The sequence below is a fragment of the uncultured Oscillibacter sp. genome, assembly GCF_910584465.1.
Lineage (GTDB): Bacteria > Bacillota > Clostridia > Oscillospirales > Oscillospiraceae > Oscillibacter.
Genome location: NZ_CAJUBK010000020.1, coordinates 1 through 40,405, shown reverse-complemented (window position 1 = coordinate 40,405; position 40,405 = coordinate 1). Strand labels below are relative to the sequence as shown.

Sequence of the window (40,405 nt, the reverse complement as noted above, 5' to 3'; positions counted from 1 at the left end):
TTATGGCGAATAAGGCCAACATCGAGCGCAAGTGGTACATCCTGGACGCCGCCGGGAAGCCCCTGGGCAAGACCGCCGTCCGGGCCGCCGATCTGCTGCGCGGCAAGAACAAGACCACCTTCACCCCCCACGCCGACTGCGGTGACAACGTCATCATCATCAACGCGGGGAAAGCCGTCCTCACCGGCAAGAAGGGCACCCAGAAGATCTACCGGACCCACTCCGGCTGGGTGGGCGGCCTGAAGGAGACCCCCTACCGCATCCTGATGCAGGAGAAGCCCGAGGTCGCCATGCGGGTGGCCGTCCGCGGCATGATGCCCAAGAACACCGTCGCGAAGGATTCCCTGAAGCGCCTGCACATCTACGCCGGCGCCGAGCACAAGCAGCAGGCCCAGAAGCCCATCGCCCTGGACGCCGAATAAGGAGGAGGAAGCGTATGTATCAGTCTAAGAAGCCCTATCTGTACGGTACCGGCCGCCGGAAGTCCTCCGTCGCCCGCGTCCACCTGTTCCCCGGCGGCACCGGGAGCATCACCATCAATGGCCGTGACATCGACGATTACTTCGGCCTGGAGACCTTGAAGATGGTCGTCCGTCAGCCCCTGGAGGCCACCGGCAACACCGGCAGGATGGACATCGTGGCCACCGTCTCCGGCGGCGGCGTCACCGGCCAGGCCGGCGCCCTGCGCCACGGCATCGCCCGCGCCCTGCTGCTGGCCAGCGAGGACAACCGCCCCATCCTGAAGAAGGCCGGGTTCCTGACCCGCGACCCTCGCATGAAGGAGCGCAAGAAGTACGGCCTCAAGGCCGCCCGCCGCGCGCCGCAGTTCTCCAAGCGCTGAGCGCCCTTCACCGCATACCTGCCCGAAAAGCGGGGACCTCTTACGGAGGTCCCCGCTTCCTTTGCGCCGGTCAAAAGGTGTCCAGCCCGTTCTCCCGGAGGAGCTGCTCGCAGATCTGCCGCTGCTTGGTGTCGTAGAACTCGATGTATTTCAAGGAGTAGATGTCGCTGGCGATATAGCGCTGGCGTCCGGGCTGGAAGATGATGATATAGTCGTTCCCCACGTCATGGAGGAGGCCCTCCCAGGTCGTGGTGCCCTGGGTGCCGATGAGGAAGGTCGCGGTGACGAAGGCCCCCTTGTTCCGCAAAAGCATGGACTTCAAAGATCCCAGGAACGCCTCGCTCATGCTGGCGGGGGCCTCGATGACCTCGATGGGCTGATGGGTCTCCAGATCCAGGGTCCCGCTGCTGCCGTGGAACTCGCTGCGCGGGGCGGCGGGGACGGCGCTTTGAGGAGGTCCCGCCGGGGCGGGATAGGACAGGGGCTGCTGCGCCGCCGGAGCGGCAGCGGCGGGGACGGCGGCCGGAGCGGCGGGCCCGGCGGGGGCCTGGGCGGCCGGGGCGGCGGCGGTGCTGTGCTGGGTGGTGGTAGTGGTCGTACTGGGGGCGGCCGCTGCGGCGGGGCCTCCGGCCGAGGCGGTGGAAGTCGTGGTGGTCGTGGTGGAAGTGCTGGCGGAGGCGTGCGCGCCGGGCTGGTAGGCGCCCGCCGGGGGGCTGATCTCTCTGGACCAGTCTGCCGCGGAGTAGGGATCATAATACTGTGTGTTGGGCATGATGACACCTCTCAAGTCTTATAATAAGCGTCGGTCGGGTTATAGAAGCAGTGGTCGCCGATGCGGGTCTGCCAATAGCCCACGTTGGTGGGGAAGGAGGGGCGGCATTCGGGACCGAAGGGGTTGTAGAACCACAGCGACTCTGCCACCACAGGCAGCCGGTTCCCTGCGATGGCCCAGTCGGCGATCTCGTAATGGATGGCCTCGGGCCGCATGTTGTATATGTTCTGCGGATTATAAGCGCCGCCCTCCGTCTCGCTGGCGCAGACGAACTGATAGGGCTGGAAGATGATGTTGCGGATGCTGCCCTGGCCCACCCGGGCGTACTCGCCGCCTTTGGCGTGGACCCGGTTCATCACCACCCCTGCCACCGCTTTCATGCCGTTGTCCCCCTCGCCGCCCGCCTCACACTGGATCAGGCGCGCCAGCAGTTCCCGGTCGGAATATGCCATGGTCGCATCCCCCCTTTGTCGCTGGTTCACCATATGCGAAAACGGCCCCGCCGGTGACAGCGGGGCCGCGGGGCCCTCAGAGCGTCAAAAGGGGGAGGCTTCCTCGACAGGAAGGAGGAGAGCTGCGAGAGGGACCCAGGAAGGGGCCCTTTCGTTTTTGATCGATAAGTTTTCAGGACGTTTTGAACGTCCTGAAAACGTGCGCAGCCTGGCGAAAAGACGCTTTCGACAGGGTGAGGGCCCCGCCTTCCGGCGGGGCCCTCAGTCATCGTTTTTGCTCTTGGATGGCCTGGCGGAACATCGCCTCCGCCTGCTCGATGGAGCGGTCCAGGGCGTACTGCCCGGCGTGCTCGCCATAGCGCCTGCCCATCTCCTCCCGCTCCGCGGGGTGCTCGAACCACCAGTCGATCTTCTCGGCCAGGGCGGCGCTGTCCCCGGCGGGGAAGAGGCTCCGCCCGTCCAGGGCGAACTGGGGCGTGGCGGACCGGGGCGAGTCGGCGATGACGGGCACCAGCCCGCAGGCGAATGCCTCCATACAGCTCATGGCCTCGATCTCGGCGTCGGAGGTGTGGACATACAGGTCCGCCATGTGGAGGATCTCCAGCAGGCGTCCGGGCTCGTAGAATTCCATGACGATGGGGTTGGGGAGCTTTTGGGCCAGGCGGCGGTACTTCTTCTCCAGGGGCCCCTTGCCCGCCAGGATGACCTGGATCTCGTCCTTATGACGGCACCGGGCGCAGGCGTCGATCAGCACGTCCTGCCGCTTCTCCCCGGCGTAGCGGCCCACCATCAGCACGTTGAACTTCCCCTGCATCCACGCCTCCTGCGGCGCGCGCCCGTAGGTGTACTGGGGGCTGATGCCGTTGGAGATGACATGGAGCCGGGCGGTGTAGCCGTGCTGGCGGAGCTGGTCCGCGATCATGTTGCTGGGGCAGTGGATGTGGCCGAAGCGGTTGAAGAAGGTGTCCCGGAACTTGGTGTAGACGAAATCGTTCACCCGCTTGCTGTTGCCCATGTGGAGGGTGAAGGTGATGTTCTCCGGCTGGCAGTGGAAGGCCGCCGTGTGGGGGATGCCCAGGCGCTCCACATGCCGCAGGCCCATGATGGCCAGGGGGGAGGGCATCATGAAGTGCACCACGTCCGCCCAGGCCGCCGCCTTCTCGAAGACGTGCTTGTTGGGGATGGCCAGGCGCATGCCCTGGCTGGTGATCAGGTGCTCCACGATGGGGAGGAACTTCATCTGCCGCACGGCGTATTTATAGTCCGTGGGCTTGCCCGTGGCGATGACCCGGACCTCGTTCCCGTGCTCTTTCAGGGCGGTGGCGAAGCGGCGGGCGCTGATGGTGGTGCCGTTGTTGGCGTCGTCGAACTGGTCGATGACCAATACGATCTTCATTCCCTTCGCCGTTCCCCTCAGCCCTGGGCCAGCGCCTGCTCCAGGCCCCGGGCCAGCTGATCCGGGCAGGAGGTGCCCTTGCCCTTGCAGTTGATGCCCTTCAGGCGGCGGATGGCCTCCTCGGCGGGCATACCCTTCACCAGGGCGGCGATGCCCTGGAGGTTGCCGTGGCACCCGGCGACGACGCGGAACTCCTGGATGACGTTCTGATCGTCCAGATCCACCTGCATTTCACGGGAACAGACGCCGTGAGGCTGGAACGTATAAGTCTTCATATCCGTTACTCCTTTTTCATCCCGCGGCGAAGCGGGCCGTATTGGGGGCTTATCCTACATAGCATAGCATAGGGACGGGAAAAAGGCAAGCCCCGCCTTTGGCCGGTCCGGCACAAAAACGGGGCTCGGGGAAATCAGCGGCCCAGGAACTCGCTTGGGTCCACGGCTTCCCCGTCCTGGGTGACGGAGAAGTGGAGGTGGGGGCTTTGGGCGGCCTCGGCGGCGGCGGTGGAGCCCACCGCGCCGATGATCTGCCCGGCGGTGACCAGGTCCCCCGGCAGCACCGTGGGCTTGGCCTGGAGGTTGGCGTAGACGGTGGTGTAGCCCCCCTCGTGGTCGATGGTCACCGTGGTGCCCATCATGGGGTCGTCCTCCACGGAGGCGACCGTCCCGGAGGTGGCGGCCAGGACCGTGGAGCCCGGCGCGGCGGAGATGTCCACGCCGTCATGGGTCCGCCAGTCCGCCAGCGTGGGACTGTAGACCAGCTGGTCCACGGAGAAGGCCATCAGCACCTCGCCCTTCAGGGGCTCCACCACCAGCCGGGGCTCCTGGGCGATGACCGGCGTGTCGTCCACCGGGACCTCCGGCATGGCGGGGACGATCTCCACCTCCACCGGGGCCGGGGCGGAGACTTCGGCGGAGGGCTCGTCCTCCGGGCCGCCCGTGTCCTCCGGCTCCGGGACGTAGACGTCCCGCGCCGGGGCGGAGACCGCCGCCGGGGGCGGGGCCTCCTCCTCCGGGGCGCTGTCCGTTCCGAAGAGCAGGAACCAGCCGCTCACCGCCGCCACGATCAGGCAGACTGCCAGCAGTACGTAGAACCCGGTACCGCTGAGGACGGATCTCAGTTTGTTTTCCATACGGAAATTCCTCCCTCATGACAAAAGTTCTGAGGGAAGTATGGACAGCGGGACGGTAAATTATACTATATTCCAGTCCGGAGAGGGCGGCTTTTATCCCCGCCGCTCCAGGGCGGCGGCATAGAGCTCGTTCTTGCTGAGGCCGGTGTGGTCCGCCACCTCCTTGGCGGCGTCCTTCAGCCGGGCGCCGGCCTCCACCAGGGCCAGCACCTGGGCGGCGCCCTCCTCCAGGGTGACGGCGGCCTCCGCGGGGGGCTCCGCCCCGGCCACTACCAGGACGTACTCGCCCCGGGGGGCGTTCTCCGCGTAGTAGGCCGCGGCCTCGCCCAGGGTGCAGCGGCGGATCTCCTCGTGGAGCTTGGTCAGCTCCCGGCAGAGGGCGATCCGGCGGTCCGGGCCGAAGACCGCGGCGAAGTCGGCCAGCGTGTTCCGGAGCTTGTGGGGGGCCTCGTGGAAGATCATGGTCCGCCGCTCGTCCCGGAGGCTCTCCAGGTGCTCCCGGCGGCTCTTCCTGCTGACGGACAGGAAGCCCTCGAAGGTGAAGCGCCCCGTGGGCAGGCCGCTGACCGCCAGGGCGCTGACGGCGGCGCAGCAGCCGGGGATGGACAGCACGCTCACGCCGCTCTCGGCGCAGAGCCGGACCAGGGGCTCGCCCGGGTCGGAGATGGCGGGGGTCCCGGCGTCCGTCACCAGGGCGCAGTCCTCCCCCGCCAGCAGACGGGCCAGGATGGACGGCCCGGCGGTGACGTGGTTGTGCTCGTGGTAGCTGACCAGGGGCTTCTTGATGCCGAAATGGTTCAGCAGCTTCAGGGACACGCGGGTGTCCTCCGCCGCGATGAAGTCCACGGCGGACAAGGTCTCCAGGGCCCTGGGGGAGAGGTCCCCCAGGTTGCCGATGGGGGTGGCGACGAGGTAAAGCGTTCCGCTCATGTTGACACCTCTCTGAAATAGATGCGGTCCAGCTCCGCCGCGGGGGAGCCGTCGGGAGCTTCCAGGAGCAAAAGCGGTTCCGCGGTCATCCCCGGCCTGCCGCCCCGGCGGGCCTCCAGCAAAAGCAGGGAGGGGGCCTTGTCCGGCCGGGCGGCGGCGAAGCGCAGGCGTTTCGGTTCCAGGCCGCTTTGCCGCAGGGCGCAGAGGAGGTCGGTCAGCCGCTCCGGCTTATGGACCAGGCAGAGGCTCCCGCCCCAGCGCAGGAGGCGGGCCGCGGCCCGGCAGACGTCCTCCGGCGTGCAGGTTTCCTCCGTCCGGGCGGTCCGGCGGGCGTCCCCCTTAGGCAGGAGGCCGCTGGAGGGAGGGAAGTAGGGCGGGTTGCAGACGGCCAGGTCGAAGCTCCCGGCGGGCAGGGAGGTCTGCCGCAGGTCCTCCAGCCGGAAGGACAGGCGGTCCGTCAGGCCGTTCTCCTCCGCCGCCAGGGAGGCCAGGCGGACCGCCTCGGGCTGGATGTCCAGGCCCGTCACCGTCAGCGCCCGCTGCCGCTGGAGGAGGAGCAGGGACACCAGCCCCGTGCCGCAGCCCAGGTCGCAGACCTTGAGCCCCGGCTTCAGCCTCGGCAGGGAGGAGAGGAGGAAGCTGTCCAGCCCCGGCGGGAACTGGCCGTCCCCATAGACGAAGCGGAGGCCGCCGGGGCACAGCGCCTCCCAGCGTCCCCCGCTCACCGGGGGCGCGGCGGGAAGCCCGCCAGCTTGGCGTTCAGCTTCGAGTAGATCCGCTCCCGGAACCAGGGCTCCGAGGAGGCGGCGACGGCCTCCTCCAGACCGAACCACCCCACGCGGCTGTTCTCGTCCGGCTTGCAGCGGACCGGGGCGGCGGGGTCGGCCTCCAGGAGGAAGGTGGCGTTCAGATGGAGGTGGGAGGAGACGTACCGCCACCGCTTCTCATGGCCGTCCACCGTCAAGATCTCCACGGAGTAGAGGTCCGGCGACACGGGGCGCACGTCCTCCAGCCCGCTCTCCTCCCGGACCTCCCGGAGGGCCGCCGCCAGCAGGTCCCGGTCCCCGTCGGCGTGGCCCCCCAGCCAGGCCCAGGACCCATAGAGGTTGTGATAGGCCAGCAGGACGCGCGTCCGGTCCGGGCTGACCACCCAGGCGGAGGCCGTCAGGTGGGCCGGGTCCTCCCGGCCGTAAAAGTCCCCGCCGCCCTCCAAGAGGCGGAGGAGCACGAGGCGGTCCCGCTCCTCCTGCTCGTTCCAGGGGCGGAAGGCGCGGAGCTGTTCTCTCAGGTCCATAAAAAGTCCTTCCTTTTTCCGGCCCCCCGTGATACCATGGGAGCACGGCTCAGGCGGTATCGTCACTCGGCTTTCCCGGCCGGCCCCGCAGGGGGGCGGGAAAGAGGAGGGGGGATCGAAGTATGATGGCCGCTCTGCGGCTGTCAGGCCATACAAAGTGTCCGCTTTTATGACATGACCCGCCAGATCCCCCGGCTGCCCCGTTAGGGGCGGGAAAATGGCCGGGATCGAAATGGGACAGCGGCCCTGCGGCTATTCTACCATAGTTTCGGCGGGAGGGGAAGTGGGAAAGATCGATCCTGCCGGACGGTAAGTTTTTTCCCGCTCCCGCCCGGGCCCCGCGGCGGGGGACGCGCGGCGGGCCTGCCGGAGCATAGGCGGCACGGGGAGCGGAGGCCCCGCCGGCGCCGGCGGGAGGGTAAATTTTTTGCCGGGACGCCGCTTTGACGGAGGAGGAGGCCGGAAGCCCCGTCTTTCGACGGTCGGGAAATGGTGGAAATCCTCAACAAAACGCAAAATATGCACAATATATGGGGTTTGCGCCGGAAAACCAGAAATATGTCGAAGAAAAATTCAACTTTTTTGTAATCCTATCTTGAAAAACATGGAATTTTATGGTATTTTATAAAAAACGAGCTGAGAGTGTCTAGGAGACCCGTCAGCCGACATGTAAGGAAAGGGACTGGAATCTATGGATAAGAAAAGGACCGTGCTCCTGGCAGATACCAGTGAGGAATTCCGCGCGATGCTGCAAGAGGCCATCGAACAGGCCGGTGAGTTCACTGTGGCGGGCTCCACCGGGGATGGGCAGGAGGCCCTGCGGCTGATCGAGGAGGAGCGCCCGGATCTCCTGCTGACGGACATCGCCCTGCCGGGGCTGGACGGACTGGGCGTGCTCAAGGCGCTGAAGGACCGGGAGGGCCATATGCCCAAGACGATCGTCATCTCCGCCTTCTGCGGGGATAAGGTCCTCTCCGACGCGGAGAAGCTGGGCGTCAGCTATTATCTGCCGAAGCCCTGTGAGCCCAATTCCCTGCTGGAGCGGATGCGGGGCATCTTCGAGGTCCCTTCCGCGCCGGAGATGCGGCTCTACGCCCTGAAGAACACGGTCACCGCCGTGATCCATGAGATCGGCGTCCCCGCCCATATCAAGGGATACCAGTACCTGCGGGAGGCCATCATCATCGCCGTCAACGATATGGAGGTCATCAATGCCGTCACGAAGGTGCTCTATCCGGCGGTGGCCAAGCGCTTCGGCACCACGCCCTCCCGGGTGGAGCGGGCCATCCGCCACGCCATCGAGGTGGCCTGGGACCGGGGCGACCTGGAGACCCTGCAGAAGTACTTCGGCTACACGGTCTCCAACACCAAGGGCAAGCCCACCAATTCGGAGTTCATCGCCATGATCGCCGACCGGCTGATGCTCAGCGGGGACAGCTGGGTCCTGCGGGAGCGGGGCTGAGGGAGCGGACCGTTCGGACCTCCCCAGCCGGGACGGCGCGGCGGAGGCCCCGCCTGGCCCCCGCGTATCCCCTTCCTTCCTGCTGATGGGACTCCTGCGTTTTTCGACGACCGGAAGAGGAGAGGCAGTCCGCCTCTCCTCGTCCTTTCATGCCCTATGCCCCGGCGGACAGCCGCTCCCGGATGACGGCCTTCTCCGCGTCCGTGAGAGACCGGTCCAGGGACAGCACCACCACCCGCCCCGGCCAGCAGAGGAGCCAGTCGTCCGCGGCGTCCCCATCCTGCCGGTAGTACTGCTGATAGGCGGCCTCCGCGCCCCAGGGGGTCGGGTCCTCTTCGCGGTAGATGCGCTGGAACTCGGGGATCTCCTTGCGGTCCTCTATGTTCAGGAAGTCCTCCACCAGCGCGTCGTAAAGCCACCGGCCCCGGGGCTCGCAGATGGTATAGCTGAGATGGAGGGAGCCGGGCCAGACGTCCTCGGACGCGTCCTCCGTGTCCTGGAGGGCGTACTCCCGATAGGACTGCTTGGGCACGAAGAAGGAACCCTCGGACCGCCATTCCCGGCTGGTATGCCGGTAGGTCTCCCCGGTCAGGTCGGTGAGGGTCAGGGGCACGTCCTCCCGGGGATGTACGTCGAATTCCAAGTGGTGATAGGTATAGGTCTCCCCGCTCCCACTGCCGGACCAGTCGAAGCGGATCGCTCCCCAGGCCAGCCCGCCGATCATGACGGAGACCAGGACCACGTCCGCCGCCAGGGTGCCGGCGATGTTCCACCACTTGGAGACGCCCCGCCGCCGCAGGAGGGCCGTGGTCCCCCGGATCAGGGCCACCACCAGGGCGAACAGGGCCAGGTAGAGGACGAGGAACAGGGCATGGCCCCTGCCGCCGCCTCCGGCCAGCTCCATCGCCAGATAGAGCGCGAGGAAGATCCCCACCAGGACCAGCCCGGCGGCGTTGAGGCGCTGATAGGCCCTGGTGCTGATGGGGGCGCAGGGGCCTCCCCCAGCGATGGAGCGGAGGGATCTGCGCCGCCAGCCGTAGTAATGGCAGAGGGTGCAGATCTCCAGCGCCGCCACCAGGACGAACAGCGGCCCGGAGAAGAGGCTGGCATTGCGCCGCAGGATTTGCAGGGGCTTGACGAACAGCGTGCCCAGGAAGGACGCCGACATGAAGAGGCCAACGGCCAGCAGGATGAAGTTGGCGGGCAGGAAATTCTTCCGCATGGAGCGGTGGAGGTTCTCCAGGCGGATGGCCTCGTCCGTCTCCAGGGGGACGGCGGCGGGGTCCTCCGTGGAGAAGATCTGCATCTGGGACCAGTCGCAGACCTTCGTCCACCCGGCGGCGGCGCAGAGCTCCTCCAGGGACTGCTGTCCCTCCGTGGGGCCCGGCTCGAACTGGGAGGCCCCGGCGCTGTAGGTGACGGCGTAGCGGACCCGGGCCGGTCCCGCCCGGCGGTACTTCCAGAGGGTGTTCCCGGTCTTCTCCAGCCGCCAGCCCTTGGCGGCCATGGCGGTGAGGTGCTCCTCCACGCCCCGGCGGTCGTAGATGCAGAGGGTGTTCCAGCGGTATCTCACGTCTTTCATACCGTTCTCTCCTTCCAGCCCTCCGGGGCGAGGCGCGTGCCGGCGGCGGACTTTTGTCCCGGCGTGAAGTCCAGGTTTTCGGCGTAGACCGTCGCTACCCGGCCCGGCCAGCAGAGCGTCCACTCATCGATGGGCGGCCTGCCGTCCCGGTAATGGCGGCGGTAAACGGCCTCCGCGCCCCAGGGGGCGGGGTCTTCGGCCCGAAATTCGAAGAACTCCGTGGGGGCCAGCAGATCGTTCGATATGGCCCGGTATACCCAGGCGCTGGGGACGTCCAGGATCGTGTAGGAGAGATAGAGGTCCATGCCGTCCTCCCCGGCGGCAGTCTCGGAGTAAGCGGTCTCCGAGGCGAAGGGCGTGCGGCCCTGGTCGGTGACCGTCCGCCGGACGTGGGAGTGGTCCTTTCCGGTCAGGTCCGCCGCGGTCAGGGGGATGGACTGGGGCTCCAGGTCCCAGGTCTCCCCCCTCCAGGTATAGGAGGGCGTCTGCGCCGCCCGGTCCAGGAGATCGAAAGGACGGAAGCTCTCGAAGCCCGCCGGGAGGATGAAGAGGAAACAGAGCAGGGATCCCACGGCAAGCCGAGTCCCCCGGGAGGCTCCCCGCCGCTGGAGGGACCGATCCAGCAGGATGAACACGAAGACGAAGGCCCCGGCCAGAAGGGCCGCCAGCGCCGCCCAGCCGGAGGGCACGGACAGGGGGAACAGCGTGTACAGCGAGCCGAGATACAAAACGGCGATCAGCATCGTGGACAGGCGGCTGAGGACGCGGTACTGCCGGGACACGGGAGCCGGGGCCCCGCCCTCCTCCACCGAGCGGCGGGAGCGCCGGAGCCAGAGGAAGTACCCGGCGATGGCGTACCCCTCCCCCAAAAGGGACAGCAGGCAGGCCACCGGCAGGAGCAGCCCAATGGGACTGAGGAAGTAGGAGTGGGGGAAGCGGAACACCTGTGACAGGGTGAGCGCCAGCAGGACCGCGTAACAGAAAAGCTGGTTCCGCCGGTCCCGCAGATAGGTGCTTTGCATAGACTGGTGGACCCGCTCCAGGAGGAGGGCCTCGTCGGTCTCCAGGGGCGTGGGGTCCTCCGCCTCGCTGGCGTAGATCTGCAGGGCGGCCCAGTCCGCCGCCTTCGTCCACCCGGCGGCGGCGCAGAGCTCCTCGAAGTACATCCGGTCCCGGAGGTCTCCGTCCTCCCCGGCGGCGGGGGGAGCGGTGACGGCGTAGTGGATCCGGGCGGGCGGCTCCCGGCGGTACTTCCAGAAGAAGCGCCCGATGGACTCCAGCCGCCTCCCCTGGGCGGCCATGGCGGACAGGTGCTCCTCCGTGGCCCGGAGGTCGAAGGGGCTGAAGGTCTCGGCCCGGTACCCGAAGTGTTTCATGACAGGTCCTCCTCTCCCAAACAGGCTTTGTAATCCTCCGTCAGGACCAGCAGTCGGCGGTACTCCGCCTCCAGGGTCTCCCGGCCCTTGTCCGTGATGAGGTAGCTCCGTTTCCGGCCCGCCACGGCGGTCTCCCGGATCATCCCCGCCTGCTGGAAGCTGTCCAGCAGGTTGTACAGCGTCCCGGGGCCCACGCTGACCCGGCCATGCGTCAGGGCGGACACCCGGGCCATGACGTCCGCGCCGCAGCACTCCTCCCGGAGGCAGAGGAGGATGTAGAACATGGGCTCCGTCAAGGTCTGGAATTTTTCGCGGGCCATGGGGGACACCTCCTAATATCGAATATCGTTATCACTGCCTCCAGTATAATATCGAACATCGATATTGTCAAGAGGCTGTCCTGCAAAAGGCAAAAGAAGCCGCCCCTCCGGGCGGCTGGAATTGACAAGATGTTGCAGGGCATGGTATGATCCATACAGAAGGACGCTGTTGCATATAAAGGCGGTCAGTCCATTCCCTTGCGAAAGGGGGTGGTCCATTTCCCGGAGATCATATCGAAGGGAGGTGACGCGGATGTGGAGAAGGCGGTCGTACCTGGTACTCCGGTTTCTGGTGTGTCTAGCCCTTTGGGCCTACATACTTACCATAAAAGCGTGTTGACCGTCCGGCCGGTACCCGAACGGTCAACGTCTTAAGTTGACGAACAAGGGCTGACCGTCTTGCGACAGCGTCCTTCTATCTGCATTATATCTCCCGTGTCCCGGGTTTGTCAAGCATGACGCCGGGGCATTTCCTTTTTCCGGGGGTCAGGCCAGCTCCGCCATGCCGGTATAGAGCTGGTAATACCGCCCCTTCTGCTCCAGCAGGTCGTCGTGGTCCCCCCGCTCGATGATCTCGCCCTGCTCCAGGACCATGATGGCCCGGGCATTGCGGACCGTGGAGAGCCGGTGGGCGATGACGAAGACCGTCCGGCCCGCCATGAGGCGGTCCATGCCCTCCTCGATGATCTTCTCCGTCCGGGTGTCGATGGAGCTGGTGGCCTCGTCCAGGATCAGCACCGGGGGATTGGCGCAGGCCGCCCGGGCGATGTTCAGCAGCTGCCGCTCCCCCTGGCTGAGGCTGCCGCCGTCTCCGGAGAGGACGGTCTGATAGCCCTGGGGCAGGTGCCGGATGAAGTTGTCCGCCCCCGCCAGCCGGGCGGCGGCTTCGACCTCCTCGTCCGTGGCCTCCAGGCGTCCGTACCGGATATTGTCCGCCACCGTGCCGGTGAACAGGTGGGTGTCCTGGAGCACCACGCCCAGGGAACGCCGCAGGGACTCCTTGGCGATGTCCCGCACGTCGATGCCGTCGTAGGTGATGGCCCCGCCCTGGATCTCATAGAAGCGGTTGATGAGGCTGGTGATGGTGGTCTTCCCCGCGCCGGTGGAGCCCACGAAGGCGATCTTCTGCCCGGGCTTGGCGAAGAGGGAGACGTCGTGGAGGATGGTCCGGCCCTCGTCATAGCCGAAGACCACGTGGTCGAAGCGCACGTCGCCCCGGAGGGGGACCAGCTCGCCGCCGGGCCTGAGCCAGGCCCAGGTGTTGGTGTCCTCGTGGACACGGGCCAGCTTCCCGGAGGCGTCCTCCTTGGCCCGGACCAGCCGGACTTTGCCCTCGTCGGTCTCGGGCTGCGTCTCCATGATCTCGAAGATGCGCTCCGCGCCGGCGATGGCGGAGAGGATGGTGTTCACCTGCTGGGAGATCTGGGTGATGGGCTGGCCCACCTGCCGGGAATACTGGAGGAAGGCCGCCAGCCCGCCCAGGTCGCCGCTGCGGATGGCCAGGATGCCGCCTATGCAGCAGGTGACGGCGTAGTTGAGGTAGTTCAGGTTCCCCATGGCGGGCATCATCATGCCGGAGAAGATCTGGGCCCGGGCGGCGGCGCTCCGATAGGCGCTGTTCCGCGCCTCGAAGCCCGCCTTGGCCTCTTTTTCGTGGTTGAAGACCTTGATGACCTTCTGCCCCTCGATCATCTCCTCGATGTAGCCGTTGACCTCGCCCAGGGCCTTTTGCTGCTGGGCGAAATAGCGGCGGCTGCGGGAGCCGATGTTCTTCACCACCAGCAGCATGACGGCCAGCGTGGCGAAGGTGATCAGGCTCAGCAGGGGGCTGAGGACCAGCATCATGGCGATGGTGCCGGTGAAGTTCAGCGTGCAGGAGATGAGGCTGGCGAAGCTGTTGTTCAGGGCCTCGGAGACGGTCTCGATGTCGTTGGTATAGCGGCTCATGAGCTCGCCGTGGGTGTGGGTGTCGAAGAAGCGCAGGGGCAGGTCCTGCATCCTGGCGAAGAGGTCCGCCCGGATCTTCGCCACGCTGGTCTGGGAGATGTGGACCATGATGCGGCTGTAGCCGAAGGAACAGGCCGCGCCGGCGACGTAGACCGCCGCCATGAGGCACAGCATCCGCGCAAGGCCCGGGAAGTCGCCGGGGAGGATATAGTCGTTGATGAGGGGGCGGATGAGATAGGACCCGCCCACGGTGCAGGCGGAGCTGACCACCAGCAGCGCCGCCACCAGGGCCAGCAGGGGCTTATAACGGCCAAGATACCCCATCAGCTTCCCCAGGGTGCCCCGGAGGTCTTTCGGCTTGCGGAAGCCGCCGTGGGGAGGCCCGCCGTGGGGAGGACCGCCCTGTTTGCGTTCAGCCATCGATGCTCACTCCTTCCTGCTGGGACCGGAAGACCTCCTGGTAGATATCGCAGGTCTCCATCAGCTCCTCATGGGTCCCCTGAGCTGCGATCCGGCCCCGGTCCATGACCACGATCAGGTCCGCGTCCCGGACGGAGGCCACCCGCTGGGCGATGATGAGCTTGGTCGCGTCCTTCAGCTCATGGGCGAAAGCGGAGCGGATCTTCGCGTCCGTGGCGGTGTCCACGGCGCTGGTGGAGTCGTCCAGGATCAGGACTTTCGGCCGCTTCAAGATCGCCCGCGCGATGCACAATCGCTGCTTCTGCCCGCCGGAGACGTTGACGCCGCCCTGGCCCAGGTCGGTGTCCAGGCCGTCGGGCATCCGCTCCAGGAACTCGTCGGCGCACGCGGCCCGGCACGCGGCCCAGAGCTGTTCCTCCGTGGCTTCGGGGTCGCCCCAGAGGAGGTTCTCCCGGATGGTGCCGGAGAACAGGGTGTTCTTTTGCAGCACCACGCTGACGGACTCCCGCAGATGCTCCATGGTGTAGGCGGACACGGGCCGCCCGCCCACGGAGACGGTGCCCTCCCCGGCCTCATAGAGCCGGGGGATGAGGGAGATCAGGGTGGTCTTCCCGCTGCCGGTGCCGCCCAGGATGCCGACGGTGGCGCCGGAGGGGATGTGGAGGCTGACGTCCTCCAAGATCCACGCCGAGCTCTGGGCGCTGTACTTGAAGGAGACGTGGTCGAAGTCGATGCTGCCGTCCGCCACGGCGGCGGGGAGGCCGTCCGCGTCCGTCTCCGCCCCGCAGTCGGTGATGGCGGGGGGCTCGCTCAGGACCTCCGCCACCCGCTTGGCGCAGGCCGCGGTGCGGGTCAGCATCATGAAGATCATGGAGACCATCATCAGGGACATCATGATCTGGGTGATATAGGTGAAGTAGGTGATGAGCTTGCCGGCCTCCAGGGTCCCGGCGTAGACCATCTGCCCGCCGAACCACATGACGGCGATGATGGTGCCGTAGACGATGAGCATCATCAGCGGCATGTTGATGACCACCGCGCCGAACGCCTTCTGGGAGGTGGTCTTCAGATCCTGGTTGCGCTGCTGGAACTTCTCCCGCTCCCGCTCCTCCCGGACGAAGGATTTCACCACGCGGATGCCCGCCAGATCCTCCTGGACCACCAGGTTCAGCGCGTCGGTCTTCTCCTGGAGGGAGCGGAACAGGGGGCCGGTCTTCACCAGCAGGATGGCCACCACCACCGCCAGCAGGGGCAGGGCCACCAGGAAGACGTTGCTCAGCCGGTAGCTGATGCGGATGGAGAAGAACAGGGCGGAGACCAGCATCACCGGGGCCCGGACCATGAGGCGCATGGACATCATCAGGGACATCTGGAGGTTATGGACGTCGTTGGTCAGCCGGGTCACCAGGGAGGCGGTGGAGAACCGCTCGATGTTGGAGAAGGCGAAGGACTGGATATGGTCGTACTCCGCCCGGCGGATGTTCGCGCCGAAGCCCATGCCGGCGACGGACGAGGTCACCGCCGCCCCCAGGCCGAAGCACAGGGACGCCAGGGCCAGGCCCACCATCAGCAGCCCCTTGCGCAGGATATAGGACTGGTCGCCGTTGGCGATGCCGACGTCCACGATGTCGCTCATGACCAGCGGGATCAGCAGCTCGAAGACGGCCTCCATGGCGCTGCACGCTACGCCCGTCAAGATCCAAGGGGCGTAGGGCCGGGCGTGGGGCCAGAGTTTTTTCGTCATGTCTCGCTGTCCTCCTTGAGATTTTGGATCACACGCTCCAGCAGGGACAGGAGGGCCTCCCGCTCCTGGGCCGTGAAGCCCCGGACCATGGCCTCCTCCGTGTCCAGGAAGCTCTTTTGGAAGAGGGCCTGCTGTTCCTCGCCCTTTTCCGTCAGGGTGATGAGGCGGCGGCGGGCGTCCCGCCCGCTGATGGAGCGCCGGACCAGGCCCTTCTCCTCCATCCGGTCCAGCACGCCGTTCATGGTGGAGGGCTTCACCCGCATGTGTCCGGTCAGCTCGTGCTGGAGCACCTGGCCTCCGCCGTGGTGGTGGAGGTAGAGGAGGACGTGGGTCTGGGCCGGGGTCACGTCGTATTGGGAGACCCTGGCGTCCATGCGGGCCTTGGCCAGCTGGGCCGCCCAGCCCAGGGTGGGGCCCAGGCTCGGCTCCCGGCGGAGCGGCCCGCTGTCTTCGCATTCACATCTCATCGGGGCACCTCCTCGTCCGGCGGGACGAAATCATTAGCGTGCTAAACGTTAGCGTGCTAAATATTAGCATATCCTAACAGAGAAGTCAATAGGAAAATCTGGATATTTTTTGAATGATTTGTAAATAAAAGGCCGCAAAATTTGTCGGATGTAAACAAACTGTGAAGGTTCGGAGAAAGCCGTTGACATTTCGGAGGACTGCCGTTATCATAAGCACATCAAGCAGGCGATGCTTGTTGAACCTACCATTTTCCCTCTCCTTTCTCTATACCATATCGGAAAACGGGCAGTCCGGAAGGACTGCCCGTTTTCCATGCCCCGCAAAGGGAGACAGGCGCCCGCCTCCTCTGCCTGTTTTTGAATATCGATCAATATTTATCGAAAAACGATAAAAAATTATTGACGATCGAGCGGACTCGTGTTAGGATACCAGAAAAAGGAGGTGCCCGCATGAGCTTGATGATGGTATTGGTCCCCGCCGCGCTGACGCTGCTGGTCTGGGGCGGCGTGATGGCGGTGAGCGGCCTGAGGAGGAAGAGCAAGCTGCGGCTCTGCTCCGCCGCCGGAGCGTTCGCCCTCCTGGCGGCGGGGGCGTCGGTGATGATGGAGTTCATCACCCGGCCGCTGTGAGAGGGGGGGAGGACGATGGAAAAGATCCCGGTCCAAAAGATCGCCAGGGTGCTGTACATCCTGGTGCTGGCGGCCCTGGCGTGCAACGTGATCGCCCTGTACCTGGTGCCGGAGAGCGTGTGGTTTGGGCAGATCGGTCTGCCCGGCGGTATGCGGATCTACTCGGACGACGGCAGGCTGATCATAGACGGGGTCGGGAAGAACAGGGCCCTGGCCTATTTCGTGGGGGGCGCAGAGGTTTGGATGGAGGGCTGGTGGAGCTTTTTCAACGCTTACCAGATCGTGCTGACCGTCTTCCTCCTCTTCTCCGGCTGCTGCACCGCCGTCATCCTCTGGCAGGCCCGGCGGGTGCTGGGGACCATCCTCCGGGAGGAGCCCTTCGCGCCGGAGAACGCCGTCAGCCTGGGGCGGGCCGCCGTCTCCTGCTTCCTCATCGCCGGGGCGGCCCTGGCCCGGGTGCTGTTCAGCGTGTGCTATTACCAGTCCCCCCGGCCCCTGGCCACCTATAACGCCCTGTTCGTCCCCATGTTCGCCATGGGGGGCCTGCTGTGTCTGGTCATGTCCGCCCTCTTCCGCCAGGCGGCGGAGATCAAGGCGGAAAATGACCTGACGATCTGAGGTGCCGCCATGATCGTTGTGAACCTGGACGTCATGATGGCGAAGCGGAAGATGAGCCTCTCCCAGCTCTCGGAGAAGGTGGACATCACCCTGGCGAACCTCTCCGTGCTGAAAAACAACAAGGCCAAGGCCGTCCGCTTCTCTACGCTGGAGGCGGTCTGCGCCGCGCTGGACTGCCAGCCGGGCGATATTTTGGAGTACGTGCCGGACGAGAGCGGCGCGGAGTAAACGAAAAACGGTCCGCGCTCAGCGGACAGACGGATAAGGAGGATTTCATATGAACGATCTGTCGAACGCCCTCCCGACGGGAGGGCCGGTCAAGTGCGCCCAAAAACGGGGGATCGAGGGGGAGAGCATGGGGAAGTACCGGCTCTTGCTGGTCCTGACGCTGGGCTTTTGTCTCCTCCTGGTGGACGGCTTCCTCTGGCACGGCCCCTGCGCCGGGCTGACGGCCGCCGTGTTCGCCTGGTATGCGCTGATCCTGGCCTGGATGGGGCCGAAGGCTTTCGCGAGCCGGTCCAGCCGGGTCCTGCTGGCGGCGGTCCTGTTCCTGGCGGCGACCATGGCCCTGGGCTCCGACCCGTATTTCCGCTGCTGGGATCTGCTGGCCCTGCTGGTGCTGATCCCGGTCCATGCCATGGCGGGCCTCGCCAGCCGCCCCTGGTGGGACCCGCGGATGCTGGGGGAACGCTTCAGGCTGCTGTTCCGGGGGCTGTTCGGGGACCTGTGGGCGTGCTTCGCGGCGGCGGTCCCGGACAGGAGGGACGGCGGCAGGCCCAGGCGGACCCTGGCGGTGGTGCTGGGGCTCTGCGGGGCCGCGGCCCTGGTGTCCGTCCTGCTGCCGGTGCTGATCTCGGCGGACGCCCTCTTCGCCGCGTCGCTGGAGGCGCTGGACTGGAGCTTCTGGATGTTCCATCTCCGCGGCGGGGCCCGGCGGCTGTTCTGGGCGCTGGTGCTCACGCCCTTCGTCTTCAGCCTCCTGTACGCCATGGCCTCCCCGAAGCTGCTGTGTCCGTCGAAGGGGAAGGCGGGCCTCCGGGTGGATGCGCTGGGCTTCGTGCTGGTGCTGGCGGCAGTGGATGGGCTGTACCTGGCGTTCCTGGCGGTGCAGTCCGCCGGGCTGTTCGGCGGACCGGAGTACCTGGAGGCCCGGGGGCTGAGCTATGCCGAGTGGGCCCGGAGCGGCTTTTTCCAGATGGTGGGGGTGACGGTGGTGGACCTGAGCCTGATGCTGGCGGCGCTGTGCCTGTCCCGGCGGGAGGGGCGGGAGTGGGGGATCCTGCGGGCGCTGTGCGCCCTGCTGGCGGGGGAGAGCCTGGCGCTCCTGGCCTCCGCCGCCTGGAGGATGACGCTGTACATCGGGGCCTATGGCCTGAGCTTCAAGCGCCTGATGACCTATTGGGGCATGGCGATGATGGCGCTGTTCCTCCTGGCGGGGCTGTGGAAGGCGAAGGACCCGGACTTCCGGTTTTGCAGGCGGGCGTTCCCCGCGGCCCTGGCGGGGTGGCTGGTCATCAACTGCGTGCCGCTGGACTACCTGGTGGCGAAGGACCAGGTGGACCGCTATTTGAACGGGGAGAGCCCGGTGGTCAGCGTGCAGTATCTGCTGTACAGTTTGTCCTACGATACCATCCCCCAGCTGGAGCGGCTGGACGGGGAGAGGCCGGTCTGCGACTATACCGGCGATCCGGTCTGGAGGCAGGGGGAGACTCTGGCGGAGGTCCTGCGGGGGAGGCGGCTGGATGCCCAGTGGGAGTGCAGGGATCGGTGGAGCTGGAACCTTTCCGCCTGTCTGGCGGCGGGGGGATATCAGCCATGAGGATGGCTTTGTCCGCTCGGGAAGGGGGAGCCGCGGGAGGGGCCCATCCGGGGCCCCTCCCGTTTTGGATAGGCCGCCCCCAATCCGCCCTGCGGACGGACCAAGGGCCAGCCCGGTGGAGAGGCTGGCCCTTGTCTTCACAGTCCTCCCCGGCACGCGTTGGAAGGTCCGGGCGGACATTCGTGCCGGTGGCGGACGGAGAAGCGAAGCTTATTTGAGCACGGAGGCGGCGATGGCATCGGCCAGCGCGTCGATCTCCGACTCGTTGTCGGCCTTGAGGGAGGAGGTGACGGTCATCTCCTCGTCAAGGATCTCCATGTGCTTGAGCTGTTCGATCTCCTGGCGCATCAGCGCACCGGAGCGGGGGGCCCAGGAGCCGCTGCCCAGGATGGCCACCGTGCGCTTCTGGAGGTTCAGCGCCTTCATGTCCGTCAGGAAGTCATGCATCGGCGGGAAGATCCCCAGGTTGTAGGTGACGGAGGCCAGGACCAGGTGGCTGTATTTGAACAGGTCCGAGATCAGGTAGCTCACATGGGTGCTGGACACGTCGTAGAGCCGCGTGTTCGTCACGCCCCGGGCGGTCAGCTTGGCGGCCAGGACCTCGGCGGCGGACTCCGTGTTGCCGTACATGGAGGCGTAGACGATCATGACGCCCTTCTCCTCCGGCTCGTAGGTGGCCCAGTGGGTGTACTTGTCGATGATATAGCCCAGGTCCTTGCGCCAGATGGGGCCGTGGAGGGGGCAGAGCATCTTGATGTTGTCCAGGCCCACGATGCTGGCGGCCTTGTTCAGCAGGGCCACCACCTGGGGGCCGTACTTGCCCACGATGTTGGTGTAGTACCGCCGGGCGTCGTCGATCCACTCCCGGTCGAAGTCCACTTCATCGGCGAAGAGCTTCCCGTCCAGGGCCCGGAAGGAGCCGAAAGCGTCGGCGGAGAACAGGACGCCGTTGGTGGTGTCGAAGGTCACCATGGCCTCCGGCCAGTGGACCATGGGGGCATAGACGAAGGCCACCGTGTGCTTGCCGAAGCACTTGGTGTCGCCCTCCTTGACCTCCTCCACCAGGTTGGGATCCAGGGCATAGCCGAACTGGTTGAGGAGCGTCACCGCCTTGGGGGTGGTGATGATCTTGACCTCCGGCCAGCGGAGCAGGATCTCCTCGATGGAGGCGGCGTGGTCCGGCTCCACATGGTCGATGACCATATAGTCCAGGGGGCGGCCCGCCAGGACGGCCTTCACATTGTCGATGAACTGCCGGCCCACCGCCCAGTCGGCGGTGTCGAAGAGGACGGTCTTCTCGTCCAGCAGGACATAGGAGTTATAGGAAACGCCGTGGTACAGGGGATGGATGTTCTCGAAGAGGGCCAGACGGTGCTCGTCCGCACCGACCCAGTAGAGGTCGTCGGTGACACAACGGAAATTATGCATAGAACTGCCTCCTTATCTTATCGTCCGGGATCTCGTCGTCCGGACCGTCAAACTTCGATCTCGATGAACGCGTCCGTGCCCTCGCCGCAGTGCGGGCAGGTCCAGCCCTCGGGCAGGTCCTTGAAGGCGGTGCCGGGCTTCACGTCGTTCTCCGGGTCGCCCGCCAGGGGATCGTACTCGTGGCCGCAGCCGTTGCAGACATAGAGCTTCCGGGGCTGATGGACCTTCTTGGGGGCCTGGCGCTTCATCTTCACCATGGGCGGCGCGGGCTGCTTCTCCCCGGTGTCCAGGGCGGCGGTGAGCAGGGGCAGGATCTCCATCACGTCGCCCACGATGCCGTAGTCGCAGTTCTTGAAGATCTTGGCGTTGGGGTCTTTATTGATCGCCACGATGCAGGAGGCGTCCTTGATGCCCTTCAAGTGCTGGATCGCGCCGGAGATGCCGCAGGCGATATACAGGTTGCCCTTGAACTTCTGGCCGGACATGCCGACGTAGCGGTTCAGCGGGACGTATTTCAGGGTCTCGGCCACGGGGCGGCTGGATCCCACCGCCGCGCCGGCGGCCTTCGCCAGGTCCTCGATGAGCTTCATGTTCTCCCTGGCCCCGATGCCCTGGCCCGCGCTGACGACGCGCTCGGCCTGGGTGATGGGGGTGTCGATGGGGATGCCCACGGTGAAGTCATGCCCGTCCTTTTTCAGGCTGGCGGCCAGGGCCTCCACCTTCTCCTGGGCGGTGCCGTCCTTGAAGATCTGGCGCTTGCGCACACCGGTCTCGGGGCCGCGGGCCTGGGCGGGGGCGGCGGAGGCTTCCTTGGCGGCCTTGCCCAGGATGTGGGAGGCGATGACCACCCGCTGGATCTCGTTGGTGCCCTCGTAGATGGTGGTGATCTTGGCGTCCCGGTAGAACCGCTCCACCTCCATGCCCTTCAGGTAGCCGCAGCCGCCGAAGATCTGCAGGGCGTCGTTGGTGACCTCCAGGGCGATGTCCGAGGCGTACTGCTTCGCCATGGCGGACTCCATACCGTAAGGGGCGTGGGCCTGCTTCAGCTCGGCGGCGCTGTACACCAGGAACCGGGCGCAGCGGAGCTTGGTCGCCATGTCGGCGATCTTGAAGGCGATGTTCTGCTGCTGGCAGATGGGCTTGCCGAACTGGATGCGCTCCTTGGAGTACTCCACGGCGGCCTCATAGGCCCCCTGGGCGATGCCCAGCGCCTGGGCCGCGATGCCGATGCGGCCGCCGTCCAGGGTGGCCATGGCGATCTTGAAGCCCTGGCCCTCCTTGCCCAGCAGGTTCTCCTTGGGGACCTTGACGTTGTTGAAGTTCAGCTGGCAGGTGGCGGAGGAGCGGATGCCCATCTTGTCGTAGTGCTCCTCGAAGGTGAACCCCTCCCAGCCCTTCTCCACGATCAGGGCGGAGATGCCCCGGGTGCCGATGCCGGGAGTGGTGACGGCGAAGACGACATAGGTGCTGGCCTCCCCGCCGTTGGTGATGAAGATCTTCTCACCGTTCAGGAGGTAGTGGTCCCCCATGTCCTCGGCGGTGGTCTCGGTGCCGCCGGCGTCGGATCCGGCGTTGGGCTCCGTCAGGCCGAAGGCCCCCAGCTTCCTGCCGGAGCAGAGGTCGGGGAGGTACTTCTTCTTCTGCTCCTCGGTGCCGAAGGCGTAGATGGGATAGGTGCCCAGGGACGTGTGGGCGGAGAGGATGACGCCCGCGCCGCCGTCCACCCGGGCCAGCTCCTCCACGGCGATGGCATAGCTCAGGGCGTCGGAACCCGCGCCGCCATACTCCTTTTCATAGGGCAGGCCCATCAGGCCCAGCTTGCCCATCTTCTTCACGGCCTCGGTGGGGAAGGCGTTGTCCTTGTCCAGCATGAAGGCGATGGGCTTGATCTCGGCCTCCGCGAACTCCCGGACCTTCGCCCGGAGATCCTCATGGGCCTGCGTGGTTTGGTACAGCATGTGTGTGCCTCCTTTTCCGTAATGGCTGCCTGTGACATGTGGGACGGATGGTCCGAGGGTCTACTGGAAGATATCGCTCAACGGCATGCGCCGGAGCTCCTGGTCCAGGACGCCCTGGATGCGGCAGAGCTCTTTGCAGATGCCGCAGCCGCCCTGGGGGAAGTTCTCGCATCGATAGCCTTCCCGCTGGCAGCGGTTGATGAGGGGCGGATCCCCGATGGCCTGGAAGACGTCATAGATGGTCATCTCCCCGCAGCGGCGCTTGAGGAAATAGCCGCCGCTGACGCCCCGGCGGCTCTCCACGAGGCCGGCGGCCAGGAGGCGGTTCAGCAGTTTCAGCGTGATGGCTTTTTGCATGTGCTCCTGCCGGGCCACGGCGGCGGCGGAGAGCAGCCCCTCCCGGTGCAGGGCCCGGAGGATGCGGAGGGCGTAGTCCATCTCTCTTGTGATGAGCAAAGGATCACCTCGGCGGTCGGTCGATGCCGGTCTGACCCGTATAAAGCCAGCCAGTCTATCATATTGTACTTTTTTCGTTGATTATACCAGCATTATCGGGAATGTCAATGATACCGGGAAAAAGTCCGCAGGAATTGGAAGATACGACAAAAAGCTCCCGGCGGTTTCAGCGAAACCGCCGGGAGCTTTCATGGCTGTGCCGGGTCAGGGGGCCTGCCGGAGCCGGGCGGCCCGGAGGACGTTCCGTAGCAGCATGGCGCGGGTCATGGGGCCCACGCCGCCGGGGACCGGGGTGATGTGGGACGCCTTCTCCGACACGGGGCCGAAGTCCACGTCCCCGGTGAGCCTGCCGTCCGCCCCGCGGCCGATCGACACGTCGATGACCGCCGCTCCGGGCTTCACCATGCCGGCCGAGACCAGGCCGGGACGGCCTGCGGCGCAGACCAGGATGTCCGCCTGCCGGGTGAGGGCGGGCAGGTCCTCCGTCTTCGAGTGGCAGAGGGTGACGGTGCCGTCCCGGGCGGTGAGGAGCTGGGCCAGGGGGCTGCCCACCAGGCGGCTCCGCCCGATGATGACGCACCGGCGTCCCCGGACGGGGATGTCATAGGCGTCCAGCAGCGCCAGGACGGCGGCGGGGGTGCAGGGCAGGAAGCCCGGCTCTCTCAGGGCCAGGAGCCCGGCGTTCAGGGGGTGGAAGCAGTCCACGTCCTTCTCCGGGGCCAGGGCGTGGAGCACGGGCCGCGCCTCCAGCCCTCTGGGCAGGGGGAGCTGGACCAGGATGCCGTCCACGGCCTCGTCGCGGCCCAGGCGGCGGACCAGGGCCAGCAGGTCCCCCTGGGGGACCTCCGCCGGGAGGCGGTGGGTCTGGGTCCGGATGCCGCACTCGGCGCAGTCCCGCTCCTTGCCGCGGACGTAGATCTGGGAGGCGGGGTCGTCCCCGACCAATACCACCGACAGGGCCGGGGGCCGGGAGAGGGCCGCGGCCTCCTCGCGGATCTGGGCCTTGATCTTGGCCGCTAAGGCCGTGCCGTCAATCCGGACCGCCATCGGGGCCTCCTTCCTGCGGCGGGGCGGGGGGCTCTTCGGCGGCGGGAGCGCCGTCCGCCTCGCCGGCGGGCCCGTCTTCCCCGCCGGCGGGAGCGCCGCCGGCTTCGCCGGCCCGCGCGGCCTCCGCCGCCAGGCGGTTCACCAGCAGACCGTCCGCGGAGCGCTTTTTGATCTTGATCTCATAGAACAGCGCCAGCGCGGCGACCGCCGCCATGGCGATGCTCAGGGCCTGGGAGACCCGGATGGGCCGGCCCAGGAAGGTCCAGTCGAAGAGGTACAGGCTGTCGGTCCGCAGGCCCTCGATCCAGGCCCGGCCCAGGCCGTACCAGAGGAAGTAGAACCAGGCGTCCTCCCCGTCGAACCGGCGTCCCTTGGAGACGACGAAGAGGATCAGCAGCAGCCCGACCAGGTTCCAGAGGCTCTCATAGAAGAACGTGGGATGGACCTCCACGTACTGGGAGGCGCTGACCCACACCCGCATCCGCCAGGGCAGGTCCGTCAGGCCGCCGAAGGCCTCCCGGTTGATGAAGTTGGCCCAGCGGCCGATGACCTGGCCCAGGAGCAGGCCGATGACGGCCAGGTCCGCCATGGCGCCGAAGGGGATCTTTTTCAGCCGGGTGAAGACGAAGGCCGCCAGCGCCCCGGCGATCACGGTGCCGTAGATGGCGGTGCCGCCGTCCCAGATGGCGGCGATCCGGCCCCAGTCCAGGGCGCCGGAGGCGTCCCGGTAGAGGTCCAGGTAGAAGACGACGTAGTAGATCCGGGAGCCCAGGATGCAGCAGGGCACCGCCCAGAGCACGAAGTCCAGCACATGGTCCTCGGTGAGGCCGTAGCGCTTGGCCTGCTTCATGCAAAGCAGCATCCCCGCCAAAAAGCCCAGGGCCAGGATGATGCCGTACCAGTAGATGCCGTGGCCGATGTGGAGCGCGATGGGGTCCGGGTCGAAGGACCAGTCCCCGAAGAGGCCGGGGAAGCTGATGGGCATGTCCTTCAGCGCGGTCAGTTCAGGAGTGGACATGGATCAAGCCTCCTTGGGTACGATCTCGCTGAAGGCCGACCGCTCCGGCGTCACGTTGTCCCGGAGGAACTCCAGCACGTCCTCCTGCCGGATGGAGTCGAAGACCTGGGGGAAGCGGAAGGGGTCGTAACCGCCGAAGCAGCCCTCGGTGAGGGAGACGGCGATGTTCTCGAAGGAGTTCAGCCCCCGGAGGCTGGAGCCGAAGTTGGCCCGGAGGGTCCGCTGGAAGAGGCCGTCGTCCACGCCCTCCCGGACCAGGCAGTCCGCCTCCTCCTGGAGGGCGGCGGCCACGGCGCGGGGATCCTTGCTCTCGCCCCCGGCGTAGAGGTAGGCGGCGCCGGGCAGCAGGTCGAAGTCCCCGCCGAAGCTGGAGTTGATGAGCCCCTGGCTGTAGAGGCGCTGGTACAGGGGGCTGGACTCGCCGAAGAGCAGGTCGCAGGCCATGTCGCCCAGCACCATCGCCCGGAGCTGTCCCTCCCCCTCGGGGATGGGGCGGCACTTGAAGCCGGTGAGGAACTGGGGGCTGGAGACCTCCATAGAGAGGCGGGCCTCCCGCTGGGCCACGGCCTCGGGCTCCTGGCCGTAGTCCCTGGGGATGACGGGGCCGCCCTCCTTGGGCAGGACCCGGCGGGCCAGGTCGGACACCCGGACGGGGTCCACGCCGCCCACCACGGTCAAGATCATGTTGGAGGGGGCGTAGAACGCCTTGTGGCAGTCGTAGAGGGTCTCGGCGGTGATGTGGGAGATGCTCTCCACCGTCCCGGCGATGGAGGTCCGGACGGTGTTGGCGCTGTAGAGGGAGCGGAGCAGCCGGACGTAGATCTGCCAGTCGGGGTTGTCTTCGATCATGCGGATCTCCTGGCCGATGATGCCCTGCTCCTTGGCGACGCTCTCCTCGGTGAAATAGGGGATGGAGACGAAGGAGAGCAGGATCTCCAGGTTCTCGTCGAAGTGGTCCGTGGAGTCGAAGTAATAGCCGGTCATGGCGTTGGAGGTGAAGGCGTTGGGCTCCGCACCGTTCTTGGCCAGCTCCTGGAGGGCGTTGCCCTCCTTGGTGTCGAACATCTTGTGCTCCAGATAGTGGGCGATGCCGGCGGGGGTGTCCAGCCACTGGCCGTTCAGCTGGAAGCGGGTGTCCATGCCGCCGTAGCGCGTGGCGAAGAAGGCGTATTTCTTCGCATGCTCCGGCTTCGGGACCACCCGGAGCTCCAGGCCGTTGGGCAGGGTCTCGCGGTAGACGGTCTCGCCCAGGGACTCGTAAAAGACGGGCTTCATCCTTCCGCCTCCTTCCCCTGTAAGAAGTATACGGTATCCAGCTCCACGGTGCGCATGGCCTGGAAGATGCGCTCCGGCGTGACGGAGCGGACCTTCTCCGCCAGGTCCTCCGGGGACTCGTCCCGGCCGGTGGCGGCCTGGCCCAGGTAGAAGTTCTCCAACTTCCCCTGGGAGTCGCCCATGGAGGCGTAAGCGTTCAGCAGGGTGCTCTTCGCGGCCTCCAGCTCCCAGTCCTCCAGCCGGCCCTCCTGTACGGCGGAGAGCTGGGCGCAGATCTCGTCGTGAGCTTTTTGGTAGTCCTCGAACTCGATGCCGGAGGAGACGGTGATCAGCCCCTTCTGCCGGTGGAAGAGGGAAGAGGCGTAATAGCACAAGGACAGCTTTTCCCGGACGTTCAGGAAGAGCTTGGAGTTGCTGCTGCCGCCGAAGAGGGTGTTGCCCACCAGCAGGGCGGTGTCGTCCTCACTGCCGCAGGAGAAGCCCATGCCCAGCTTGCCCTGGGTGACGTCCAGCCGCTCGGTGAGGAAGCGGGGCCCTTCGGGGCGGGGGTGGGGGACCAGGGCGGGGGCGGGGCCCGCGTCCTTCCGGGGGAGGTCCGCCAGCGCGGAGCGGAGGGCGTCCTCCACGCGGGCGCGCTCGGCGCTGCCGCTGTAGACGATCTCCAGCCGGGAGGAGGCGATGAGCTCCCGGTAGGCGTCGTAGACCAGCTGGGGATACAGGGCGGCGGCGATCTGCTCGTTGCCCAGGCGGGGCACGCCGTAGGGCTCGCCGGTGCACATCTCCTGGAGGAGGCGGCTGTCGGCGTAGGCCCGCTTGTCGTTCAGGATGCTGCGGATGGCGTCGATGAGGTTGGTCTTCTCGCTTTCGAAATAGTCCGTCACGAAATGGCCGTCCTCGGTGACGGGGGAGCAGATCAGCTCGCCCAAAAGGGCGGCGGCGGGCTCCAGCAGGCGCTCGCCGCCGAGGGCGAAGCCGTCGTCGATGAGGCTGGCGACGAAGCCCACGCACTGGGCCTCGCCCTTTTTGCGGATGGTGACGTCGATCCGGGCGCCGTAGAGCTGGTCCAGGCGGGCGGAGAGGGCCCCCATGTCCGGGGAGGCGGCGGTGCCCCGCCGGAGGATGGCGGCCAGGAGGGCGTTGGCGGAGGCGGTCTCCCATCCCAGGGGGACGACGAACTGGGCGGAGAGGAGGCTGGTCTTGAATTTCTTCGCCGGCAGGTATGTGAGGTACACGCCGCCGGCGAGCTGGCTTCTTGTCACGAGGTTCAACTCCTTTTGTGGGATCTGAAGATCCGGTGTTCGGGTCTTGCCGCGATCGTCATGCATGTCTTGATATCCAAGTATATACTGGATAGGGCGGGATTGCAAGAGGGAGGCATATTTCCTGCCCGCTGGACATAGGTTGTCCCAGAGGTGAGCGACTATGAAACAAAAGAAGGGCCTGGCCGGATCCCTCCGGCGGCTGGAAGCGGCGGCCCTGGCGGCGGGGACGCTGTGGATCGCCTTCGTCACCGCGGGGAGCGACACGGCGTCTTCCGCGGCGGAGGCGCTGGCGGACGCCCTGCCGGAGCGGATGCTCCGCTGGGAGCTGGGGGACCTGTGGGATGGGGACGGGCTGTCCCCGGCGGCGGCGATGACGATCGGGGAGTCCCCGCTGCTGCTGTCGGCGCGGGGAGACGTGGCGGAGCTGTGGAGCCTGGAGCGGCAGGAGACGGCGGAGGAGGACGGGGAGACCAAGGCCCCCGTGGCCAAGCCGGTGGAGGAGACCCCGGTAGAGCCCGCCGCCCCGGCGGCGGAGGATAACGGCGTCCCCGCCAAGACGCTGATCCCCACGGACCCCAGCGGCTATACCGTCTGCGGGCGGGTGTATATCAGCAACTCCACCGGCCGCGAGCTGTCCATCCCGGACCTGCAAAAGCCCTTCGCGGCGGCGCTGGGGGAGGAGGGGCCCCAGGTGCTGATCCTGCATACCCACGGCAGCGAGTCCTATACGCCCGTCCCGGGGACGGAGATCGTCTGGTCCGGGGACTACCGGACCACGGACTACCGCTATAACGTGGTCCGCGTGGGGGACGAGATGGCGGAGGTCTTCGGGGAGGCGGGCATCTCCGTCCTCCATGACCGGACGCTGTACGACTACCCCTCCTACAACGGGGCCTATGACCGGGCGCTGGCGTCCATCCAAAAGTACTTAAAGGAGTATCCCTCCATCCGGTCCATCCTGGACGTCCACCGGGACGCCATCGAGGACGGGCAGGGGAACCAGTATAAGGCGGTGTCGGAGATCGAGGGCGAGGGGGTGGCGGCCCAGATGTCCCTGGTCATCGGCAGCGACGGCAGCGGGCTGGAGCATCCGGACTGGATGGAGAACCTGCGCCTGGCAACGGCGGTGCAGCAGGACATCCTGGAGCATTACCCGACCCTGATGCGCCCGGTGCTGCTGCGGAACTCCCGGTATAACCAGCACGCCACCACCGGGTCCCTCCTGGTGGAGGTGGGGGCCGCGGGGAACTCGCCGGAGGAGGCGGTGCGGGCGGGGCGGCTGTTCGCGGAGCGCCTGGCGGCGGTGCTGAAAGCGGGGGCGGGGGACGAGGAGGGCGCACAGGAGGCCCCTTAGGGACCGCTCCCGCTTCGCGGGACCGTTCGATATCCGTGAAGTATCCGTTTCGATCTTTTCATTTTACAAAACAGATCGTTCCATGTATAATAAGCGGCAGGCTGAAGGGCGGACACGCCCGGCCCATGGATACTTAGGACCGGTATCCGCCGCCGCATGACGCCGCCCGAGCGGGCCTCCCGCCTCCGCCCGGCGTCCCCGGCCATGGATCCGGGCCCCGATGAAAGGACAAGATCGAATGAACACACTTGAACTGGCTGTGATGGAACACGCGGAGGAATACTACGGCATCATCCAAATGGGCCGGGAGTTCCAGCAGGAGCAGGGCTTCACGCAGTGGACGGAGGATTATCCCACCCTCGACACGGTGAAGGGAGACATCCGGGAGGGGAAGGGATATGCCCTCCTGGCGGACGGCAGGATCGCCGGCTATCTGTGCATCGATCTTGACGGCGAGCCGGCTTACGCGGACATCGACGGGAGATGGAGGGCGGAAGGGCCTTATGCCGTCGTGCACCGCATGGCGTTTTCCGCCGCGTTCCGGGGCATGGGACTGGCGGACGCGGCGTTCCGGCTGATCGAGGAGTTCTGCGGCGAGAAGGCGGTCTCGATCATCCGCGTGGATACGGATCTGCCCAATAAACGGATGCAGCATATCCTGACGAAGAACGGGTTCGTGAACTGCGGCACCATCGTTTTCCAGGGCGGACCGAAGCTGGCGTACGATAAGATACTGGGCTGAGGGCCCTTGCCGTATCGCGCTTTCCAAGCAGACGAAAGCCGGATGCCTGAGCATCCGGCTTTTTGCTTGCGTATCACGCGCGTCGGGGCGCTTATCCCTCGCTGTCCTCGTCCCCGTCCTCGTCCAGGCTGTCCAGATCGAACTCCAGCTTCTCGCCGCAGTTGGGACAGATGACCGCGCCGTCCTCCAGGACGGACTCGTCGAAGTAGATGGTCTCCTCGCAGGTGGGGCAGGTGGTGGCGTAGCACTCCTCGTCCTCGCCCAGATCGTCCAGCTCATAGGCGTCTTCGTCGTCGTCCTCGTCGTCTTCACCGTAGAGCAGGTCCTCCACGTCCTCCAGATCGTCGCTGACGGCGTCCAGCCCGTCGCCCAGCTCTTCCTGGGCGTCCTCGATGTCGCTGAGCTCCAGGGCGATGTCCTCCAGCACGTCGATGATGGCGGCCAAGAGCTTGCCCTCCTTCTTGCCGGTGTCCAGGTCCATGCCTTCCGCCAGGCCCTTCAGATACGCGACCTTCTCCGTGATCTCCATGGCAGGTTCCTCCTTTTTATAACAAAATGTCCGCTGGGTGGGGAAATGGGATGCTCCCCCGGCATCGCGGGGGATCGAAAAGGAGGGGATGGGATCCCCCCCTTCAAGCGGCCTTACTCTTTGCAGCGGCCCAAGTACTCGCCCGTGCGGGTGTCGACCTGGATCTTCTCGCCCTCGTTGATGAACAGGGGCACCTGGATCACCGCGCCGGTCTCCAGGGTGGCCTTCTTCGTCACGTTGGTGGCGGTGTCGCCCTTCACGCCGGGCTCGGTCTCCGTGACCTCCAGATCCATGAAGTTGGGGACCTCCACGGTGAAGACATTGCCCTTATAGCTCACCAGCTTGCAGACGGTGTTCTCCTTCATGAACTTGAACGCCTCGCCCAGCACGTCCCGGTTCAGGGGGGACATGTCGTAGGTCTCGGGATCCATGAAGTAGTACAGGTCGCCGTCGTTGTAGCTGTACTCGGCGTCCTTGCGCTCCACGCTGGCCTGCTCGAACTTGGCGGTGGGGTTGAAGGACTCCTCGCGGATGGCCCCGGTGATGACGTTCTTGTACTTGGTGCGCACGAAGGCGGCGCCCTTACCGGGCTTCACGTGCTGGAAGTCCACCACCAGCATGGGCTTGCCCTCCATCTCGAAGATCATACCCTTCCGGAAATCGCCGGCAGAAATCGTTGGCATAGTGATATCCTCCTTACAAATCTTGTATGAGAAAACGACCCGCAAGGAGGGCATTTTCTCTCTTTCCATGGTCCTTCCATCATAGCCGAGGCTATTTTATCCCATCCTGGCAGTGATTGCAAGTATTTTTCCACGATTGGGACAGGGTCATCCAAAAATATTTCGCTCCCGCCGGCGGCAGGCCGCCTTGAACGGGGCCTGGAGCGCGTGCAGGACCTTCTGCCAGGGCGTCGCCGCGCCGCCCAGGGGCTCCACCATCAGGGCCAGCACCCCCGCCCGGTTGGCCGCCAGCATGTCCGTCAGCAGCTTGTCCCCCAGCATGGCGGTGTGGGCCCGGTCCGTCCCGGCGCGGGCCATGGCGGCCTCCAGGCCGCGGGTGGAGGGCTTCCCGGCGCGGCCCTGGTAGGGGATGCCGAGGTCCGCGCAGAACTCCGTGACCCGGGAGCCGGAGCGGTTGTTGGAGACGATCGTCACCCGGATGCCCGCCGCCCCCATCCTCCCGATCCACTCCCGGAGGGCCGGGTCCGGCCTGCGGACGGACTTGGGAGCCAGGGTGAAGTCCAGGTCGCTGAGGAGCAGGGTCACCCCCGCCCGGCGCAGCAGCTCCGGCGTCACGTCCCGGTAGCTCCCGAACAGGCGGGAGGGGATCAGGGAAAGGGGCATAGGCGGCGGCCTCCTCGCATAAGATCGTTTGAAGTCATCCTCAGTATACCAGCTTTTCAGATCCGGCGCAAGGGGGAGAGGGATTTGCAGATCTATCTGGCCGTGACGCCCGAGGCGTCCCAGGAGGCACAAGCACACTGCCGGAACCTGGCCCATGTGGCCTACCGCATCGGGCCGGGCTCCGCCCTGCTGCGGCAGAGCCTGCTGCTCCAGACCAAGGGCGGGCTGCTGTCCGTCAGCGACCGCGACGCGGCCTTCATCGACAGCCCGGAGGAGCTGCGGGACGCGGTGCTCCGGGAGTGCGGCCGGCGGGGCTATCCCGGCGTGCTGCTGGACTTCGAGGAGCCCCCCCGGCGGGACCGGACCGCCTTCGTGTCCGTCCTGGCGCCGGCGCTGTCGGCCTCCCGGCGGGCGCTGTACCTGCCGGAGCGCTATGCCGGCGCCGCCCCCGGAGGGATCGTGCTGCTGTGCACCGCCGTCTCCGGGGGGAGCTTCTCGGAATACCTCCAGGAGGCCGTGGGCCGGGCCGGCGGAGCCGGGCGGCTGGCCCTGGACGTGCAGCGGCTCCGCATGGACTTCCGCCTCCCCGCCCGCTCCGGGGAGGGGGAGCCCCTCACCGGCGAGGCGCTGGAGGCCCTCATGGAGCGGGAGGGCCCCGCGGTCTTCTTCTCCCAGGACCTCTGCGCCCGCTACTTCACCTACAGCCGGGACGGGGAGGCCCACTTCGTCCTCTTCGACGACGCGGACACCCTGAACCAGAAGCTCCGGCTGGGGGCCGGGATGGGGTTCGCCGCCGCCTTCTTCATGTGGCCGGAGGTCCGGGACATCGCCCCCCGCCTGTTCGCGCCCTGGCGGGGGAACAAAAAGCCGCCGTGATGGAGATCACGGCGGCTCCGCCTGTCGAAAAGACTTTTTCGACAGGCGGAGCAAGTTTTCAGAACGTTCGAAAAGTTCTGAAAACTTATCATTGAAAACGAAAGGGACCCTTCCTGGGTCCCTCTCGTAACTCTCTTCCTTCCCGTCGATGGAGTCGCCCTTCTTTTTTGACGCTCTGAGCCGCCGTGATGGGGATCACGGCGGCTCCCTCATGTCTCACATCCGGTGAGGCTGGAGATCAGCTCCAGCAGGCGGTCGATGTTCAGGGGCTTGGCCAGGTGGGCGTTCATGCCGCTCTCCGCGGACTGCTTCCGGTCCTCATCGAAGGTGTTCGCCGACAGCGCCACGATCGGCACGTTCGCCAGCCCCGGGTCCTCCAGCGCGCGGATGGCCCGGGCGGCGGCGTGGCCGTCCATCACCGGCATCCGCAGGTCCATCAGCACCAGGGCGTAATACCCCGGATGGGAGCTGCGCACCTTCTCCAGGCCCTGCGCGCCGTCCTCGGCGGTCTCCACCAGGAAGCCCGCCTCCTCCAGGAGGTCCACGGCGATCTCCCGGTTCAGCTCGTTGTCCTCCACTACCAGCACCCGGCGCTCCCCGTTCCGGGAGCCCCCCGCCTGGAGCGCCGCCTCCTCCTGCAGCCGCAGGTTCAGCGTCGCCGTGAAGCGGCCCGGGGCGCCTTCGCCCTCCAGCGGCTCCGTCTTGACCGTGCCGCCCATCAGCTCGATGATGTGCCGGGCCACGGACAGCCCGGGATCTGCCCCCGCCGCGTCGCCGGCGGCGGTGATCTCCCGGCGCTCGAAGGGCCGGAACAGGTCGGACAGGGACCGCTCCAGCCCGAAGCAGTCCGCCGTGAACGTATAGGCCCCGTAAGCGCGGGTGGAGCTCCGCTCCCGGATGGACAGGCGCACCCGCCCGCCGGGGACGACGCTCTGCACCGCGCCGGCCGCCAGCCGTCCCAGGGCCTGCTGCAGCTTGGGCCGGTCGCACCATATCTTCGGGTGCTCCATCTCCGGCAGATCCAGGGTCAGCCCCACGCCCTTTTCCGCCGCCCGGGACCGGACGGCCTCCAGGACCTCCCGCGCCAGGTCCGGCAGGGCGCAGGCCGTCTCGTCGATGTGGACCTTGCCCGACTCCAGCCAGCTCAGCTCCAGCACGTCGTTCACCAGCCGCAGGAGCCGCCCGCTGGCCTCCTCGATCCGGTCCAGGTCCTTCTCCAGACGCTCCGGGTCGTGCAGGTGCCGCTTCGCCAGGGCCGTGAAGCCCACGATGGCGTTCATCGGCGTGCGCATGTCGTGGGACATGTTGCTCAAAAACGTGTTCCGGGCCTCTCCCGCCAGCTTCGCCTGCTGGAGCGCGTCCTCCAGCATGGCCGTCCGGGCCCGCTCCCGGCGGACCTCCTCGTCCACCGTCCGGCAGCCGAACATGATCTGCGTCACGCCCATCTCCGGGCTGACGTTCACCACGAACGCCTGGACATACTCCGGCTCCCCGCCGTGGAGGAGGCGGTAGTTCACATGATAGGACTTCTGCGCCTTCAGGGACGCGCGGATGTACGCCGGGTCCACGGAGCGGCGGAACAGCGCCCGGTCCTCCGGATGGACCCAGAGGTCCGTGTACGCCTCGGCGAAGCCCGTGAAGGGCCGGACCTGCAGATCCCGGCCGAACTGGAACCAGGCCCGGCCGCTGACCCGGTAGGGCTGGATCTGGTCCTGCTCCAGGTCGGCGTGGAAGACCGTCTCGTAATCTGCGCTGAGGCCCTCGATCAGTTCCAGGCGGCGGGTCAGCTCGTCGTTCATCTGCTCGAGGAACCCGGCGGTCTGCTCCGCCTGCTCCTGGAGCTCCCGCTCCTTTTGCAGCTTCTCCTCCAAGATCGCCGCCCGCTCCGCCATGCGGCGGTGGCGGCGCTCGGTGGCGTCGGCCAGGAAGACGTAGAACACGCCGCCCAGCTTCTCGGTCTCGATGTAATGCCCGAAATCCTCCACCCAGCACACGGACCCGTCCCGGCGGACGATCCGGTATTCCACGTAGTCCAGGTCGAAGCTGTTGTGGGAGATCTGCTCATCGATGCTCTTCATGACGGCGTCCCGGTCGTCGGGGTGGACGAGCCCGGAGAAGGTGCCGCCGGTGAGGCGGCGGAACTCCGACATGGTGTCACAGCCAAAGATGTGCAGGAGGGCCCGGTTGGCATAGAGGACATGGCCGGTGTCGTCCCGGTAGATGAAAAAGCCGCCGGGCATCTCGTCGGTGAAGCGCTTGACCTCCTGGGCGGTGAGGCCCTCCCGATCCGGCAGGCCACCGCCGGGGGTCAGCAGGTACTCGATCAGGCCATGGTGGTCGATCATGGGGCGGGGCCTCCTTTCCAGATATGGATACGATCATATGCCATCATACCACAGCCGTCCCGATTTGTCACGCATGATTTGCAGCCGCGCCCCGCTTTTATAAGGCTGCGCGCGGCCCCGGGCGTCCGGCGCGCCGCCGCCTCCGGCGGGGGCCTTTCCGGAAAAACGGGGAAAGTGTCAAAATTGTCCTCTCCGGTGGATTGACTTGGCGGCGCGGGACGTAGTATCATAGTGACAGTTTTACCGCAAACGTTTGAGCAGATCCGATCCGAAAGGAGGGCCCTATGAAGACGATCCTCGGTTATCTCCGCCCTCACGCGCCGCGGGTCGCCGTGGGCGTGACGGTGAAGTTCTCCGCCGCTGTGCTGGAGCTGCTCCTCCCCCTGCTGCTGGCCCACATCATCGACGACTGCGTCCCCGCCCGGGACCTGACGGGGGTCTTCCGGGCCGGGGGGCTCATGTTGCTGATGGCCTTCGGCGCGGCGTTCTGCAACATCACCGCCAACCGCATGGCCGCGTGGGTGTCCATGGACATGACCCAGAGCCTGCGCCGGGACCTTTACCGGAGGACGCTGCTGCTGTCCCAGGCCCAGATGGACCGGTTCTCCGTGTCGTCCCTGGTCTCCCGCCTGACCAACGACACCTATAACGTCCACCAGATGTTCGACAAGATCCAGCGCGGCGGCATCCGGGCGCCCATGCTGGTGCTGGGCGGACTGGTGCTGACCTTCTTCCAGGCCCCGGCCCTGGCGCTGGTGCAGCTGGCGGTGTGCTCCGCCACCTTCTGCGCCATCGCCCTGGTGACCCGCAAGGGCGTGCCCCGCTATACGCGGTCCCAGGAGGCGGTGGACACGGTGGTGCGGGTCATCCGGGAGAACGCCTCCGGCGTCCGGGTGGTGAAGGCCCTGGCCTGCCAGGGGCGGGAGCGGGAGCGCTTCGCCGCCGCCAGCCGGGAGGCCCGGGAGGCCGAGGAGGCCGCCGGACGGATCATGGCCGCGGCGAACCCGCTTTCGGACTTCCTGCTGAACCTGGGGCTGGTGCTGGTGGTGCTGGCGGGGGCGGTCCTGGTGGACCGGGGGCAGATGGCCTCCGGGCAGATCGTGGCCTTCCTGTCCTATTTCACGCTGATCCAGACCGCCACGCTGGGCTTGGCGAAGCTCTTCGTCCGCTTCAGCAAGGGCGTGGCCTCCGCCCGGCGCATCGAGGAGGTGCTGCTGGCCCCGGAGGGCCAGCCGGTCCGCCTCCCGGGAGAGGGGGAGGCCGGAGGCCCCGAGCTGGGGATGGAGGGCGTATCCTTCTCCTATCTGGGAGTGGAGGAGGACCTGGCCGGGGCGGGTTTCTCATTGGATAAAGGAGAGACCTTGGGCATCCTCGGCCCCACCGGGGCGGGGAAGACCACGCTGATCGCCCTCCTCCTCCGGCTCTACGACGCGGACGAGGGCGTCGTCTGGGTGGGGGGACGGGACGTGTCCACCCTCAGCCGGGAGGACCTCCGGGGCCGCTTCGGCGTGGTGTTCCAGAACGAGGCCCTGCTGAACGACAGCGTTTATGAGAACATCTCCTTCCTCCGCCGGCTCCCCCGGGAGGACGCGGAGGCCGCCGCCCGGACCGCCCAGGCGTGGGAGTTCATCCAGGCCATGCCCGGCGGGCTGGACGCCAGGCTGGACATCCGGGGGGCCAACCTCTCCGGCGGGCAGCGCCAGCGGCTGCTGATCGCCAGGGCCCTGGCGGCCCGGCCCGGCGTCCTGATCCTGGACAGCGCCGACAGCGCCCTGGACTACCGCACCGCTTCCGCCCTCCACGCCGCCATCCGGCGGGACTTCCCCGGCGTGACCCTGGTGGTCGTCTCCGAACGGGTGGCCTCCCTCCGGGGAGCGGACCGCATCCTGGTGCTGGAGGAGGGCGCGATCGCCGCGCAGGGGACCCACGCTCAGCTTTTGGAGAGCTGTGACCGATACCGCCGCATGGCGGAACTGCAGATGGGAGGGCTGGGATGAAAAAGAACGTGCTCGTCCGCCTGGGCCGCTTCCTCCGGCCCTACGGCTTCCAGTTCCTCCTGCTCCTGGTCCTGCTGCTGGCGGGGAACCTGCTGGCCCTGGCTGCGCCCCTCCTCTCCGGCCGGGCGGTGGACGCCGTGGGCATCCGGGCAGGGGGCGTGGACTTCCCCGGCGTCTTCCGGAGCTGCGCCGGGATGCTGGCCTGCTACGCGCTCTCCTCTTTACTGAATTACACCGTCTCCTCCCGCCTCATCCGGACGGCCCAGGCCGTGTCCCACGATCTGCGGGAGGCCGCCTTCGACCGCATGAGCGAGCTGCCGGTGGACTACTTCGACACCCATCCGGCGGGGGACCTGATCAGCCGGGTGTGCTACGACGTGGACACGGTCAACGCCACCCTCTCCACGGACCTGCTCCAGCTGGGCACCAGCGTCTTCACCGTGGCGGGGTCCTTCCTGATGCTCCTGCTCCTCTCGCCCCGGCTGACCCTGGTGTTCTTCGTCACCGTGCCGCTGTCCATGGTCCTGACCCGCTTCCAGATGAAGCGGGTCCATCCCCTCTTCCGCCTCCGCTCCAAGGAGCTGGGGGCCCTCAACGGCTTCGCCGAGGAGCGGATGGGCTGCCGGCGGTCCATCCGGACCTACGGCGTGGAGGCGGCGGATCTGGAGCTCTTCGAGGAGCGCAACGCCTCGGCCTCCAAAGCCTATTACGACGCGGACCGGGCCAGCGCGTCCCTGGGGCCCTCGGTGAACTTCGTCAACAACATCTCCCTGACCGCCGTGAGCGTTTTCGGGGCGCTGCTGTATCTGGGCGGGGGGCTGACCCTGGGGGACCTGTCCTCCTTCGTCCTGTATTCCCGGAAGTTCTCCGGCCCCATCCGGGAGGCGGCGAACCTCCTGGCGGAGCTCCAGGCCAGCGCCGCGGCGGCGGAGCGGGTGCTGGACCTGCTGGACGAGCCCCTGGAGCCCGGGGACCCGCCGGGGGCCGTCCCCGCCGGGCACCTGGAGGGGGATATCCGCTTCGACCACGTGACCTTCGGCTACGACCCCGCCCGCCCCGTCCTCCGGGACTTCACCGCCCACATCCCGGCGGGGAGCCTCGCCGCCGTCGTCGGCCCCACCGGGGCGGGGAAGACCACGCTGGTCTCCCTCCTCCTCCGGTTCTACGATCCCCAGAGCGGATCCATTACCATCGACGGCGTGCCCGTCGCCTCCTACAGCCGGGACGGCCTGCGCCGCCGCCTGGCCCTGGTGCTGCAGGACACCTGGCTCTTCGGCGGCACCATCGCGGAGAACATCGCCTACGGCACGCCGGGGGCCGGGCGGGAGCAGATCGTGGAAGCGGCCAAGGCCGCCCGCATCCACCGCTTCATCTCCTCCCTGCCCCAGGGCTACGATACGGTCCTCACCGACGAGGGCATCTCCAAAGGGCAGAAACAGCTGCTGGCCATCGCCCGGTGCCTGCTCACCGACGCGGACATCGTCATCCTGGACGAGGCCACCAGCAACGTGGACACGGAGACGGAGGGGGAGATCGGCCTGGCCATGGAGCGGCTGCGCCAGGGGCGGACCTGCTTCGTCATCGCCCACCGGCTGGCCACCATCCGGGGAGCGGACCGCATCCTGGTGCTGGACCGGGGCGGGGCCGCGGAGCAGGGCACCCACCAGGAGCTGCTCGCCGCCGGAGGCGTTTACGCCCAGCTCTACGCTGCCCAGTTCCAGGCGTAGCGGCAGGGGACGAGTTCGACGAAAACGTATCCGCACATTCAGAGATCCCAAAAAAATGCAAGTGGCAAAATAACAAAATTACGACGGTCCCATTTGTCTAGATCGTAAACAAATCGTGAAATTGAATAAAAAAGCCCCCCTAAAATCGGGAGCATGACAATTGACAAACCCCAGCAAAATTTCTTATAATGAACACAGGAAATCGCAAACGTTTGCGCAAAGCGGCCCCTGTCCCCCGCGCAGACGGCCCCCGGGCGTGACCGGAAAGGGAGGACTCCGTCCCGCCCGCGAAGCTCCCGGCAGTTATCAGAAAGAGGTGTTATCGTGTCGAATGCAGTCACTGTGACAAAGGAAAGACCCCCCAGAAAAAAGCTGACGCCCCGTCGGCTGAAGAACCTGATCCTGAACGTGCTCAAAAACCCCTTCAACATGGTCGTGCTGGTCAGCCTGGTGGTGCTGTTCTGCCTGATCATCATCCCCCTGCTGACCATGATCAAGTCCACCTTCACCCTGGCCCAGGGCGAGCTCCGCCGGGTCAAGGGCGCCAGCGTAGGCGACTTCACGCTCTACTACTGGCAGTACATGCTGGCAAGCTCCCTGTCCAAGGCCGTGCTTTGGGAGCCCCTGCTCCACTCCTTCATCTGCGGCCTGTTCACCACGCTGATCTCCGTGCCCCTGGGCTCCGTGCTGGCGTGGCTGATGATCCGTACCGACCTCCCCGGCAAGAAGATCCTGGGCATCCTGATCACGGTGCCCTACATGATCCCCTCCTGGACCAAGGCCATCGCCTGGCTGGCGGTGTTCCGGACGCCCACCAGCGGCGCCAACGGGTTCCTCACCGGTATGGGGATACCGATCCCGGACTGGCTGGCCTACGGCCCCACGGCCATCGTGCTGTGCATGTCCATGCACTACTACGCGTTCTCTTACATCCAGGTCTCCGGCGCCCTCCGCTCCATCAACTCGGAGCTGGAGGAGATGGGCGAGATCCAGGGCGCGAACAAGGTCCAGATCCTGCGCTACATCACCCTGCCGCTGATCCTCCCCTCCGTGCTGTCCGCCCTGGTCATGACCGTCAGTAAGTCCATCGGCACTTACGGCGTGGCCGCCAACCTGGGCAACCGCATCGGCTATTACACCCTGGCCACCCGGATGCGCGTCTACATCGACCAGGGCCCCCGCGGCGTCGGCTACGCCATGTCCATCGTCCTGGTGGGTCTGGCCGCTTTGATCCTGATGAGCAACCAGAAGGCCATCGGCGTCCGCAAGTCCTATGCCACCGTCGGCGGCAAGGGCGGCCGGAGCACCCTGATGCCTCTGGGCGCGGCCAAGAAGCCCATGATGGCGTTCCTCGCCGTGTTCCTGTTCCTGGCCATGGTGATGCCCTTCTTCGTGCTGATCATGGAGACCTTCCAGATCACCACCGGCGCGGGCTACGGCATGAACAACCTGACCCTCTACAACTGGATCGGCAAGGCCGGCGAGGCGGAGAGATACACCAACTACGCGGGCATCTTCCGCAATCCGGAGTTCTTCAGCGCCCTGTGGAACACGGTCCGGCTGACCATCATCACCTCCATCATCACCGCCTTCTGCGGCCAGTTCCTGGGCTACATCAGCTCCCGCGGCCGCGGCAAGTGGTACGGCAACCTCACCGAGCAGCTGGTCTTCGTGCCCTACCTGATGAGCGGCGTGGCGTTCTCCACCATGTACTTCTCCATGTTCAGCGTGCCTCATTTCGGCGGCCTGATCCCCTCGCTGTATGGCTCCTTCACCTTGATCGTCCTCACCTCCGTGGTCAAGCACTTCCCCTTCGCCAGCCGGTCCGGTACCGCCAACATGC

The 40,405-nt window shown here is 66.6% G+C and carries 38 protein-coding genes; 13 read left to right on the top strand and 25 right to left on the bottom strand.

Annotation, left to right across the window (positions count from 1 at the left end):
• The first annotated feature begins 2 nt into the window (after positions 1-2).
• Both rplM and rpsI read left to right on the top strand, forming a co-directional pair.
• Positions 3-422, top strand: a complete 420-nt coding sequence (gene rplM / locus QZ332_RS06805) for a 50S ribosomal protein L13 (RefSeq protein WP_295764004.1) — start codon at positions 3-5, stop codon at positions 420-422.
• Between the two features lie 14 nt (positions 423-436).
• Entirely contained in the window at positions 437-841 is a 405-nt protein-coding gene (gene rpsI / locus QZ332_RS06800) for a 30S ribosomal protein S9 (RefSeq protein ID WP_295764001.1), read from the top strand.
• Between the two features lie 70 nt (positions 842-911).
• On the opposite strand, the gene QZ332_RS06795 is transcribed toward rpsI, so the two are convergent.
• The 8 genes from QZ332_RS06795 to QZ332_RS06760 form a co-directional block, all read right to left on the bottom strand.
• The gene (locus QZ332_RS06795; protein ID WP_295763999.1) at positions 912-1,613 is read right to left on the bottom strand and encodes a hypothetical protein; all 702 of its coding nucleotides are present in this window, start codon (positions 1,611-1,613) and stop codon (positions 912-914) included.
• 11 nt (positions 1,614-1,624) lie between these two features.
• Positions 1,625-2,065 carry a cell wall hydrolase gene (locus QZ332_RS06790; protein WP_295763997.1) on the bottom strand — a complete coding sequence of 147 codons (441 nt, stop codon included), beginning with the start codon at positions 2,063-2,065 and terminating at the stop codon, positions 1,625-1,627.
• A gap of 265 nt (positions 2,066-2,330) precedes the next feature.
• The gene (locus tag QZ332_RS06785) at positions 2,331-3,461 is read right to left on the bottom strand and encodes a glycosyltransferase (protein ID WP_295763994.1); all 1,131 of its coding nucleotides are present in this window, start codon (positions 3,459-3,461) and stop codon (positions 2,331-2,333) included.
• 17 nt (positions 3,462-3,478) lie between these two features.
• On the bottom strand, positions 3,479-3,736 hold the full coding sequence (locus QZ332_RS06780; protein WP_295763991.1) for a TIGR03905 family TSCPD domain-containing protein: 258 nt from the start codon (positions 3,734-3,736) through the stop codon (positions 3,479-3,481).
• Between the two features lie 134 nt (positions 3,737-3,870).
• A complete protein-coding gene (locus QZ332_RS06775; protein ID WP_295763988.1) occupies positions 3,871-4,593 on the bottom strand; it encodes a M23 family metallopeptidase in 723 nt (240 codons plus the stop codon).
• A 93-nt stretch (positions 4,594-4,686) separates the two neighbouring features.
• Positions 4,687-5,523 (bottom strand): 16S rRNA (cytidine(1402)-2'-O)-methyltransferase, encoded by an 837-nt coding sequence (rsmI, locus tag QZ332_RS06770; RefSeq protein WP_295763985.1) that lies wholly within the window; start codon positions 5,521-5,523, stop codon positions 4,687-4,689.
• Positions 5,520-6,248, bottom strand: a complete 729-nt coding sequence (locus QZ332_RS06765) for a tRNA1(Val) (adenine(37)-N6)-methyltransferase (protein ID WP_295763982.1) — start codon at positions 6,246-6,248, stop codon at positions 5,520-5,522. The genes rsmI and QZ332_RS06765 overlap by 4 nt, the downstream gene beginning before the upstream one ends.
• The gene (locus QZ332_RS06760) at positions 6,245-6,817 is read right to left on the bottom strand and encodes an NUDIX hydrolase (RefSeq protein ID WP_295763979.1); all 573 of its coding nucleotides are present in this window, start codon (positions 6,815-6,817) and stop codon (positions 6,245-6,247) included. The genes QZ332_RS06765 and QZ332_RS06760 overlap by 4 nt, the downstream gene beginning before the upstream one ends.
• Before the next feature lie 691 nt (positions 6,818-7,508).
• Here QZ332_RS06760 and spo0A point away from each other — a divergent pair.
• Complete coding sequence (gene spo0A, locus QZ332_RS06755) at positions 7,509-8,279, top strand: sporulation transcription factor Spo0A (protein WP_295763977.1); 771 nt, start codon at positions 7,509-7,511, stop codon at positions 8,277-8,279.
• Positions 8,280-8,433: 154 nt separating this feature from the next.
• On the opposite strand, the gene QZ332_RS06750 is transcribed toward spo0A, so the two are convergent.
• The 6 genes from QZ332_RS06750 to QZ332_RS06725 form a co-directional block, all read right to left on the bottom strand.
• Positions 8,434-9,861, bottom strand: a complete 1,428-nt coding sequence (locus tag QZ332_RS06750; RefSeq protein ID WP_295763974.1) for a DUF2812 domain-containing protein — start codon at positions 9,859-9,861, stop codon at positions 8,434-8,436.
• Positions 9,858-11,237 (bottom strand): DUF2812 domain-containing protein, encoded by a 1,380-nt coding sequence (locus QZ332_RS06745; protein WP_295763971.1) that lies wholly within the window; start codon positions 11,235-11,237, stop codon positions 9,858-9,860. The genes QZ332_RS06750 and QZ332_RS06745 overlap by 4 nt, the downstream gene beginning before the upstream one ends.
• Complete coding sequence (locus QZ332_RS06740) at positions 11,234-11,557, bottom strand: PadR family transcriptional regulator (RefSeq protein ID WP_295763968.1); 324 nt, start codon at positions 11,555-11,557, stop codon at positions 11,234-11,236. The genes QZ332_RS06745 and QZ332_RS06740 overlap by 4 nt, the downstream gene beginning before the upstream one ends.
• 486 nt (positions 11,558-12,043) lie before the next feature.
• The gene (locus QZ332_RS06735; RefSeq protein WP_295763965.1) at positions 12,044-13,924 is read right to left on the bottom strand and encodes an ABC transporter ATP-binding protein; all 1,881 of its coding nucleotides are present in this window, start codon (positions 13,922-13,924) and stop codon (positions 12,044-12,046) included.
• A complete protein-coding gene (locus tag QZ332_RS06730; protein ID WP_295763962.1) occupies positions 13,917-15,668 on the bottom strand; it encodes an ABC transporter ATP-binding protein in 1,752 nt (583 codons plus the stop codon). The genes QZ332_RS06735 and QZ332_RS06730 overlap by 8 nt, the downstream gene beginning before the upstream one ends.
• The gene (locus QZ332_RS06725) at positions 15,665-16,135 is read right to left on the bottom strand and encodes a MarR family winged helix-turn-helix transcriptional regulator (protein ID WP_295763959.1); all 471 of its coding nucleotides are present in this window, start codon (positions 16,133-16,135) and stop codon (positions 15,665-15,667) included. The genes QZ332_RS06730 and QZ332_RS06725 overlap by 4 nt, the downstream gene beginning before the upstream one ends.
• 450 nt (positions 16,136-16,585) lie before the next feature.
• On the opposite strand from QZ332_RS06725, the gene QZ332_RS06720 reads away from it, so the two are divergent.
• Genes QZ332_RS06720 through QZ332_RS06705 form a run of 4 tightly spaced genes read left to right on the top strand, consistent with a single transcriptional unit; the run spans position 16,586 to position 19,202 of the window.
• Positions 16,586-16,765 (top strand): hypothetical protein, encoded by a 180-nt coding sequence (locus tag QZ332_RS06720; protein WP_295763956.1) that lies wholly within the window; start codon positions 16,586-16,588, stop codon positions 16,763-16,765.
• Positions 16,766-16,780: 15 nt separating this feature from the next.
• Positions 16,781-17,383 carry a DUF2975 domain-containing protein gene (locus QZ332_RS06715; protein ID WP_295763953.1) on the top strand — a complete coding sequence of 201 codons (603 nt, stop codon included), beginning with the start codon at positions 16,781-16,783 and terminating at the stop codon, positions 17,381-17,383.
• A 9-nt stretch (positions 17,384-17,392) separates the two neighbouring features.
• Positions 17,393-17,611, top strand: coding sequence for a helix-turn-helix transcriptional regulator (locus QZ332_RS06710; RefSeq protein ID WP_295763950.1), 219 nt, complete (start codon positions 17,393-17,395; stop codon positions 17,609-17,611).
• A gap of 49 nt (positions 17,612-17,660) precedes the next feature.
• Positions 17,661-19,202: a DUF4153 domain-containing protein gene (locus QZ332_RS06705; protein ID WP_295763947.1), complete on the top strand. Its 1,542-nt coding sequence runs from the start codon at positions 17,661-17,663 to the stop codon at positions 19,200-19,202.
• A gap of 210 nt (positions 19,203-19,412) precedes the next feature.
• Here QZ332_RS06705 and QZ332_RS06700 read toward each other — a convergent pair whose 3' ends face one another.
• From QZ332_RS06700 to QZ332_RS06670, 7 genes are all read right to left on the bottom strand, one after another.
• Complete coding sequence (locus QZ332_RS06700; RefSeq protein ID WP_295763945.1) at positions 19,413-20,630, bottom strand: FprA family A-type flavoprotein; 1,218 nt, start codon at positions 20,628-20,630, stop codon at positions 19,413-19,415.
• 47 nt (positions 20,631-20,677) lie between these two features.
• Complete coding sequence (locus tag QZ332_RS06695; RefSeq protein ID WP_295763942.1) at positions 20,678-22,588, bottom strand: acyl-CoA dehydrogenase family protein; 1,911 nt, start codon at positions 22,586-22,588, stop codon at positions 20,678-20,680.
• Between the two features lie 60 nt (positions 22,589-22,648).
• Complete coding sequence (locus tag QZ332_RS06690; protein ID WP_295763939.1) at positions 22,649-23,044, bottom strand: Rrf2 family transcriptional regulator; 396 nt, start codon at positions 23,042-23,044, stop codon at positions 22,649-22,651.
• A gap of 204 nt (positions 23,045-23,248) precedes the next feature.
• The gene (locus tag QZ332_RS06685) at positions 23,249-24,091 is read right to left on the bottom strand and encodes a bifunctional 5,10-methylenetetrahydrofolate dehydrogenase/5,10-methenyltetrahydrofolate cyclohydrolase (protein ID WP_295763937.1); all 843 of its coding nucleotides are present in this window, start codon (positions 24,089-24,091) and stop codon (positions 23,249-23,251) included.
• The gene (gene lgt / locus QZ332_RS06680; RefSeq protein ID WP_295763934.1) at positions 24,075-25,109 is read right to left on the bottom strand and encodes a prolipoprotein diacylglyceryl transferase; all 1,035 of its coding nucleotides are present in this window, start codon (positions 25,107-25,109) and stop codon (positions 24,075-24,077) included. Before lgt ends, QZ332_RS06685 begins: the two co-directional genes overlap by 17 nt.
• 3 nt (positions 25,110-25,112) lie before the next feature.
• Positions 25,113-26,384 carry an EF-P 5-aminopentanol modification-associated protein YfmH gene (locus QZ332_RS06675; RefSeq protein WP_295763931.1) on the bottom strand — a complete coding sequence of 424 codons (1,272 nt, stop codon included), beginning with the start codon at positions 26,382-26,384 and terminating at the stop codon, positions 25,113-25,115.
• Complete coding sequence (locus QZ332_RS06670; protein WP_295763928.1) at positions 26,381-27,643, bottom strand: EF-P 5-aminopentanol modification-associated protein YfmF; 1,263 nt, start codon at positions 27,641-27,643, stop codon at positions 26,381-26,383. Before QZ332_RS06670 ends, QZ332_RS06675 begins: the two co-directional genes overlap by 4 nt.
• 163 nt (positions 27,644-27,806) lie before the next feature.
• Here QZ332_RS06670 and spoIIP point away from each other — a divergent pair, with 163 nt between their 5' ends.
• Both spoIIP and QZ332_RS06660 read left to right on the top strand, forming a co-directional pair.
• Positions 27,807-29,000: a stage II sporulation protein P gene (gene spoIIP / locus QZ332_RS06665; RefSeq protein ID WP_295763926.1), complete on the top strand. Its 1,194-nt coding sequence runs from the start codon at positions 27,807-27,809 to the stop codon at positions 28,998-29,000.
• Between the two features lie 238 nt (positions 29,001-29,238).
• Positions 29,239-29,742 (top strand): GNAT family N-acetyltransferase, encoded by a 504-nt coding sequence (locus QZ332_RS06660; RefSeq protein WP_295763924.1) that lies wholly within the window; start codon positions 29,239-29,241, stop codon positions 29,740-29,742.
• Between the two features lie 91 nt (positions 29,743-29,833).
• On the opposite strand, the gene QZ332_RS06655 is transcribed toward QZ332_RS06660, so the two are convergent.
• The 3 genes from QZ332_RS06655 to QZ332_RS06645 all read right to left on the bottom strand — a co-directional run bounded on the left by QZ332_RS06655 (position 29,834) and on the right by QZ332_RS06645 (position 31,617).
• Entirely contained in the window at positions 29,834-30,271 is a 438-nt protein-coding gene (locus tag QZ332_RS06655; RefSeq protein ID WP_295763921.1) for a CD1247 N-terminal domain-containing protein, read from the bottom strand.
• Between the two features lie 113 nt (positions 30,272-30,384).
• Complete coding sequence (gene efp, locus QZ332_RS06650) at positions 30,385-30,954, bottom strand: elongation factor P (RefSeq protein ID WP_295763918.1); 570 nt, start codon at positions 30,952-30,954, stop codon at positions 30,385-30,387.
• Positions 30,955-31,101: 147 nt separating this feature from the next.
• The gene (locus QZ332_RS06645) at positions 31,102-31,617 is read right to left on the bottom strand and encodes a YqeG family HAD IIIA-type phosphatase (RefSeq protein ID WP_295763915.1); all 516 of its coding nucleotides are present in this window, start codon (positions 31,615-31,617) and stop codon (positions 31,102-31,104) included.
• An 84-nt stretch (positions 31,618-31,701) separates the two neighbouring features.
• On the opposite strand from QZ332_RS06645, the gene QZ332_RS06640 reads away from it, so the two are divergent.
• On the top strand, positions 31,702-32,493 hold the full coding sequence (locus QZ332_RS06640) for a hypothetical protein (protein WP_295763912.1): 792 nt from the start codon (positions 31,702-31,704) through the stop codon (positions 32,491-32,493).
• A 209-nt stretch (positions 32,494-32,702) separates the two neighbouring features.
• Here QZ332_RS06640 and QZ332_RS06635 read toward each other — a convergent pair whose 3' ends face one another.
• A complete protein-coding gene (locus tag QZ332_RS06635; RefSeq protein ID WP_295763909.1) occupies positions 32,703-34,838 on the bottom strand; it encodes a response regulator in 2,136 nt (711 codons plus the stop codon).
• Positions 34,839-35,122: 284 nt separating this feature from the next.
• On the opposite strand from QZ332_RS06635, the gene QZ332_RS06630 reads away from it, so the two are divergent.
• From QZ332_RS06630 to QZ332_RS06620, 3 genes are all read left to right on the top strand, one after another.
• Positions 35,123-36,835, top strand: coding sequence for an ABC transporter ATP-binding protein (locus tag QZ332_RS06630; RefSeq protein WP_295763906.1), 1,713 nt, complete (start codon positions 35,123-35,125; stop codon positions 36,833-36,835).
• Positions 36,832-38,562 carry an ABC transporter ATP-binding protein gene (locus QZ332_RS06625; RefSeq protein WP_295763903.1) on the top strand — a complete coding sequence of 577 codons (1,731 nt, stop codon included), beginning with the start codon at positions 36,832-36,834 and terminating at the stop codon, positions 38,560-38,562. The genes QZ332_RS06630 and QZ332_RS06625 overlap by 4 nt, the downstream gene beginning before the upstream one ends.
• 342 nt (positions 38,563-38,904) lie before the next feature.
• A partial coding sequence (locus QZ332_RS06620) for an iron ABC transporter permease (RefSeq protein ID WP_295763900.1) occupies positions 38,905-40,405 on the top strand: 1,501 nt, incomplete at its 3' end.

Coding starts and splice junctions, on each gene's coding strand:
- rplM (WP_295764004.1), top strand. CDS start 3: ATGGCGAATAAGGCCAACATCGAGCGCAAGTGGTACATCCTGGACGCC.
- rpsI (WP_295764001.1), top strand. CDS start 437: ATGTATCAGTCTAAGAAGCCCTATCTGTACGGTACCGGCCGCCGGAAG.
- QZ332_RS06795 (WP_295763999.1), bottom strand. CDS start 1,613: ATGCCCAACACACAGTATTATGATCCCTACTCCGCGGCAGACTGGTCC.
- QZ332_RS06790 (WP_295763997.1), bottom strand. CDS start 2,065: ATGGCATATTCCGACCGGGAACTGCTGGCGCGCCTGATCCAGTGTGAG.
- QZ332_RS06785 (WP_295763994.1), bottom strand. CDS start 3,461: ATGAAGATCGTATTGGTCATCGACCAGTTCGACGACGCCAACAACGGC.
- QZ332_RS06780 (WP_295763991.1), bottom strand. CDS start 3,736: ATGAAGACTTATACGTTCCAGCCTCACGGCGTCTGTTCCCGTGAAATG.
- QZ332_RS06775 (WP_295763988.1), bottom strand. CDS start 4,593: ATGGAAAACAAACTGAGATCCGTCCTCAGCGGTACCGGGTTCTACGTA.
- rsmI (WP_295763985.1), bottom strand. CDS start 5,523: ATGAGCGGAACGCTTTACCTCGTCGCCACCCCCATCGGCAACCTGGGG.
- QZ332_RS06760 (WP_295763979.1), bottom strand. CDS start 6,817: ATGGACCTGAGAGAACAGCTCCGCGCCTTCCGCCCCTGGAACGAGCAG.
- spo0A (WP_295763977.1), top strand. CDS start 7,509: ATGGATAAGAAAAGGACCGTGCTCCTGGCAGATACCAGTGAGGAATTC.
- QZ332_RS06750 (WP_295763974.1), bottom strand. CDS start 9,861: ATGAAAGACGTGAGATACCGCTGGAACACCCTCTGCATCTACGACCGC.
- QZ332_RS06745 (WP_295763971.1), bottom strand. CDS start 11,237: ATGAAACACTTCGGGTACCGGGCCGAGACCTTCAGCCCCTTCGACCTC.
- QZ332_RS06740 (WP_295763968.1), bottom strand. CDS start 11,557: ATGGCCCGCGAAAAATTCCAGACCTTGACGGAGCCCATGTTCTACATC.
- QZ332_RS06735 (WP_295763965.1), bottom strand. CDS start 13,924: ATGGCTGAACGCAAACAGGGCGGTCCTCCCCACGGCGGGCCTCCCCAC.
- QZ332_RS06730 (WP_295763962.1), bottom strand. CDS start 15,668: ATGACGAAAAAACTCTGGCCCCACGCCCGGCCCTACGCCCCTTGGATC.
- QZ332_RS06725 (WP_295763959.1), bottom strand. CDS start 16,135: ATGAGATGTGAATGCGAAGACAGCGGGCCGCTCCGCCGGGAGCCGAGC.
- QZ332_RS06720 (WP_295763956.1), top strand. CDS start 16,586: ATGAGCTTGATGATGGTATTGGTCCCCGCCGCGCTGACGCTGCTGGTC.
- QZ332_RS06715 (WP_295763953.1), top strand. CDS start 16,781: ATGGAAAAGATCCCGGTCCAAAAGATCGCCAGGGTGCTGTACATCCTG.
- QZ332_RS06710 (WP_295763950.1), top strand. CDS start 17,393: ATGATCGTTGTGAACCTGGACGTCATGATGGCGAAGCGGAAGATGAGC.
- QZ332_RS06705 (WP_295763947.1), top strand. CDS start 17,661: ATGAACGATCTGTCGAACGCCCTCCCGACGGGAGGGCCGGTCAAGTGC.
- QZ332_RS06700 (WP_295763945.1), bottom strand. CDS start 20,630: ATGCATAATTTCCGTTGTGTCACCGACGACCTCTACTGGGTCGGTGCG.
- QZ332_RS06695 (WP_295763942.1), bottom strand. CDS start 22,588: ATGCTGTACCAAACCACGCAGGCCCATGAGGATCTCCGGGCGAAGGTC.
- QZ332_RS06685 (WP_295763937.1), bottom strand. CDS start 24,091: ATGGCGGTCCGGATTGACGGCACGGCCTTAGCGGCCAAGATCAAGGCC.
- lgt (WP_295763934.1), bottom strand. CDS start 25,109: ATGTCCACTCCTGAACTGACCGCGCTGAAGGACATGCCCATCAGCTTC.
- QZ332_RS06675 (WP_295763931.1), bottom strand. CDS start 26,384: ATGAAGCCCGTCTTTTACGAGTCCCTGGGCGAGACCGTCTACCGCGAG.
- spoIIP (WP_295763926.1), top strand. CDS start 27,807: ATGAAACAAAAGAAGGGCCTGGCCGGATCCCTCCGGCGGCTGGAAGCG.
- QZ332_RS06660 (WP_295763924.1), top strand. CDS start 29,239: ATGAACACACTTGAACTGGCTGTGATGGAACACGCGGAGGAATACTAC.
- QZ332_RS06655 (WP_295763921.1), bottom strand. CDS start 30,271: ATGGAGATCACGGAGAAGGTCGCGTATCTGAAGGGCCTGGCGGAAGGC.
- efp (WP_295763918.1), bottom strand. CDS start 30,954: ATGCCAACGATTTCTGCCGGCGATTTCCGGAAGGGTATGATCTTCGAG.
- QZ332_RS06645 (WP_295763915.1), bottom strand. CDS start 31,617: ATGCCCCTTTCCCTGATCCCCTCCCGCCTGTTCGGGAGCTACCGGGAC.
- QZ332_RS06635 (WP_295763909.1), bottom strand. CDS start 34,838: ATGATCGACCACCATGGCCTGATCGAGTACCTGCTGACCCCCGGCGGT.
- QZ332_RS06630 (WP_295763906.1), top strand. CDS start 35,123: ATGAAGACGATCCTCGGTTATCTCCGCCCTCACGCGCCGCGGGTCGCC.
- QZ332_RS06625 (WP_295763903.1), top strand. CDS start 36,832: ATGAAAAAGAACGTGCTCGTCCGCCTGGGCCGCTTCCTCCGGCCCTAC.